Origin of the sequence: Reichenbachiella agarivorans (assembly GCF_025502585.1) — a bacterium.
GTDB lineage: Bacteria > Bacteroidota > Bacteroidia > Cytophagales > Cyclobacteriaceae > Reichenbachiella > Reichenbachiella agarivorans.
Window position 1 is genome coordinate 4,362,718 of the sequence record NZ_CP106679.1, and the last position, 57,671, is coordinate 4,420,388.

Sequence of the window (57,671 nt, forward strand, 5' to 3'; positions counted from 1 at the left end):
TCAATGCCAAATTCAGGTTTTTTGACAAATCACTCATCTCACCATCCGTTTCAAATGTTAAACGCCTAGTCAAGTCACCTTGTGCCATGGCATTCATGATTTCATTCAACGATTGAATTGGACGCATATAGGAATTTAATCGGAGATATATAGATTGATATAGCTCGAACCAGCGTCCTTTCAATATCATCTCTTGATCCAACTCTTTCTTAACTCCAGATTGTATCAATTCATCAAGATCATTTATGAAAGAGGTGATCTTAGTTTGTAATAACTCAAAAGAGGTTTTTGATGGATTCGAGTCTGGTAAAGAAAAATTGAGATCTCCTGTACTTATTTCATTAACACAGGTTTCAATCTCTCGCAACTGTGTGTGTTGTAGCTCAAGTTTTTTCCATACCTGAAACATTGATGGACTTAACACCTCCTCAGGGTCTTCAATCAGCTCACTCTCTTCACTCCCAAATTTTTGGAGCAAAGTTAGTTGCTTGTCATACTGCCTTTTTTGACTATAAATTATCAACAACAGACAGCCTAAAGAAATAGGAATACAGAGAGCCTCACTAAGAAACCCTCTGAATGAAGCCCATAATACTAAAACATTAAATGCACCAAGAATTATAACATACCCATGAGTGTATAAATTGAGGGAAAAAATATTTCGAAAAATTATGATCCCTAGAAACACTCCAAATGAGACCAATCCCAAAATCACATCCCAGTTGACTAATTCATCCATAGCTAATAATAAACTCTACTAGTACCTGTCATCAAAGCCAAAAATTGGCTTACGACTGATCCACTTTCCTCTCGTAAAATCTGGAAAAGCTACAGGCTCGCTTCCATCTGCAATTGACTGCTCTGACAGACATGTAACTGCCGCCCAAGAAACAGCATCATACACATCCATAGGCATAGGCTCATTTCTTTTCAGTGCCTCGACAAAAGCATGAATCACAAAGAAATCCATCCCTCCGTGTCCTGCATCTTTGGAGTCTGACTCAAATTTTTTCCAAAGCGGATGATCATACTTCTTCATATACTCCTCGTCGCTCTCCCACTCATGCGCAGGACTTTTACCCTCCACATAGATACCATTGTTTATATCCATCCATAAACCCTTGGTGCCCTGAATTCTGAACCCTAAAGAGTAAGGTCTCGGCAAGTTGGTGTCATGAGTGAGTACAATAGACTCTCCATTGGCACATTTAATCACTGTTGTTACTATATCTCCAAGTTTGAATTTCACATCTGCATTTGGATGATTTTCTCCTCCGTTAGGATGGTTGACTATATACTCGTGTAATCCTCTTGATTTTGTAGCTGTAGATGTCAAATACTCAAATCTATTTCCTCTGTTGTTGTTAATGCAGTGAGCGACAGGCCCCAAACCATGCGTAGGATACAAATCTCCATTTCTTTTTACCGAGTGGTCTGTTCTCCATTTGGCTTCACTATACCCTTTTTCTCCAAACTCAACTCCTCCATCATAAAGCTGTTTACCATCATTAAACTTAACATGGCGAAGATCGTGCTCATACCCTCCTTGAAGATGAATAATCTCTCCAAATAGATTCTGACGTACCATATTTAGCACAGCCATTACATCTCTTCTATAAGCCACATTTTCGAGAATCATAAAAGGCGTACCTGTCTTTTCATAAGTATCAACCAATGCCCAACATTCTCTGATATCAAAAGCTCCAGCTACCTCTAGGCCTACGGCCTTCTTAGCTTCCATAGCATCAATAGCCATAGGCGTGTGCCAAATCCATGGTGTAGATATGATGACAGCATCCACATCGTCCCTTTTGAGTAGGTCACGATAAGAATAAGAATTATCACTAAAAACCGCTGGTTTTTTCATTCCCGCGTCTTGTATCATTTTAGATGCACCAGCTACACGATCTTTATCTACATCACAGATGGCTGTCACTACGATATCAGACCTACGCAGAGTCAAGGCCAACTGACCTGTCCCTCGTGCTCCTACACCTATGAAACCCAACCTAATTTTATCAGTCCCTTTACCAATTCCAAAAGCAAAAGATGGACTTACTAGCGCTAGTGCTGCACTAGCCGCTGTTTTCATCACAAAATCTCTTCTATCCATAATATTAAATTATATACCAACCGGTTCTTATAAATCAGCCACAATATAACAAACATTCATTCAAAGAAAGGAAAAGAAACTAATTTTTTATTTAAATATAACCTTTCGAATGTTTTTTAATATGTTTGAGCTAATTATACTTTCGAAAACTTATTAATATGATATTATCGACATTAGACTGGTCATTTGTTATCGGTTTTTTCATCATTTCACTCGGTATTGGTATATGGTCTGCCAAGTGGGGAAACAACAACGCAGATGACTATTTCAATGCAGGGGGAAAAATGCCATGGTGGCTTCTTGGCGTATCAATGGTAGCTACGACCTTCTCCACTGACACACCCAATCTAGTAACTGACATAGTCAGGCGACACGGAGTATCTGGCAACTGGACCTGGTGGGCATTCTTGCTCACAGGCATGCTGACTGTTTTTGTCTATGCGCGACTTTGGAAAAAATCAGGAGTTGTCACGGATGTAGAATTTTATGAATTACGATATAGTGGTAAAATCGCCAGATTCCTGAGAGGTTTCCGAGCTATATACTTGGGGTTTATCTTTAATGTGATGATCATGGCTACCGTATCATTGGCCGCCATTAAAATTGGCGGTGTATTGCTCGGGCTTACCCCAGTTCAGACTGTATTGATAGCTGGTACAGTTACTGTGATTTACAGTTCACTCGGTGGATTAAAAGGTGTATTAATCACTGACTTCATTCAGTTCTTTCTATCTATTGGCGGAGCATTTATTGCCGCCTTCGTAGCACTACAACATCCTAAAGTCAACGGATTGACCAACCTTCTTGCTCATGAAAATGTAGTGGACAAATTAGACCTCTTCCCGTCCCCTTCTAATCCTGAAGTTTTCATTATGATTTTCCTAATACCACTTCTAGTTCAGTGGTGGTCGGTGTGGTACCCAGGAGCAGAACCTGGAGGTGGAGGATACATTGCTCAGCGCATGTTTGCTGCCAAAAACGAAGACCATTCTATCAAAGCTGTTTTATTTTTTAATGTTGCCCACTACGCCCTGAGACCTTGGCCATGGATTATCGTGGCACTTTGCTCATTGGTAGTATTCCCAGATTTGGACAGTTTCCTTGTGGCATTCCCGCATGCAAAAGACATTATAAACAATGACCTAGGCTATCCAGCCATGCTCACTTTTATTCCCTCTGGATTACTCGGCATAGTTGTCACCTCACTGATAGCTGCCTACATGTCTACAATCTCTACTCACCTCAATTGGGGAGCATCCTATATTGTCAATGACTACTACAAGCGTTTTATGCGCCCCAACGCGAGTCAAAAAGAAATGTTAAACACAGGCCGAATCATTACAGTCATATTGATGGTTTTCACCATGATTTTTGCTCTTTTATTAGACAATGCCTTGAGTGCCTTTCAGATATTACTCCAGATTGGAGCTGGTACTGGCTTAATCTTTATCTTGAGGTGGTTTTGGTGGAGAATTAATGCTGCCAGCGAACTATCCGCTATGATCAGTAGCTTTTTTGTTGCAATCTATTTCAATCTCATTCATGAAGCCATAGGTTTTAACCCATTACCAGATTGGCTGGAACTATTGCTTGGTGTTGGTATTACCACACTGGTTTGGATCACTGTCAGTTTGGTTTCTTCTCCTACCAGCACCACTGTCTTAGTCAACTTTATCAATCAAGTCAATCCAGGTGGACCAGGTTGGAAAAGAATAGTGGAGAAAGCCAAAAACGAAGGTTTCGAGCTCACTGCAAAACCTGAAAAATGGAAAATACCAGTAGGCATCCTATCAATGATAGCTGGCACAATTGGTATTTACTCATTCCTCATGGGAACTGGCCTTTTTATTTATGGACGTCACCTTAGCGCAACCATATTGATGGCCATCTCGGTAGGCTGTGTATTTGTTTTGAAAAAACTTTGGGTAAAATTGAAATAACAACATGAAAAAACGCGTTTTAGTCGTCTGTCCTAATCCTGCTATTGATATATATGCCTACATTGATCATTTCAATGTAGGCATTCCTAACAGGATAACAAAAGAAAAAAAATATCCTGGAGGAAAAGGCTTACATGTAGGCATGGCTCTTTCTGAATTAGGCATAGAAGTAACAATCGCAGGCTTCTGGGGCGGTGAAAGTGGACAATGGATCAAAAAGTCTTGTAATGAATATTATCCCAACATTCAATTCATTGGGACAGAACTAGAGCAATGGTCTAGGAGCTGCTACACTTTTAAGTCCGAGGGGAATTTTGATGATACAGAAATCTTAGGAACAGGTCCTGAAATTCAGAAACAAGATTTTCAAGCGTTTATTGAAAGTATAGAGTCTCATTTGCCCTCTACGGTAATGGTGGTATTATCGGGCTCATGGCCCAAAGGTAGTCCAGAAAATGGCTATGCTGAAATCATCCGTATTGCCCAACAAGCTAACATTAAGAGCATGTTGGACTGTACGGGCAAACAACTAGAAAATGCACTTATGAATCGACCCTATGCCGTACACCTCAATCGAAAGGAAATTACAGATTTTTATCAGTGTGATTTCGATAAAGCAAAGCAACAAATACTCCAATCTTGTGAATTGGCTGCTATCACCGATGGAGCCAAAGGATTATCTCTACTTACCTCACAAGGCACGTACCACAGTTTGGCAAAAATAGACAAAGTCCTAAGTACCATAGGTGCAGGTGACTGCTTGACCGCTGGGGTAGTCGCCGGGATCGTAGAAAAATTAGACCCACAAAGTATAGCAAATTTAGGTGCTGCATGTGGAGCTGCCAATTGCAAGAGAGAAGATTTAGGGATGCTATATATCTCAGAAGTAAAAGCACTTTTGTATATGATGGTTTAGTATTTCATCGAGACCTTTGACAAAAAGATATACCAAACTCTGACCCAAATAGACCATACTTTTTCTCAAAAAAACGCGGTCTGTTTATTATAGTAGACCTGTTGTTTCACGTATTTTTTCACTTGAAACCATACGTGATCAATAGCGCCTCCGACACGGTTTGTCTAGCAAAATTTTTCTGCCATCATACTAATGTCTGCTTATAAATTCACGGGTAGTTGATAAACCAGCAGCATATCTGTATGGTAGTGCAAGAGATTATGCAGGTCGGAAAGGTTTGCTGTCAATAGAGATGATCGAGTAGCCGATCCGTTCGGAGACACTGTTTTTATAGAATTGGTTTTCAGTCGCCCTGCGGAAGACTGAAAACAACAGGCAGAAGCACCTTTAATGAAAAACGAATTTGAAAAACGCTGCTTTCTACCATCCATAAGTAGAGCGTCCGCTCAATTACAAGTACAACTGATATCCAGTTTCCCTATCACCCCTTTCTCGCATAAAACAGCAGACCTACAGAACATAAAATGATGCCCAATATTTCGGTAATGCTGAGACTCTCATGCAGGATAGGCCAAGCGAGTAGAGCTGTCACAAATGGTACAAATGAAAAGTAGATAGACAATGTCATCGCACCGATATGCTTGATCGCATAAAAGGTGATCAACAGCGTGACGATACTTACCAATATCCCTTGGTAAGATGCCTGTAACAAAATAGTGCTAACAGGAGTCTCGGGAATCCCGCTATCGGACATCCACCAGATTGGCAGGAATAGCACCGCATTGATGAGTGGCAGAAATGCCAATGCATCACGAGATGTAAAACCATAGCGCTTAGCCAAAAACATATAGATTGAAAATACAAGTGATGCACCAATCAGCATCAGCCACCCAAACCAATTGTCCTGTATCGCTTGTGGTTGTCCCATCATAATCAGGTTGGCAAGCAGAATCAACCCAATAGCAAACAAGCGTCTGATGGTTGTGCGCTCACCCAATACTAGAAATGCCAAGATCACACCAAACACTGGCAAGAGGCCATTGACGATCACACCTGCATTGGCAGCCTTGATACTGAGCAAGCCATAAAACGAAAACATGGTATATGGAAATCCACACCCTAGTGACACGATCACTGCCTTCCAAAGCGTGACCTTGGCCCAGTCATAGCGCAGCGCAAAGGGCAAGGCAAATACTGCTGCCGTACCAAAACGTATCATTGTCAAGTCTGCAGGTGTCAAACTAGACTGTACTCCTGCCCTAGATAGAATAATCCATCCAGACCACACAAACACCATGAATACTGCCCCCAAAGAAGCCATCACCACTGGGTTGGCTTGAAGTTTTGCTAATCTTACACTATTTCCCATTGCTGATGCAATGATATTTGTAATCCATCACTATTTGATCAGAAAATCTATAAACCTGAATTCGATTCTTAAAGAAGGCTCATGCTCCACAATCGAGTAAAACTAAAATGACCTTTGATAAAAAGAGCAGAAAAACCCTGCAAGAGGTCTCTTTCCAGACCATAGACAAAACGATTGATAAACTAAGCACTTGAGGAGATATTCAAAATCGAACTCAGGTTATAATCTATTTATTGAATCCCCGTCACTCTCACGTTAAACTTACCATACGACCAATGGTTTTGTGCCAACCAGGCACCAGATTCTATCTGCTGATAATCATCCCAAGTAAACTCAATACCTCCTATAGGAATAGACGATACCCACAACTTGACAGATTTAGGCCTGTAATTTTCATCCAGCAACCAAACATAGGTATCCCCCTGATAACTACCTGACTCATAAGTCACCTTGAGCCCTACTCTACCATCTTTGAGTTGCACAAGACTACGCTCAGTACCATACTCCAGCACTTTGAAAGGACCACACAGCCAGAAGCTATCGCTATCAAAATGTTCTTGAGCTTCTGCTACCAATTGATCCACCTCATCCTGAGCGTAATTATCTCCGTCAATGACCTGACCTGTTCCTTTGTTGTGATCAAAAAGCACCTCATGCCCATCCCACTTGAGCAACACCTGATGATCCATGATATTCCAATCATAAGAGCGACTGCCTTGGATTGTCCACGAGATAGAATCTGTACCGACCCAATCTGCCATATTCAGCGATTCCATCATATAGATAGCTATTTGATCAGCCTCTGGACTAGGATACCCTGTGGGTATGGGTTCACTCAGGAATTTCAACAAGGCATAAGTAAGGACTCCCAGTGTCAACAGAATCCCAAAGGTGATCTTCATCGCTTTTATCATGTGGGAAAGGTAATGCTTTCCCCAAAAGAGAAGAAATCAACGCACGACAGATTCTGTTTGACTCCCCCATTTTTTGATTCAAAAACCAAACATCCACCACTCCCATAAAACAAACTGTAAAAGATCATGTCTTTGCCCACTGATGTTGTATTTCATCAAACAAGCATTTTGTCTACATTTGACTTCCCATTACTCTGACTGCCTAAATATAGATTTCTTTGAAGATAAATTACATGAACAGACAACTCGAAAGCCTCATCACCGCTTTCATTCTATTTCTCTTTAGTCTAGGGATTGGGTTGTCAGGCTTCATCTTGATCGAAGACCTCAACTTTGTCAACGCACTCTACATGACCATCATTACGATCGGGACGGTAGGATTTACAGAGGTCAAAGAGCTCAGTCAGGCAGGACGGGTATTTACCTCTATCTACATTTTGCTCAATCTTGGACTGTTTGCCTACGTGGTGTCGGTGGTATCCAGTTATTTTTTCGAAGGAAAGCTAAAATCAATTTTTAAAAACTACAGATCTGGTATGGAAATCAGTAAACTAAGCAACCACATCATTGTCTGTGGTTTTGGTCGCAATGGCCGTAGAGCCTGTGAGGAGCTACAAAAAAGTGGAGAAAAATTCGTCATCATTGACTCTCAACCAGAAATAGCAGATTTGATTCCTGACACCATGAGATGGTATATAGGTGATGCCACCAAAGACGACAATCTCAAGACCATCGGAATCGAAAAGGCCTCAACAATCATTATCACTACTCCCTCCGATGCAGCCAATGTCTTCATTACTCTGACGGCAAGATACCTCAACGAAAAAATCAAAATCATCGTCCGTGCCTCCAACCTCGAAACAGAGGACAAACTCTACCGAGCTGGTGCAGACAAAGTCATCATGCCTGATATTTTGGGAGGAATGTTCATGGCACAGCTGGTAACTAAACCCATCGTGATCGAATTTCTGGATTTGCTCAATGGGGTCTCAGGTACCAATTATCACCTGGAAGAAGTGGCCTACGACCAACTCAAGTCACAATACCAAGACAAAACCCTCCGCGAATTGAATATCCCTGCCACGACAGGAGTCATCGTACTGGGCGTAAAAGACAACGTCAAGGGTCTCATCCCTAGCCCATCTGCAGATACGTTCATTGGCCCAGACGACCACTTGATTGTATTGGGATCTCAAGACACCCTCAATTCCTTTATGAAGGAATTTACCTTGATCAAAAAGTAATTTAGATGCCAAATTGCTAGACACTCGATAGATAAAACCATAGAGACAATGCCAAAAAAACCCTCAGAAGAGGTTTTAGGTCGCCTTGGTGATTTTGGGTTAGAAATGATAAAAATCACATTCATCACTTCGCCAATGATGGTTATCTTTGTACCAGTTTCGGTTCTTGATACAAGAATGTTAAAATATTAAATTTGTGTTATGCCTACAGCTTCTACATCCCCTAGGGTTTTAAATAAAGCAAAACTTAAAACGGAAATCAGTTTCGCAGTTGTTCATTTGATGCCTTTGGCAGCAATCTATACTGGGGCAACAGCATTTGACTGGATTGTTTGTGCTTTCCTATACTTCTTTCGTATGTTCTGGGTGACAGGTGGATACCATCGCTATTTCGCACATAGATCGTACAAGACCTCTCGCTTTTTCCAGTTCATCATTGCCTTTATGGCGCAGACTTCTGCTCAAAAAGGAGCACTGTGGTGGGCAGGGCATCACAGGGTGCATCATAGAACCAGTGACACCTATGATGATCCGCATTCAATGAAGCATTACGGATTTTGGTATTCACATGTGGGCTGGATCGTAGGACCAGATTACAAAGAAACTGATTACAAAATCATCGCAGATTACTCCAAGTATCCAGAATTAGTTTGGCTCAACAAGTATTACCTGGTTCCTCCTTTTATTCTGGCACTCCTAGTCATGGCACTAGGCGGTATTGTCAACGGAGGCAGTATCATGACCATGTTTACCACAGCTGGATTTTCTTGTTTGTTTATCGGATTTTTCCTCAGCACAGTTTTGTTGTACCACGGGACTTTTAGCATCAACTCTATTATGCATAAATTCGGCAAGCAACGCTATGAATCTAATGATGAGTCCAAAAACAACCTGATTCTGGCTTTGATCACACTAGGTGAAGGCTGGCACAACAACCATCATTATTATGAAGTAGCGGCTCGTCAAGGTTTCTTTTGGTGGGAGATTGATATCACCTACTACATCCTACGGACGCTCGCTTTCTTTGGCATCATATGGGATTTGAGAGGTGTACCTGATCACATCAAATATTCTAAAAACAAAGAAGAGGCACGCCATCTTGCCCAACAAGCCAAAGCTTAAATCTTAGAGCCAAGACAAAAGAGCCAAGAGTCAAGATTCTACAATCTTGACTCTTGGCTCTAAACTACTGCTGTATTCATCAATACGCTACTAAGCACTGATCTCAACAGGCTCGCTTTTATATTGAGAATGTCTCTCGCTTCTTTTGTCTTGTAGAGATGCCATCCAGCCTTTTACTTCTTTGTGCACTGCTTTACCCAACTCCTTCACTTCCTTAGTAGCCTTCTTAGCTCCTTTATCTATGGCCTTACCTGTTTTCTTGACCACAGGCTTCACTTCCTTCTCTACTTTTTTGTAACCCTTTTTGGTCCCCTCTGCGACTTTCTTACTTACCTTCTTTATGTCACTCTTGACTGAACTATCGTCCTGAGCAAAAGCCGAATTGACACCCACTGACAACCCAAATACTAACAAACTAAAAAACAAACACTTACGCATAACTTAAAAACATAAATTTGAACAAACAATCGAACTAGAACTCATACAGCTCAATGGGCAGGCCATCTGGATCACTAAAAAACACAAACCGCTTACCCGTGTATTCGTCGGTTCTGATCTTTTCAACAACCACGCCACAGTTGCTCAAGCGCTCCACTTCTTCCTCGATATTTTCCACTTCGAAAGCCAAATGTCTCAGACCACAAGCTTCAGGCTGAGACACACGAGCAGGAGGATTAGGAAAGGAAAACAACTCAACGACATACTGACCTCCCAATGCCAAATCCAACTTGTAAGAATCCCGCTCACTTCGATATACCTCACGAACAACGTCTAAGCCTAACACATCTGTATAAAACCATTTAGACCGCTGATAATCAGCACAAATAATCGCAATATGATGAATACATTTCAGACCCATTTTTCAACAATCATTACTTTTCTCTTACACATTTACCTTTCAAAATGAAGCTTAAAACATCTACAAACGCAGCTCAGTAAAGATACTGGCTACAATGTGAAAAAATTCACATTATTTTTCTGGCAAAACACAACCATAATTGAGACTTTTCGATAAATTCATCCAATTTATTTTGAATGATTTTTCAATGATTCATCCTAAAACAGAACTCAAATATATAAACGATGTGGTCGGGTACGGGGTATTCGCCACTCAGATGATTCCAGAAGGAACCATCATCTATGTCAAAGACAGTTTGGAGCATGTTATTTCTCCCTCAGACTTTCTGGCACATCCTCAGGAAATGAGAGAGGTCATCGACAAATACTCCTATATCGATGAGTCTGGCAACAGAATCCTCAGTTGGGACTTTGGCAAGTATGTCAATCACTGTTGCAATTGCAACACGATCAGTACTGGTTATGGTTTTGAAATGGCCATACGCGACATTCAGGCTGGTGAGCAAATCACAGATGAATATGGGATATTCAACATCATCCAAGAAATGGACTTGGTCTGTGGTGAGTCTTGCTGTCGAAAAAAGATCGCAAGTGACGATTTTGACAAATACTACCCAGAGTGGGATGCAAAAATCAAAAAATCGATCCCTCGATTACGTGAGGTAGAGCAACCACTCATGGTCTTTGTCAATCCAGAAGTAAAGATGGAATTGGACGAATACTTCAACAACCCTCAGTCCTACAAATCTGTGTACTCACTGAAATACCATGGCCCAGCCAAAACATCAAAAGCACGCCGAAGCAAAAAAGAAAAAGCGATCATCCCTCTGGATCTGGTTGCACCTGTACAAATGAGAAGAGCCAAATAAGCAAGCAATGATTCAAGAAAAAAGCCTCAGTAACGATTCGTTCTGAGGCCTTTTTTGTGTAAAGGAGTTAAGCAATGGCCACTCCGACTGAGTGACGCTATCAACTTATTTGTTTATTTTCAATGATTGTCTAAATCAATATAGAATTCTCCACAACTGGTGCTCCTGACATGATTTCCATATTGGCGTACTCTTCAAACTTTTCAAAATTGGCTACAAACTGACTGGCAAGTCTCTCAGCTTGTCGGTCATAAGCAACTTTGTCAACCCAAGTATTTCTTGGATTCAATATCTCATTAGGGACATCTGCAACAGTATCTGGTATAGCCAATCCGAAAATTGGATGTTTGCTATAATTGACATTTTTGAGTTTACCGTCTAGCACCGCAGAAATCATTGCTCTGGTATATTTCAATTTGATACGCTGCCCGACACCATAGACACCACCAGACCAACCTGTATTGATCAACCATATATTGACATCATGCGCTTTGATTTTCTCACCGAGCAACTCCGCATACTTAGTAGGGTGTAGTGGCATGAATGGTGCTCCAAAACATGCAGAAAACACACTTACTGGCTCAGTAACACCTGCTTCTGTTCCAGCAACCTTGGCTGTGAAACCAGAGATAAAATGGTACATTGCCTGACCTACAGTCAATTTAGATATGGGAGGCAGTACCCCACTCGCATCACAAGTCAAAAAGAAGATGTTTTCTGGAATGCCTCCTATTGATGGAAAAACCGCATTTTTTACATTTTTGAGTGGATAAGACACCCTTGTATTTTCAGTAATGCTACAATCTGAATAATCCACCGTATTCGTGCCTGGGAAGAATTTAGTATTCTCTAAGATGGCACCAAATCTAATGGCATCCCAAATTTCAGGTTCTTTTTCCTGTGTCAGATCGATGGTCTTGGCATAACATCCTCCTTCGAAATTAAAAATCCCATCGTTAGTCCAACCATGTTCATCATCTCCAATCAACAACCTGTTTGGATCAGCAGACAAGGTGGTTTTACCTGTCCCAGATAATCCAAAAAACACAGCTGTATCTCCTTTTTCTTTACCTATATTAGCACTACAGTGCATAGATAAGACATGATCTTTGTCTGGCAAAAGAAAATTAAGAACTGAAAAAATCCCCTTTTTGGTTTCTCCAGTATATCCTGTACCTCCCACAAGAATCACCTTTTTGGTAAAATTAACGATCGCAAAGTTCTTTTGACGGGTACCATCTACTTCTGGATCTGCATAAAATTCTGGCACTGCAAACACCGTAAACTCTGGATGAAAATCTGTCAAATCATCATTCTGAGGCTGAATGAACATGTTGTAACAAAACAAATTGTGCCAAGCCTGAGTATCGATCACTCTGACCTTCAATTGATGCTTTGGATCCGCACCTGCATAGGCATCTCTTACATAGAGTATCTTGTCACCTAATGAAGCAATCATCTTTTTGTAAAGTGCATCAAATTTGGCTTCATCAAAAGAGACATTTATATCTCCCCACCATACTTTGTCTTTTGTAATAGCGTCCTTTACGATGTAGCGATCTTTAGGAGATCTACCCGTAAACTTACCTGTACGACACATAAGGGCCCCTGTATCTGTCAAAACTCCTTCGTCCTTTTTGATAGCTTCTGTAATCAATTCGGCGGGAGATAGATTCCATAAAACACCTTTAACATGATTCAAGCCTAGCTCGATCATATCATCCATCAGGGATTTAAGATTCGTGTTTTTCATTTTTACAAGATTTAGTTATTGTTAAGTAATTGGTATTCCTTTTTGTTCTCCCTCAAACATATTTGAAGATTGTAGTCCCTCTCTTTGGAGCGCTTTCCTTCCACATTGCTTAACAAAGTGACACAATATCTGATAGAATAAAACTGATCAGGATCAACCTTTCACATGTTTTGAATCATCCAAATGAATTATCCCTCTTTCTAAATTTGTCTCATCTCTATACACCCAAACCATAACCCAGTGAATCCTAAAGCTAAAAAATTTTTATTGAGTCTCTCCGTGGCTCTTTTCATTCTCTTTCTCCCTGCTACCTACATCCCTATAGAAGGCCTAAGTATCATTGAGCAGCGTGTCATGGCACTGTTTGTCTTTGCTGCCATGCTTTGGATATTAGAACCTATCCCCATCTTTGCCACTTCCATTCTCATCATTGTTCTGGAATTGCTGACTATCTCTACCTCTGGAATCAAACTTTTAGTCAACAACCAAGGAGATAATTTTGGAACAATCCTAGCCTACAAAGACATCATGGGGACATTCGCCTCTCCTATTATTCTGTTATTTTTAGGAGGCTTCTTTTTGGCGATGGCATCTACTAAATATCGATTGGATCAGGGGCTAGCCAGAGTCTTGCTGAAACCCTTTGGCAAGAACCCCAAAATGATCATGCTAGGTTTGATGATTATCACTGCGATCTTCTCGATGTTTATGAGCAACACAGCCACAACCGCCATGATGCTTGCCATCTTAGCACCCGTATTGGGCTACTTTGATCTGAAAGATCCCGGCAGAATTGCCTTTGCACTGAGCATCCCTTTTGCTGCTAACATTGGAGGGATTGGGACCCCAATCGGCACCCCGCCAAATGCTCTCGCCATGAAATACCTGACAGGTGAAAACAGTATCAGTTTTGGAGAATGGATGGCTTTTGGTATTCCCTTTGTCTTCATCCTTTTGATTATCTCATGGCTCCTTTTGTTGAAATTTTTCCCTCCAAAGGCCAATGTTTTGGAAATAGAAATCAAAGGGAAGTTTATGACCTCAACCAAAGCCCTAATCGTCTACTTTACTTTTGGACTGACTATTCTTCTTTGGTTAACAGATTTTCTACATGGGATGAACTCCTACACAGTTGCGATGATCCCAGTAGCTATATTCTTAGCACTTGGCATCATTACCAAAGAAGATTTAAAAAAAATGAGCTGGGATGTACTTTGGCTAGTGTCTGGTGGTATTGCCTTAGGTATGGCTCTGGAGAAAAGTGGATTGGCCGCTCACATGGTGAGTAGTATTCCATTTGACAGCTATTCTCCATTTCTTATTGTCGGGATAGCTGTACTCCTGTCTAACCTGATGGCCAACTTTATGTCACATACAGCTACCGCCAACTTACTGCTGCCTATCGTCACAGCAGTAGGAGTCTCGGTGATCAGTCTGAATACTCTAGGGGGTGCCAAGATGCTGATTTTGGCCACCACCATGGCTTCCTCTCTTGGAATGGCCTTGCCCATCAGTAGTCCTCCCAATGCTTTGGCTCATGCCACAGGTATGATTGAATCCAAGGACATGAGCAAAGTCGGTGTACTCATCGGCATCATCGGTTTGGTCATGGTCTGCACGCTCATGTGCATTTTGAGATTAATCAATTTTCTATAAACAGCCATGAAAGATAACAATATTAAATTGTCCGAACTGACAGACATCTCCTGGCTCAAAGAACATTATTTCTCCAATCCGGCACAGAAAATCACTCTAAAGAAAGGGGAAACTATACTGAAACAAGGTGAGAAAAATGACTGCATTTTCTACCTAGTCAGTGGTCGACTGACGGGTCACTACAAACCCAAAGGCGGCAGTCAACTCTTGATCTTTAGCACTGGAGAGGATTCTGTAGTCGGCATCTATAGTTTCTTTTCAGCTGATGGATGTAGTTATACGACAGTTAACGCAGAAGAAGATGCTACTGTCTATTACATGAGCAAAGCGGAGCTACCAGCGAAAAATCATCCTGATCACCAACTATTTTCAGAGCATATCTTGCCGATTATTGTTAATGAAATTTACCTCCGACAAATGCTCGTGGTAAAAAATGCCACAGAAAAAGAGATCACACTGAAGAAGCTGATGCAAAGTGAAAAACTAGCTACTCTGGGCCAACTGGCTGCTGGATTGGCTCATGAGCTCAACAACGCCATCGGCGTTTTACAAAACAAGACCCAATGGTTGACGAATCAACTGAAAGTAATTTTCAACCAAAAGGAATACGAACATCTATACCCCCTCTTTATCAAAGGACTAGAACAAGGCCAACATAGCTCAACAGCTGACGCGAGAAAACGCAAAGAACACATCAAAAAAGCACTCAAGATAGACGATCGTCTAGCCAAGAAACTGGCTCGAATCGATTTGACCGACGAAGAGATCCGACAGATCGCCAAACAAAACCAAGTAGATAAAATAGAAGAAATGGATGGCTTTTGGGAGATGGGTATGACCCTACACGACATGGAGATCGCTTCTACACACACCACCCATGTCATTCGCTCCATCAAAGACCTGGGCTCACAAAACCACAGCGACGTACAGGAATGTGATCTTCGATTGACCTTCAAGAAATCCTTGTCCCTGCTGTCAAATATGACAAGAAATATTCAAATCGATTTGGATGTAGAAAAAGGATTGACCTTGATAGGAAACGAAGGGGACTTCATTCAAATCTGGGTCAACCTGATCAAAAACGCAGCAGAAAGTCTCAGTCAAGCTGAAACCAAAGATCCAAGAATACAATTGCTATATGTACCGAACCCTCATAGCATTCATCTACAAGTCATAGACAATGGACCAGGTATACCAGCGCATCTATTGCCTACGATATTCCAACCCAACGTCACTACCAAAGTCTCAGGATTATCCTTTGGACTCGGTCTCGGCTTGTCCATCATCCAAAAAATCATCAGCAGTTACGGAGGGAATATTACTGTGAGTTCTGTCCCAGGCCATACTTCATTCGACATCACATTACCTAAAACATAAGATCATGGAAAAGATTTATATACTCTGTGTAGAAGATCAACGAGAGGTTCTCAACACAATCGCTAGCCAGCTGGCAGTACTGGATCAGCACGTCATCATCGAAGAGTGTGAATCGGCGCAAGAGGCCCAAGAACTCATCGAAGAGATTGATACCGCAGGTGACTTCATCGCGTTGGTCATCTCTGACCATGTCATGCCTGGCAAAACTGGTGTAGAACTTCTCACCGACCTGTACAACGACGGCAGATTTGGTGATACAAAAAAAATACTATTGACAGGTCAAGCCACACACATGGACACCATCAAAGCCATCAATCAAGCAGGGATCGATTTCTATATCGAAAAACCTTGGAAGGCCGAAGACCTTCTCCAAAAGGTATGTACCCTGCTCACTATTTTCATCATAAAAAAAGGAATTGAATACGAGCCTTTCCTAGAGATTCTTGACAAAGAAAAACTCTTCAATCTGTTAAAATAGACTTTAGACAGCTAGATATCAGAGACTAGACACTAAATTTTCTAAACCATAAACAACCATGAAAACGCCAAGCAAAAGCATGATCAAAAGACTAATTACCGTGCTGCTCAGCGTCCTATTTACTGCAACATGTCCATTTTCATTGATGACTTTTGCCCAGTCTGACTCCAAGCTGCCCGTTTTGAAATTGGGTAATCAGTCTCAGCTCAAGTTCTCCGCTTCTGCCCAGTTTTGGTTGAGAGCTACAGAACTCAATCCTGGCACGACCATTCAAGGTGAAGCGCAGGACTATGTGAGTGATGTATCCATCCGTCGATTGCGTTTGGCTATCTCCGGTAATGTCACAGGTCGTTGGTATGTCAAGTTCCAGCTGGGAGCCAACAACCTCAACTATATCAATAATAATAGCACGCTGAAGATCCTAGATTTGGAGACTTCATATCGTTTTGCAGATGCATTCGAACTGGGTGGGGGCAAAAACGGCTATGTCGGATTGTCTCGCTATGCAGCCCCCGCCACTTGTACAGGTTTGAGTTTAGACTATCCTACCTTCATCATGCCTACCGTCAACATCAGCGATGACTTGCTGCGCAAGTTTAGCCTCTATGCCAAGGGATATTTGGGTCAATTCGCCTACCGTGCAGTGGTAGCCCGTCCCATGGTAGTCAGCCAAACCGAACTCAGTGAACAGACCAACTTCTACAGCAACTTTCCTCAACTACAGTACTCTGCCTATCTGAGTTATCAATTCTTCGAGCGGGAAAGCCAAAAGAGTGCCTACCAAGTCGCGACCTACCTCGGGAGTAAAAAAGTAATGAACCTTAATGCAGGTTTTCTCTATCAGTCAGATGCACTCTCAGGCCTAGGTGCCCTACAGGATACAGTCTCTTATGACATGCTGCTCTTGGCGATGGACTTCTTCCTAGACATATCGCTCGATGCGCACAACTACAGATCTATCACTGCCTATCTGGGCTACTTCGACTATGACTTTGGTCAAGACTATATCCGCCACTACGGCACCAACAATCCCGCCAATGGTGTGACCCAAGGCAGTCTAAGTGGAGCTGGCAACTCCTTCCCGACCACAGGTACAGGGCAAATCCTCTATGCACAATTTGGCTACAAAACCCATATCAGTCACAACGAAAAGATACCTGCTCTACAACCCTTCTTCTCTGCACAGTACGCTCGCTATGACGCCCTGAGTGACCCCATGATCATGTGCGACTATGGCATCAACATCCTGCTTAATGGACAAAACTCCAAACTCACCCTAGGCGTTCAAAACCGTCCCATCTACAGCAATCAAAACAACGATTACAGCCAAGTCACCGACCGCATGAACATGTGGGTGTTCCAGTATCAGATTAAGTTATAACGCTTCAAGTCACTATCAATCCAACTCATCGTACCAGTTAAAAATACAGCTTTACAATTCGATCTTTGTCGGTTCTGACAAACACCACTATTCTAGGTTACAAAAATCGAACAGTGCGGTGATCTTACTCAGGATTTTCTACCCAAGAGGCTAGTAATCAACCTTTTTTAAATATTCACGATAGGCTATCCTACTCATATTTCAACATATCTGCGAGATTGGAAGTGGCAGCTATCTGGGCAAAATAGCCTGTCGATAGTACCGTGATCATTAGCACAATGATCACCATTCCTCAAACTAAATCCCAGGGTGATACTTAAAACTAGAAAAGCAAGCTTTTACCGATGACTCGGTACCTGAGTTAATTCCATGGCCACCCACCCCATGCTTCACAGTAGTTACCCTTGTCATTAGGCCCTAGGAAGTTCCTAGCTTCACCTATGTAAAGCGCGTTCATAGTGTTGACTGGTTGATAGACATAGTCGGTAGCTCCAGTTTCGGTGTCTGTCAATACTTGTAAGACACCAAAGTGACCGAGGTTTAGCGTATGGCCAAACTCATGCAAAATCACTGATTCCAAATCGATTACACCCAATCCTGCCCCCTCTGCCCAGGTAAAGCCATCGTTGAACCAGACCTCAGTATATGCCTTATCTTCCTTGCCTCGTGTGGACTTGATGGGATCACCATTGTCATCCACAAATACGAAGGAAAATGCCACTCCCAAAATATTCTCAGCCCCAAGAACAGCTTCAAAAATAGAAGCAGGCAAGAAACCGACCACAGAAATATCCGCAATAGGATTACCAGTACTTGGCAAGCCAAAGTCCAAAATCAAACTAGGATTACCCATGGCAAAATCATAAGGCATCTCATCTATTTTGACAGTATTGCAATAGCCATCATTTTGCCACTTGGAATACATGCTTCGATAGATGGGCTCTGCATCATAAAGTTCATTTGCTACAGCAAAGGGATAGAACGAAACCCAGTCGATATCATCCAGATCTCCGTCCCCATTCCAGTCACGATTGACATCACCTGGTACCCATCTAGAAGTCAGCGTACTCTGAAACTGTTGATCAACCGTCTCTACTGTGGTGACTGCATCTATAGTCTTAAATGTATGTACATCTTTGACTTGGATGTTGCTACCTGCAAAAAGCGTATTATTCAGTGTCGTCTTGATATCTACAGTGCCCGCTCTACGTGCAGCTGTTTGGTAATTGGTAAGGACTTCTGGAATGGTGATACTAATTTTAGGTTCGGGTTTCTGTGCTTGATTGCCATCATTGAAATCTTGACAAGACACAATCATCAGGGTTGCACATAGTGCAAAAAGTAGCTTTTTCATAAGTAGATTATTTAGATTGGTTAAAGAGCTTTCATTCGAAGACTCATTCATACTTATGAAAATACAAGTTTAACTTCAGAGATACAAATCAAAAAAACCGTGTTTTTAACAGATAACTATCTGATATACTAACATTTAAAGCTACATCCTAAAAAACATTCAATCTCTTTCCAAGAGTATTGAAATAATATCCTGTACGGAATAATTTGGATTCAAATCCATTTCTTCATTCTTCACGTTTGTTATCTTACTTATACAAATCGACAATTAAAATATTTAATACCTCCTGTTATGACTGCAGACATCTTAGAATCTCCCCATTTCGAAAAGAACCCTTCCCTTTATGCATTCTTGCCTATGCTTTACATGGTTTGGGCAGATGCTGTCCTCACACCTAGTGAAGTGATCAAAATAAGGGAGCTGATGGAAAATCAGGTTTGGCTAAGTGGTGAAGAACGTGAATTTTTGCTTTCTTATTTGGATCCCAAAAATCCACCCAGCCCCATACAGCTCAAGTCTTGGCTGGTCGAAATCCGAAAAATTGCAGATCAACTCAGTCCAGAGATGCGCACATCTCTGGTAGACATAGGTCTCAAACTCGCAGCACTCAATGCTAGAAATCAAGATACTGACTCACTTGACAAAGCACGAGAACCACTGACCAATATCGAAGAAGCACTAGGAGTGATCACCAGTGAGGCAGCCTATCATCTACGCTCTGCCAATCGTGATACTGTCACTGGTAGCCAGAGTACCGAGCAGATATTTGACATCCAACAGATGACCGACCTGCTAGACGGTCCTGACAAGGAAATCATCCATAAGGTAAAAACTGTGATCTCTGATAGAGAATTTGCCTATATAGACTCTGACAACCTCTCCGATTACCGTGAAAAAGTCTTGCAATGGTGCAAATACTTGGCGGATCAAGGCTTTGGCGCGATGGCATTCTCCCCAGAACATGGAGGAGGCGGTGATATGCGATCCTACTTTAGCATCATGGAGACTTTGTCCTATCATGATTTGAGTTTGGTCATCAAATTCGGTGTGCAGTTTGGACTCTTCGGGATGAGTATTCACTTTTTAGGAACAAAAAAGCACCATGAAAAATACTTACCGTTCGTAGGTAGCCTAGAGTTGCCAGGATGCTTTGCCATGACAGAGACACGTCATGGATCCAATGTAAAAGGTATTGAAACTACCGCTACCTACAACCATACCAACAAGACTTTTACGATCCATACACCACACCCTGATGCCTGCAAGGAATACATCGGCAATGCAGCAGTACATGGCGAGATGGCGACTGTCTTTGCCAAGCTTATCATAGAAGGCGTAGATTATGGTGTCAATGCATTCCTAGTTCCTCTCCGTGACAAAAACAAAAACACCCTTGATGGCATCAAAATAGCCGACTGTGGACGAAAAATGGGTCTCAACGGTGTAGACAATGGTAAAATTTGGTTCGACCATGTAGTGATCCCTTACGACAATATGCTCGATCGATTTGCTTCGGTCAGCACAGAAGGACAATTCGAAAGCCCCATCACCAGTGACAACCGCCGCTTCTTTACCATGCTTGGGACTTTGGTGGGTGGACGCATTGGCATCCCTCGTTCGGGACTCAGCGCCAGCAAGTCTGGGCTTGCCATCGCTATCAAATATGGAGACAAACGCAGGCAGTTTGGCCCTGAAAACGAAAGCGAGGTACCCATCCTCAACTACAGAACCCATCAGCGTCGTTTGATGCCACTTTTGGCCAATAGTTATGCATTGCATTTTTCGCTCCAGTACTTGACCGAACGATTTTTAAATAGGACAGAAGATGACATGCAGGAGATCGAAGCACTAGCTGCCGGACTCAAATCCTTCACGACATGGCACACGACCCAGACATTACAAGAGTGTAGAGAAGCCTGCGGTGGCAAGGGCTACCTTTCTGAAAACCGCATCGACCGTCTCAAAAATGACACAGACGTGTACACGACTTTTGAGGGAGACAATACCGTGTTGATGCAACTAGTTGCCAAAAGCAGGCTATCTGAGTTCAAAAAAGAATTTTCGGACATCAACCTTTTTGGAATCTTGGGGTACATCGCAGACCAAGCAAAAACATCTGTCACAGAACTCAACCCTATCACTGTCCGCAATACCAGCAAAGAACACTTGCTAGATTTTGATTTCCATTTGAGTGCTTTTCGCTACCGCGAAAAAGAAATCCTGGCCTCTGCGGCACGCAGAATCAAAAAGCATATCGACCAAGGAATGGATTCGTTTGACGCCTTTAACCAAACACAAAACCATTTACTCAATGTAGGCTTTGCTTATGTTGAAAGAATCATACTGGAACAGTTTGTGGCACAAATCGAGCGAACAGAAGATCCTGGATGCAAAGCCATACTCACCCAGCTTTGTCAGCTTTTTGCACTGAACCAAATAGAAAAAAACAAAGGATGGTACCTAGAGCACGATTACATGGTAGGAGTAAAAACCAAAGCCATTCGTCGTGAAATCAACCAACTGTGTATGCAGGTCAGAGAAAATGCGGTTCCACTTGTCGATGCATTCAAAATACCAGACAGTTGCTTAGCTGCACCGATTGCTATGGACTAAATTCAAGCCTAGGCTTTAGACTAAGAACTCTAATTCTTTTTGAGATCAAGGAATTTAGAACAGCTGCTGATATACTATGGGCAGACTGTTCAATTCTTTGATCTTAACATCCTTGTAATATACCTCTGAAGCCTCACTTTGAAGTTGTATTTTCCCCCTAACCAAAGCTATGACCTGACCCTTATCTATATAACGAGAATCTTTTAGCACCATTGTTATCTCACCATTGACGATATGAATACTCTTTCCCTTGTAACAAATCAAATCTAAGGTATTCCATTGCCCAACAGGTTTTTCATAATTGGCACTACGCATACAATACCCCCCTATCTCCTGATTCTGCCCCATAGACAAGAAAGGTTGATTCACATCAGCTACTGGATTCATCACATGCTCTGGCTGATATGCACGGATATCAATCGCAGAGGTGGCTTGGCTCCAGTAGTCACCCATATGACCTTCCATAATCTGGAATTCCTGAGACAGCATCCACGATCGCCAATACTCTGCGCCCATCGAACCCACTGAGTGATAGAGAATACCCGCATCTTTGAGCAATAGCTCTCGAGGAGGCCATTTCTTGTTTCCCCATTTGACCTGTAGTCTCAGATGGTAATTCTCATATTCCCTTTTTGATATCAAACAACCATAGTATTCACCGCTGACTCTGATGACAGGTTCTCCGTCTTCTTCTATGATCGTAAAGACTCCTAAAGTATCATGATTCAACCCTATTGGTAAAATTTCGTTCCCTAAAGAATCTACTGGAACAGATCCATTATAGCCCAACCGATGTTTGTAGCTTAGGTAATTATCCCACTTTGACATATTGCGGTCGATCAATAATGTCCACTCCTCTTGTTGACAAGAAAAACAACAGTATATGAGAAAAACGAATTGGATTTTAGCCTTCATGGCACTCAATTTAACACAAATCACCACGAAACAAACAGTTGACTTGATTCAAATCAAAAAGGAGCCACTAAAAAACTAGCGACTCCCAAGTCATAGAAAGAATGTTTAATATTATCGCGTGGCTAACTTAAAGGTAATGGGTATCACCATCCTAACACTTACTGGTTTACCTCTTTGTTTACCAGGATTCCATTTTGGTGCCTGAGCAATGATTCGAGCAGCTTCTTCATCACATCCTCCGCCAATTCCTTTGACCACTTTCACATCAGCTATCTCACCCTGACTATTGACTACAAATTGAACAAACACCCTGCCCTCAATATCTTTTTTACTTGCTTCGTATGGATATTTTATGTTCTGACCTACATATTGATAAAAAGCGGTCATACCTCCCACAGGTTCTGGAATATCTTCTACTATCAAGAAAATCTCTTCTGCTACCTCTTCTTCTGGAGGAGCTTCAATAAACTCAATATCTTCAACTGCCATGTTTTCCGTCACTTCCACATCCATATTCACCAAAACCTCCTCTAAGATCACCTCATCTGGAACTTCTACAACGACAGGTTGTTGCACTACCTTCTCTGGTGGCGGAGGTGTGGCTTGCAAGGTTTGTGGAATATCCTGAAGCTCATCAAAATCAACTTTATCCATTGTCAACTCCATCAAATTTCCTTCATCCCTAAATTTCCATTCGAAAGCTGTAATCACCATTGCCAAAGCTAGAGCTAGACCTATAAAAAAGAACATTCGACTTTGATTCTTCAGTTTAGCAGCACGTTTTTCTTTCCATTCGATCAAATCATCATAATCACGTTGATGGAGTACCAATTCTTGATTTGGCTGCTCCTCTGGTCTGAGATTCTTTTTAATTATATCAGCATTGGTGGCTATTAGTTCATTCTTCCATTGCTGTGTATGTTTTTTGGTTTTTATGACAGCTTCCATGACTTTTTAGATTTAGATGTTGTTATTCTTTCTGATGTGACTAAGTAAGCATCATTCTGAATAAAAAAGAATGATGCTTCTCTCTAGGAAATATGATCTATATCATCGTCAACTCTCTGTATATTTTAAGCATACCAAACAAAAAAGCCGATCCCAATGGATCGGCTTTTTATATAATGAAATATCGTGTTTCTTAGGACACAGAGATCAATTCGATATCGAATATCAATGCAGCAAATGGGGGTATATCACGTCCTGCCCCTCTCTCTCCATAGGCTAAGTTTTGTGGGATGTACAATCTCCACTTGTCTCCTGGTACCATCAGTTGCAATGCTTCTGTCCAACCTGCAATCACTCCTCCTACTGGAAAGGTAGCTGGTTGACCTCTCTGTACCGAGCTATCAAACACCTGCCCATTGATCAACTGACCAGTGTAATGAGTGGTTACTTGGCTAGACAAGCCAGGCTTACTTGCACTTGTATCTCCAGACTCTATAACCTCATATTGCAAGCCACTGGCCAAGGTTGTTACACCTGTCTTCGTTGCATTTTCTTTCAAGAATTTCTCTCCTTCTTCCTTCACTCCTTTATGCGCACCTTCTTTGAGTTCGCCTATTTTCTTTTGCAACACTTGATTGATCTCCTCATGGGACAAGGCACTCTGACCCCCAAAAGCGTCAGAAAAACCGCCCATAAAAGCATCTATATCCAATATTTTATCAAAACCTTCGTTCAAAAAATTTTGTCCTACACTCTGTCCAAGTCCGTAGCTGAACTTTTGGTCTTCCGAATTTAACTCCATTACTCTCTATTTTTATTTAGCCTGCAAAGGTAAAAAATATTGGGGAGACCACTGACACAAAACCAATCCTAGAAAGTCAAAACTGTCTTTTCCAGAATGGACTGGTCATGCGATTTCAAATAACCTGATATGATTCCATCAGAGCTAATCTCCAATACTCCATAGTTCATGTCATAAACAATATTTCCTATCCGATGCTTGTTAGGCTCTTTGCGATGCTCGCTCCAGCCATGTGTAAGCGAACTTGATGTCAAATCATACACCAATTGACCTTGATAATCCAGTCGAGAAATTTCTCCAATGTGTCTATCACCTGAGAGTACAATTGGCCTATTGATTTGATATTGATGAATTAATTGAAGCAACTTCTCTCTGTCTTTGGGGAAGTTCGCCCATTTCTCATAAATATGTTCTTCAGGCAAAAATTGAATTCCAGATGCAAACAAATGTACATCCGCGGTAGATTGAGCGAGCACACTTTCTAGCCAAACCCACTGTGCATCTCCTAAAATAGTACCTACAGAATCTGCCACTATACTATCATTTAGCATTTTCAAATCATCCCTAAAATATCGAGTATCAAGTAACAATATCTTAATTTGAAAGGCAGAATCACCTAAATCATAACTGGTGTAAACACCTGCCCGCCGCCTCCGTTCGTCATCCATTGGCACATCCAGAAAGTCTAATAGCTCTTGCTGACTTGCTTCCTTGGCAGGATAGTTTTTACCTGCATTGTTTTCTCCAAAATCATGATCATCCCAAGTCCCTATGATCTTAGTTTGCTTCATCAAAACTTGGTATTCAGGATTTAATTTTTGTCTCAGATATTTAGCTCGAAGTGTATCCATGTTTTCTGAGTCTCCATAGATATTATCTCCCAACCAAATCCATATATCTGCCGATTCACTAACAACTTCATCCCACAGTGGTTGAGGCTGATCTTGGTGACTACATGATCCAAAGGCGATTTTATAGCTCTTTAGTTTTTGAGATTCGTTATCTATATGCTTATCTACATGCTTGTACTTGCAAGCGGATAATAAAAGTAGAAAAACGAATAATGTATTTCTCTTCATATTCAGTTATTCAATATGAATTGAATCTAGCTCAACAGTAAAAAATAAATGTTACCCCTATGTGAAAATTCTGTTGTTTATAGGAATTGGAGAAGTTCTTTCATTTAAATGTAAACAATTGAGCTACTGGCAAAGCAAATCATCTTAATCCGAATACCTTTTCACAAACATAAAAGGCTGTCTAAAAATAGACAGCCTTTTATCTCAGAGGTAGATCAGGTTATGAAAGTTTATATTTTAGACAGCCATTGCCTGTGATAGTAATGGTCGCTGGCCCCCAAGTATAGCCATCACAACTAGCTGAGTATGTATATGACCCTGGTGTCAAACTCCACGTAACTGCACCATCCACTGCACATTCATTAATATCAGAGTAGAAATATTGCGTCAATGTTTTTGATCCCTGTCCTGAAATTTGTACTGTGATGTTGCCACAGCCGTGATCCTTGGTTGTATAAAAAGATACCTCTCCATATTGTGTAGTAGAACCGCTCCCTGTACCAGTACCAGTGCCTGAACCCGTTCCTGTACCAGTAGTGCCAGTGCCACTTCCAGATCCTGAACCAGAACCAGAATCCGAGCAACTCACACCATATCCTGGAACTACAATATCAAAACAGCCATTGTTTGACAAATCTGATTCCAAAACAAACTCAGTTCCATCAATTGATACTGTAGCCGTATTGGGTGAAATGTCTCCCAAATTATGCGCTTTGAGTCTCACATAGTTGAAGCCATTGTATTCCAAAGTTCTTGTGAACGTATATTTATTTGAAGGACCATCCAAGGTCAGATTAGACACTACTTCTTTGCCGTTGACATAGAAAGAGACTATATCACCATCAATCTGTCCATGATCCCAAAGCGAAATCGTTACTTCTCTCTGATCGATTTCCACACAGCCTTGCCATACATTGGTTCGCGAATCACTAGACGAAGGAATAATAGAATAACTATTAACCTCTACTTCCGGCTCATCATCTTCTTCGTCACCAAAAAGACCATCACATGAGTATATCAATGGGGCTACTAACAAAAAAATCAGTAATTGCTTGAGTATGTTTTTTATCATCTTGTTGTACTTTAAATCATTAATTAGAAAAAGAATCTATCGGTTATCATTAAACAAAAATAGATGCTAAAATTCATGACACAATACCCATTTATGAGTATTGTGTACAGATAAACTTCACATTATCACCTAAATACAATTCAATATTTTTATTATCCAATCCTCAATCCAGCAACCATAGATTTGTCTTCTTCCAATTCAAAAACTAAATTCACATACGTTGAATTTTAACTCTACCAGCATGAATCGAAGCAACCAGCAAAACCCAATCAATATTCTAAAAACCATTCACTGGGGGCTTACAATAGGCACAGTCCTATTTGGTGTGATTTTCTGCTACCTCATGATGACTATGACCGAACCTACCCTAGTAGATTTCGACAATATATTGACCTTCCTTCCCCTACTAGTTGCTGCGATGATGATACCAGCTTCGAGCATTGCCTTTCACAGTTCTTTAAAAAAACTACTGAAAAAAAATCCTGATCTAAAACAAAAAATCAGTGCTTTTCAAAACGCCCATATCATCCAGATGGCCATGCTCGAAGCTGTAGGGCTACTCTCAGTCGTGATTTGTTTTCTTACCAACAGCTATGTCAATTTCCTAATGTTTGGTATTATACTTCTCTTGATGATACTTTCTACCCCATCAACCTTCAAACTCTCCGAACAACTTCATCTTTCTAAAAGTGAGATTGATCAATTAGACATGAAATAAACCACGGCTCGTTAAGATTTGTTTTCGGCTTTTCCCGCTCCAATCGGTACAGTCAGGTAGAGGTACCACGCACTGTTGTATTGTCCCGAACCACCGTTGTTCTTTAGCGCATCCACTACGCCTTGGTAATAATTGATACCAAAATTCATACTTTTACTTTCTCTCAAAGAATACCCAACACCTCCTACAAAGCCAGCATCTAGCCTCTTGTAATCATCACGAATATCTCGGTTGTATATCCCCATATTTTTACCATTTTCAACCTCAAAAATATCAGTAGCTTCTCTCAACAAACTCACCTGAGGCCCTAGATCAAAATAAATTCTATTTTTTAGATTGTACCTAAGACAGACTGGGACTTGAATATAGGCGAGCTCCCTTCTCAGGTTGCCAGACCCAAATACTGCATCTATGCTAGGATCACCAGTAGCGTAAGTTGGCATATCACGCACGCCCATTTTGGATACGACCAAACAACTAGGAGCCAAAGACCAGGCATTTTTTAGTTTGATATCAAAATAAAAACCCAACATAAAAGCAGCCATATCCCTCTCATGCTCTACCTGCGTCAGGCTAGAAAAACTAGCCCCTCCGATCATCCCAAATTCAATCTGATCTGAGTTCAATTTATCACCTAGCAACAAAGAAATCAGGACTTGTCCCTGAGATTGATACTGAAGGCAAATCAAAAAAAGTAATGAGCAGGTTATTCGTTTCATGGTCTTAGTATATACAAGTGATACTAGTAAGTTAACAGATCATTGGGTGAAATCACAGTACGCGACATCTACTTTCATATTGCATTTTTCACAATACATCGAAAATAACCTAACTTCGCGGAATCAATTATCATTAGTCATACAACAACATGGTCATTTTCAAGAAGTTTGCCTTTGATTCCGCCCATTTCCTACCCAACGTACCCGAGGGTCACAAGTGCAAGAATGTACATGGACATACCTATCATCTGACGGTATTTTTGGAAGGTGATTTGGTCAAAGACCTAGAGTGGGTCATGGACTTCAAAGAAGTAAAAGATGTGATCAAACCTGTCATCGATAGACTCGACCACAACATGATCAATGACATCCCTGGTTTAGAAAACCCTACTGCTGAAAGAATCACTGTATGGATTTGGGATCAAATCAAACCGAGCTTGCCACTTTTGAGTAAATTAGAGTTGAACGAAACCCCGACGAGTGGGGTCATCTACGAAGGAAAATAACATGAGCACACATCACGATATCGAAATCATGGCACCTGCAGGCTCTTATGAGTCTCTCATGGCTGCCATCAAAGGAGGCGCCAACTCTATCTACTTTGGCGTAGAGCAGCTCAACATGCGCGCCAAGTCGTCCAACAACTTCACGCTCGAAGATCTCCGAAAAATCGCAGATATCTGCAACGAAAACGGTCTCAAATCCTACATCACCATGAATACCATCATGTATGATCATGACATGAATCTCATGCGATCTATTGTAGATGCGGCCAAAGAAAGCGGAATTTCGGCCATCATCGCTGCGGATCATTCTGTGATGAACTATGCCAAGAAAATCGGCTTCCCTATTCACATATCTACACAAGCCAACATCAGCAACATCGAGACTGTAGAGTTCTACTCTGTCTATGCAGATGTCATGGTCATGGCACGTGAACTGAGCTTGATGCAGGTAGCCGACATTACCCGTGAAATCAAGAAAAGAGACATCCGTGGCCCTAAAGGGGACTTGGTGAGAATCGAAGTATTTGCCCATGGGGCACTATGCATGGCTGTATCTGGCAAGTGCTACCTTAGCCTTCACTCTGACTTCTCCTCTGCCAACAGAGGGGCATGCGTACAAAACTGTCGTCGCGAATACACTGTCAAAGATGAGCAAGGCAACGAACTCAAAATCGACAATGAATACATCATGAGTGCCGCTGACTTATGTACGATCGACTTTATGGACAAGGTAGTAGAAGCTGGCGTATCTGTATTCAAAATAGAAGGCAGAGGTCGTGCTGCAGATTACGTATATACCACCACCAAATGTTACCGTGATGCGGGAGACGCCATCAACGCAGGCACATACGGACCTGATAAATTCACAGTTTGGAAAGAAGATCTTGAGAAAGTGTACAACCGTGGATTTTGGGATGGCTACTACCTCGGTAGAAAAATGGGCGAATGGAGCAAAGTCCATGGCTCAAAAGCAACCACTAAAAAGATCTTGCTCGGCAAAGGTGTAAAATACTTTGGCAACATCAATGTTGGCGAATTTTTGATGGAAACACATTCATTGGAAACGGGAGACGAAATCATGATTACGGGTCCAACTACAGGCATTGTCACGACCAAAGTAGGCGAAATGAGAGTAGCCAACAAGGCGGTCAATAGTGTCAAAAAGGGAGATAGTTTCTCTATTCAAATAGACGAAATGATCCGTCCATCAGACAAACTCTACAAAATTGTCCCAGCATAAGGTCTGTGTTTAAAATCATCCACTACCGAGACAAATGCATCGGGTGCTATGCCTGCGTAGAAGTAGCTCCCGATCGCTGGCGTATCTCCAAAAAAGATGGTCGATGCACACTCGTAGGTGCCAAAGAGAAGAAAGGCATCTATCAGATAGACCTGCATGAGGCAGAGTTGGAAGAAAACCAAAGAGCTGCTGCCAGCTGTCCAGTCAACATCATCAAAATTAATGGCAAATAAGTGCTTTGCTTTATAAGATATGCGCTCTACGCTTTTACCAGTGTTTTGAAATAAGGAGGGATTTCTGTCTTAAAACTCATTTCCTTTTTAGTCACAGGGTGTATAATCGTCAATGATGCTGCATGAAGAGCCAGTCTTTTACTCAGTCGATCTGCTTGACCATATACTTTATCTCCCAAAACTGGATTTCCTTTGTCCGAGAGGTGAACACGGATTTGATTTTTTCGTCCTGTGTACAGGTCTATTTCTAACAAGCTACACCTGCTCGTTTCTTTGATCACCCTATAACCTGTCTTCGAAAACTTACCTTGTTCTGGATCTTGGGAAGAGTACATTCTTTTTGCCTTGTTCTCTACGAGGTAAGAAGTGATAATCCCCTCTTTGTCCTGAAGTTTGCCTGCTACTACTGCATAATAAACCTTGCTAAACTCCTTCCAATGCTCTTGAAGGTATTGCTTGGCATCTTCATTTTTGGCAAAAACCAAGACCCCAGAGGTATCACGATCAAGACGATGAACAATAAATACACGATTTTTGGCACGCGGATTACCCTTTTTCACATACTCATTCAATAGAAAATGTGCCGTCCGGTGTTTCTCTCTATCCGTCCCCATTGTCAGCAGACCTTCTACTTTGTCTACTACCAATATATCCTTGTCTTCATATAGAATAGACAAACCAGCAGGCTGGTGCTTTTTAGACGGCTTTTTAAATGTGGTCACCTTACTCTTGTCCTGCATGTTGATTAGAAAGCGAAAAAATTGCTACTCGCAAAACTATATGCAATCAAGTTACCCGACGAAACAAATATCGACGATCTTTCAAACACTCACTTTTAATTCATTCAGCTCTCTGAATTATAATGCTTTTGTAAACCATTGATAAGATTCCATTGCGCCAACATGTAGGTAGACATGATCCAGACACCTGCATTTTCCATGGGCATGTAAAACCTATCAAGTGCCAACAGAGAGTCTGATAGCAAAAATAAAACAGCCCCAAAAATCACTTGGTTCACACTATCCTGTGGCGCGCGTCCATTGCGATAGACGGCACTGAGGGCCATCACGATGATAATCACAGCATAAACCGCCACGGGGATTTTCAATTCCCCCACATGGGGCCATAAAGCTGACATCAAAATCCCAAAGAGTAACAAAAATGGCAGAGCATACAGCATCTTTGACAATGCAGAAGGTGATTTAGTTTTTGGCAACACTGCTTTGGAGAAAGCCACTATATAAAATATATGCGCTATTGCAAAAGCTGCCAAACCCAATACAAAGTACAACTCTCCTTCGAACAGCAACATCGAATCCCCGATGAATGATAAAATCAAACCCAGTCCCGCCAGCAAAAAGGAAGGAGTCAACCTACCTGTCGTCCCTTGACGAAAGTACACTAACAACACAGGCATCAACAGTGGTTTGGTCACATGATGAATTGCCTCCCACTCGAATGCACGAGACAAAAGCTCCGCGACACATACTCCTATGAAAATATACTTGGTGATTTTTTCAGACTGATTATTCATACTCAAAGATGGTCATAGGTCGGCAAATTTCGCACAGTTTTAGAATACAAATACACCAAGGCTCCACACATAGATACCGCACAAAGATAAAACACCCATGAGATATTATTAAGATCATTGCCATACACCCAACCACCTAGCAGCGCGCCTAGCCCCACTCCAATCTCTAAGAAAATATACATGGTGGCCATGCCTCTCCCTCGATGTTTCGGATCACTGAGATCTATCGTCCAAGCAAAAATCGTAGGATTACTCAATCCTACTCCAATCCCGTACAGTACTGCTGTTGAGAGCAATATAACAGGTGTTTGAGCATTGGCTAAGAGAATGAGCGCAATCAACAAGATTCCACTACCTATCTTCAATACTGGAACCCTGCCATATTTATCAGATGCCTTGCCAGCCACAATCCTTACCACCAATGAGGCAACTGTAAAATAAGTATAAAACAAGCCTCTATTGGACAACTTCATTTGATCACTGATATCTGGTACCACAGTGATGATCGCTCCAAAAGCAAAAACCACCAACATCATTACAATGGAGGGTGACAAGACTTTAGGTTCATAGATTTCATCCTTCTTCACTACAAAGTGATTCCATTGTAGTTTTTCTTTAGGCTGCAATGTCTCTTTCATCCCTGCCAAAATCAACACAGACAGTACCGCACAAAACCCCGAAGCATAAAACATCACGTCTAATGAAAATTCTTTGACAATCAACGGTCCCAAGGCTGGTCCTGCAGCCATCCCCATACTCCCAAAGAAGCCCAATACACCCATCGCTTCTCCTCGTTTGTTGTAAGGAATAATATCCGCTACATAGGCAGACGTCCCTGTGGGTTTGAATCCTGTAGAAAAACCATGAAACATCCTCAAGCACATAAAGGCAAAAACCGTCGTAGCAAAAGGATACAACACAGCAGCCACTCCGCTGACCAAGGCACCAACAATCATCACAGGCACACGGCCAACCTTGTCTGCCAGTTTTCCACTAAATGGTCGTGACAATCCTGCAGTCACGGTAAACAAAGCTATAATAAGTCCCTTGTAGTCCCCTCCTCCCATGCTGGTGAGATGAGAAGGCAACTCAGGGATAATCATGTTGAAACTGCTAAAAAATAGAAAACCACTCAGGCACAAGAGCCCAAACTGAAGAGTGTAAATGGAGTTGTTGTTCATGAATGACAAAACTACCTGTCCTTGTCCAATAACAATGAACCAATATTATTTTAAAATACAGAGGAATTAGAAACTAGTATATGCGGACTGACTGCGTCTATCCAACTTCAAATCTTTGAGCATGGCAGAATTGACAGCAATTCTCACATAATATGACTGCTGTACCCCAAACGGCACCCAGTTGAAGCTGAGATTCCAACAGTGCAAATCCCTACTGACATTGACACGAGTGACTGTCATTTCTTTTTCTTCCAAATCATACCCTGAGTTAAAACCGATTTTTGTTTTATTGGTGATATTCAGTGTCCCATTAAAATTTAATGTCTGGATAACCACAGGCTCTTCGAACCCGTCCTTGCTATAATTTAAAGAATAATTTACATTCAAACTCCAAGGCACATCAAAGGGCACATACTGATTGGGATCATAGGAAATAAAATCATTGACATTTCCTGCCTCAAATTTTTGGTCATTATTATAAAGATTATTGTTTTGAGCAAAGGGGTCACTAGCATTTGGATCAGTAGCAGGAACTTCATCATTGTTACCTCTAGCACTTTTGGGTTGTAGTTTAAACCCAACTGACAAACTAGCCCTAGTCAATCTACCTACTCCTTCACCATTGTTCCATGCAAATTGATCTATCTGTCGTTGATAATATACATCGCTTGTGCTTGTCTCAACTATACTATCTAATACATAGACATAAGGATCTATCGTACCACTCAGACTGACATAAACGGCTCCCTTGAAAAAAGAAGTCCGTGCATTCCAATTAATGTCGCTAAGGTTGAATGAGTCAGCCAAAAAATTATAACCAGAGGATAAAGATAGGTTGTCAAAAATCTTGATTTTACGGTATTCTTCTATCGAATCAGCCCTTGATTTTACTTTCATCTCAATGTTGTTGTTTAAAGACAAAGACAAACTGGCACTTTCACCTAAAGCTGGTCCTCCATAGGCAAACCCTTGGTATTTAGAAAGTATTCTAGTCCCTCCATCTTCATTTACCCGCACTTCTTGGTAGTTTCCCCTGGCGGGATCACCAAAATCAGGACTATAACTAAAACCCAAATTAGGAGTCATGACATGACGAATGGCTTTGATTTTCTCACCTCTAAAAGAGTACATACCATAAAGTCTCGTAGATACAGACGCCCCAGAACTCCACCATCCCGCTCTTGAAAATTGGTTCAAAGTATCTATTTCCACGCCTCCCAAGTCTTCGTTATAGCTGTATTTCAATTCTTTAGGATACCAGACTTCTGTATAGTTGAAACTCGGACTGACAGCAAAATACTTGAGCATGTTAAAAGTAGTAGACACGGGTATTCTATGTCTCGCCCCAATATTGGCCTGATCCAACAGTGTACTAAAATTATCCCCATTGAATGGCAAAACTTCTGTAGGCGCATTTTCAGCCCCTACTACATAGGTAGGAATACTGGTCAATGCATTGGTCATTTCACTCTTAGCGGAGAGTTGATAAGTAAACCCAAGTTTACCTAGTACGCCATCTTTCAAGCCACTTACATTCTTGAATGGCTGGATTCTGGATGCGTTGAAACTAATCTCAGGCAAAGTCAAATTGACCACCTCTGTACTGATGTTTTGACTATGTCTGGCATTGACAGTCAGGTTAAAGGGTGTACCTTGAAAAGTCTTGGAGTAAGAAATGTTGGAACTAAACTGAGAGTTGATGCTGTTGGTATAGTCATAGCCTACATTGTTGGCGTTGGCACTGTAGGTAGAGGTACCCCCAGAAACCGAAGCTGAAAATCTAGATGTACCATATGATTGAGGACTATGACTCCAGTTGACCCACATATCTTTGGAAAACGAATCATCCTCAAAAGCTGGATTCACCGTTTTGTTATACCTTATTCCTAGATTACCCGAATAGCGATACCTCTTCTTGTAGGTTGTTTGTCCATTTAGTCCATAGCTGCCGTTGGTGTACAAGTCTCCAGTCACTTTCAAATCCATGTACTCATTGATATCAAAATAATACCCACCACCTCTAATAAAAAACCCTCGGTTATTGTCTTCCCCATAGCTAGGAAAAATAATACCCGATGCCTTTTCTCTCGGAGAAGGAAACATCCCAAATGCAAACCCTAAAGGTGTCCATATTTCTCCAAAATAGAGATTGAATGGACCTGCCAATACACGATCATTAGGTATTACCTTCAACTTACTTGCTTTGATATAAAAATGTGGGTGTTCCAAATTGCAAGTGGTGTATTTCGCATTTCTGATATACATCTCATCCAGCTCATTTTTCTTCACGCGTTCTCCATGCATAAAAGCCCCGTCTTGTTCTGTAATGATGCCATTGATGAGTGCCTTTTTTGTTTTGAAATTGTACATCATGTCATCTGTGACATAAGTATCCCCTCCCTCTTTGAACACTGGTTTCCCGACCTTTTTGCCTGTGGAGTCTATTACGTAGTTGGCCTTGAGGGTATTTTTGACCCAATCCATCTCAATACGCTCGCCTGACAGAGCGATATTGCCATACTCTATGCTACCCTCACCATAGAGGTACATTTTTTGATCCGTCAAATCAAAAAATATAGAATCTCTGGCTTGATAATTGACGGTAGTTTCTACGTCATTTCTAGTCCTTTTCTGAGGTAAACCCGTGGAATCATTGGTAGACAAGGCTCCACCACTACTGAGCAGGGATTGGATAGAGTCAGGTAAAAATGCTTTATATTCAGGATATGAATTCAATGAGTCCAAATACCCATTCTCGATCAGGTACGAAACTTTCTGTAGCGCACGTGCAGTATCCAATTTGTAATTTTGAGAATTCCCTTTAAAACCCGCAATGATTAGCAAAAAGCAAAAAAACAGGGTTTTTATATTGGGCACAAGTACTTTCAGTTTCAATGAAAAATATACATTTTTGTACAAAAATATTGCCAATAAAGTTCTAAACAACTCCTTCTGAATGAAAAATGTCTTTGTGATCGGGATTTTTTCCCTTTGCCTTTTGTTTACCTCTTTCAATAGCACTGGAGTCAAGGATTATAAAATCCGAAAAATAGTCATTGATGCTGGGCATGGTGGCAAAGACCAGGGTACCTCAGGAACATTCTCTCTTGAAAAAGATATCGCCCTCAGTATTGCATTGGAAACTGGCAAAATCATCAATGAATACTTGCCTGATGTAGAGGTAATTTACACTAGAAAAGATGATAGTTTCCCTACGTTGTACGAGCGTGCCGACTTGGCCAATAACAACCATGCAGATCTATTCATTTCTATCCATTGTAACTCAGCTCCATACAGCGATCAAGTCCACGGAACAGAGACATACATCATGGGACTCCATAAGTCAACGGAAAATTTTGAAGTCGCCAAAAGAGAAAACTCAGTAATCAGTTTAGAAAAAAACGCAGAAGAAAACTACGCAGGGTTTGATCCAAAATCACCAGAATCCTACATACTTTTCTCACTCTATCAGAATGCCTATCAATCCAATAGTCTCAATTTGGCACAAAATGTAGAAGATCAGTTCAAAAACCGAGTCGGTCGTCGCAGTAGAGGTGTGAAATCTGCTGGATTTTTAGTACTTTGGAAAACCAGTATGCCAAGTATATTAATCGAGACAGGTTTTTTGAGTAACGCAAAAGAAGAAAAAGACCTCAACGATAAACTACAACAGACGTATATTGCATCAGGAATCTTTAGAGCATTTAGAGATTACAAAAGCGAATTAGAATCAAAAAACTAGTCTAACCAGTGACCAAAGAAGTAAAAGTCGGACTCTTCGCCGCTATATCAGGAGCCATTTTGTATTTTGGATTCAACTTTCTCAAAGGGATTGAGTTTTTTTCAAGCACGAACAAGTATTACGCAATCTATCAAAACATTGACGGACTCAATGTTTCCAACCCCGTCATAGTCAACGGCTATGCTGTCGGGAGGGTAAGTAAAATCGAAATATTGCAAAAATACAACAACAAAATCATCGTAGAACTGGACGTCAAGGGCAACCTTGCAGTAGGAGAAGGGTCCACTGCGACACTGATGAACAGTGATTTTCTAGGGAGTAAATCAATTTTGTTGAAAATAAAAAATGAAGGAAAACCACTAGAAAGTGGCGACACACTCACGAGTGAAGTAGACTTGGGACTCGCTGCAATTCTGAATAGTGCCGAACCCATCACGGATGACATTGGTGTCATGATCGGTAACCTCAATGAGGTATTGACAGGAATGAAGGGAACTGGAGAAGGTGTGAAGCTAACGCTCAAAAACCTGAATACCACCATACTCAATCTCAACACCCTGGTAGAGCAAAATAATACGAAACTAAAACATACATTTGATCATGTCAACGTCTTGATCACCAACGTAGACAAAAAGGTATCACAACTAGACCCTATCCTGAAAAGTGCGGATCAAACGCTCAAAAAGATCAATAAGTTGGAGCTTGAAAACACCCTTGGCTCATTGGACAGTGCCCTATCAGATTTGCGCATTACCATTCAAAATATCAACGAGGGTAACGGCAGTTTAGGAAAAATCATCAATGATGATTCTCTGTACAACAATCTCAATCAAGCAATCTTAGATTTGGATCAACTCTTGATTCACTTCGATGAGAACCCTAAACACTTTTTGAGCCCACTTGGCAAGTCTTCCAAAAAAATAGCAAAAGACAGGTCAGAATCTGAGTAAGAGCTATAAAACTAGTTGAAACTATCGAATGATATTAATTATTCGAAGCAAGCCTTTTGTAAAATCATTTTATACTCTAATTTGAGTACTCATTAACCTATTTCAATGCTTGCAGCACTATTTGGAATCTTATTTTTTTTAGGAGATATCAATGCTTCTCATCCTATCCTGATTTCAAAATCGGACAGCCTAACCGCCATGTTAGACACGACAGAAAATGTAGACTCCCGTGTCAAACTACTCAGGAAGATCGCACAGGAAGAAACGGCCACTAACCCCATTCAAGCCTTAAAACATTTCGAAGAGATCCTAGAAATAGGGATCAACACCGAGGATCAAAATTTAATCTCCACAACCTACAATGACATAGGTGCCTACTGGTACGGTGAGAATGACCTCCAAGAGTCAATGAGATACTACTTTCTCGCACTAGAAGGGCTGGATGAGAAAGCAGAAAACTATCACCTCCTCTGCAAAGTCTACAACAACATAGGCTGGAATTTTCAGAAACAAAAGGATTACAGAAGAGCCCTAGACTACTACAACATCTGTGAGAAATATTGTGAACAATCAGACAATATCAGTGCAGTTGCCCATGTACTCAACAATATGGGGGTTGTTCACAAGGATCTCAAAGAATATGACAAAGCTCTGGAATTGCTGAATCAATCCCTCCGCCTCAATAGAGCAAATGGTGACATCAAAAGGGAACTATTTAACATCAACAACATAGGGGTAATCTACCTTGAAAGAGGCGATCATGTGACTGCAAATGAATATTTTGCCAAGGCTTTGATCATGAATCAAAAGCGAAACGACTATTTCGAAAGTGCAAATAACCTGATGAATTTAGGAAAATCATTGTTTGAGCTGAATATGCTGGACGCTGCAGAAGATACGCTCAAGCACGCACTAGAACTCTCTGAGATCACCAGATCCATGATTCAGAAACATGAAATCCTGAACTACCTACATCAAGTCAAACGAAAACAGAATGGCTACAAGGAAGCGCTTGATTATTATACCGCGTACAATGTATTAGAAGACAGTTTGTTCAAACAAGGACAATACACGGATCTCATAGAGCTAGAATCAAAATACAAAGTAGCCCAACAAGAGAGGTTTCTACACGAGTCCCAAAATCAATTACTCCGCCAGCAATACCTCAATACACTCTATTTGGCTGCATTGATTTTTGCATTGCTCCTCATCGGATTCTTGATTTGGATATACGGATCCAAAAAAATCAATGAAAGAAAGCTCATTGCCCTCAATAAGGAGATTGATACACAAAATGAAAAAATACAAACCATCAATCAAAACCTAGAAAAAACCATCCTACAACGCACCAAAGTCATCCAAGATCAGAATAACCAACTCCGCGAGTTTGCCTTCATGAACTCGCACAATATCAGAAGGCCGTTATCCAATGTACTAGGCCTCTTGAGCTTACTAGAAGACGAACGAAATCCTGAAAAAATCAGTGAACTGATTATGCTTGCCAATCAATCTGCTGCCGAAATGGATCAAATCATTCAAGAGGTTAACCGCCAATTGAAAGAAGAAGAAGATCTTTAAATCAAGAGGGCAGATTACTCCGTAGATAGTCTCATAGGATAGATTTGGATTGTATATTTGCGGCAAAATTCACGAGAGATATGACACTTAAGAACGATTTACTGATTCGGGCAGCCAAAGGAGAAAAAGTTGAAAGAATTCCAGTCTGGTTGATGAGACAAGCGGGCCGAATCTTACCCGAATATCGCCAAGTCCGAGAAAGTGTCAGTGGATTCATCGAACTAGCCAAAACTCCAGAGTTAGCCGCAGAAGTGACAATTCAACCAGTAGATATTTTAGGAGTAGATGCAGCCATTATTTTCTCGGATATTCTCGTGATCCCAGAAGCCATGGGTCTACCCTATCAAATGATAGAAAAAAGAGGTCCTTGGTTTGAAAACACAATAGAAAAACAGTCCGATTTATCAAAAATAAGAATTGCCAAACCTGAAGATGATTTAGCATACGTTCTGGATGCTATCAAGATCACCAAAGAAAGACTGGAAGGACGTGTTCCGCTCATTGGATTTGCAGGAGCACCTTGGACGATATTTTCATACATGGTCGAGGGTGCAGGTAGCAAAACATTTTCTAAAGCAAAAAAAATGCTCTACGCAGAGCCCATGCTGTCTCACCAACTCCTAGAGATGATCACTGAGAGCACCATCCTGTATCTCAAAGCACAAGTCAAGGCAGGAGTGGATTTGGTTCAGATTTTTGATTCTTGGGCGGGGATTCTTTCTCCTCGCCAATATGAGGAGTTTGGTCTCAAATATATCCAACAGATTTGTGATGCGATAGACGAAGTGCCCATTACTGTATTTGCTAAGGGAGCCTTTTTTGCTCGTCAAGGTATGGGGCAGCTCAACTGCGAAACGATTGGTCTAGACTGGAATATGGATGTGGTCGAATCGAGACAGTTGATCGGTGGCAGCAAGACTCTACAAGGCAATCTTGATCCATGTGTACTATATAGTTCACATGCGGAGATCGAGCGTAGAACCATTGAAATGTTACAATCTTTTGGAGGTCATCAACACATTGCCAATCTTGGACACGGAGTGTATCCCGACATAAATCCTGAAAAGGTCAAAACCTTTATCAATACTGTCAAAAACTGGAGAGCGAATTAGCTTTCAGAAAGCTGTGTTTGGCTCTTTTCGATATGCAATCTGATCTTGTTGTAGAGATCTTCTGGATCAAATGGTTTGGTAATAAAATCATCCATGCCATATTCATATACCTTATCTCCCACATCCAACATGACGGATGCCGTCAATGCTAGAATAGGTGTTTTGAGACCTCCTTTTCTTAACTCTTTGGAGGCTGTATATCCGTCCATCACAGGCATCTGCAAGTCCATCAGTATCAAATCATAAGTAACGGTTGCGGTCTTTTCTAGCGACTCCCTTCCATTCTCTGCTACATCCACCTCGATATCCCATCTCGATAAAAACTTCTTGGCTACCATGACATTGACAGGGTTATCCTCCACGAGTAGGACTTTCTTCCCCTTCAAATCGTTGCGCGCTTCGCTAATTACATCTGCCACTTTTTCTTGGTTTTCACTGATTGAGAATGTTTGTGTAAAATAAAAACGAGATCCTTGACCTTCGACACTAAAGACATTGATTTTTGTATTCTGCAAATCTAATATGCGTTTGGTTATCGACAAACCTAAACCTGTACCTCCATACTGTCGGGTCGTGGAGGTTGAGGCTTGTGCAAAACGCTCGAATATTTCTGCTTGCTTGTCCTTAGGTATTCCTATACCAGAATCTTCCACAATAAATTTGATAGATATGCGCTTCTTCGTCAGCATAATCTTTGTCAAACTCAAGGTCACACCTCCTTCATTTGTGAATTTGATCGCATTCCCTATTAAATTAGTCAAGATTTGACTGGTACGAAGGCTGTCACATTGGATAAACGTAGGGATATCCTCATCATAAATCACATTAAGATATATGCCCTTTTCTTTGGCTTTGGTCTCTTGACCTTTCACTATATTTTTACACAACTCTATGATATTCGTATCCAAGTATTCAAACTCTATTTTACCCGCATCCAATTTGCTATAATCCAGCACATCATTGATCAAGACATGGAGATGCTGAGCAGAAAATTTGAGTGTTTTGAGATCATCCACATGCCGCTTTTTAGGCTCATCTCCTATCAAATAATTGGTCAGACCGATCACTGCATTGAGGGGTGTTCGAATCTCGTGGGAAATCATGGATAAAAAATCGGATTGTGATTTAGCTGCTGCCTCGGCTTTCTCTTTGGCCATCTCAATCTTACGATTGTACTTGTAAAACAAAATAATGGACTGTATAAAAAAGAACTGCTGATACCCTAAAAAATAGAATAAAAGCGATCCATGTGTGTAACCGAAGTACTCAAAAACCCTGGTCCCCACCACAAAAAACAAAACAGAAGAACTGAGCAAAGACAATTTAGACCCTTCTCTCTTTCTGATCACAGCGATCGAATAGGTGATCAGCATATAGGCAAAGCAGAACAAAACAAATACTGAAAATGGCAATGCCAGCTCTGTAAATACCTTGACTGGAAAGAAAAGAGTCATCAAAATACTCCCTCCACAAAACACAGAGGTGATGAATAAGAATATCTTGGAAGTGTCCCTTCTATACAAATGGAACGAGTAAAACGAAAATGCCCAAACGGAGACAAACAAGGTAACATACTCCAGTTTAAGCGTCAATATCCACGGCAAAGTAGGAACTAAAGAATGGAAGGTATAATTACCAGACCCGATAGCTTGATAACTATAAAACAAACAAAACAGGGCGTAAAAGAAAATCTGCTTTTCGTGTCTACCATACGAAAACAACACCATAAAAAAGAGCCCCACAAAGAACAAACTAGAAGCCATAATCAAATCATTGGCTTCCTCACGACGCTTTTGGGTCTGCATGATGACCTTTTCTCCCAATTCTATAGGTGCAAATGCACCTCCTCTGGAATGCTTGAAATTGGAAATCTGCAAGACTATGTCTAGTGTATCGTTGGTGACTTTTAGATCTCTGGTAATCATCTCCCAGTGGGGTACCGAAGTAGACGCACTTTTACCTACCTGACCATTGGATGAAATGTACTCTCCGTTGATGAATAGTATATAAGAACTGTAAAAGTGAGGCACAGATATTGCCAATTCTGGCGTCACAGAGTTGAGGATTACTCGCAATCTATGGGTAGCAAAGCCATCAGATCTCACCACCTGAGTACCTACCGTGTCCCCCTTCCATAATTTGGGGAATTGCCTAAATACCGGATCAATATTGGATGAGTCAAATTCACTGGGATAGATGAGTTTCTTCCAGTAAAACTCCCACTCTCCCTGCAGGTGCAAGGGGGTTTTGTTTTGAAACTCCCAATCCCGGAGATCGAGGACGCCCATTCGTGCTTCAGGCAGCTCTTTGGCACTTGCCGTCGAAAGCAAGAAAATACTTCCTAGCAGAAGGTAGAGTCCAAAAAAGTAAGGGCTACATCTCAAAATTTAAAGGTTCATCGGTTCTAAGAGCTTAAAACTAATGAAATCAACTGATAATTAACCAAATAGAGGGTCGAAAGAGTTCGACCCTCTAAAAAGTTATATCAATTCAATTTTGCGACTGCTTCTTTGATTCTTATGATCGCAGTTTTCAAATTCTCTTCAGAAGCGGCATACGACAACCTGATACAGTTAGGGTCTCCGAATGCATCACCCGTCACCAATGAAACTTGAGCACTCTCCAAAAGGAAAACACAGAAGTCTTCAGAGTTGTTGATTGTCATTTTACCATCAGACTTGCCAAAATAGTAGCTTACATCTGGGAAGAAGTAAAACGCACCTTGTGGCATATTTACTTTAAATCCAGGTACCTCGCTCAACAAGCCATGAACCAAATCACGTCTCTTTAAATACTCAGCAGACATGGCTTTGGTGGGTGCCAAGTCAGTAGTCAATGCCGTGTATGTTGCTCTTTGTGCAATAGAGCAGTTGGCAGATGTCAATTGACCTTGGATTTTGTTGCAAGCTTTGGCCAACCACAGTGGTGCACCGATATAGCCTACTCTCCATCCAGTCATTGCAAAGCCCTTGGCTACTCCATTGACTGTAACGGTTTTTTCTTGCATCCCTTCTATCGCACCGATGCTTGCATGTGCACCTGAGAAGTTGATGTGCTCATAGATCTCATCAGAGATCACAATGATGTTGTGAGGTCTCAACACTGCAGCGATTGCCTCCAACTCTTCTTTGGTGAATACCGAACCCGTAGGATTACATGGAGAAGAGAAAATCAATGCCTTAGTTTTAGGAGTAATGGCAGCTTTGACTTGCTCAGCAGTAGCTTTGAAATCATTCTCAATACCTCCTTTGACCAATACAGGCGTACCCTCGGCCAATTCGACCAATGCTGTATAACTCACCCAAAATGGAGACAGTACAATCACCTCATCTCCTGGATCGAGGATAGAAAGAAATATATTGGCAATAGACTGCTTTGCTCCATTGGATACTACTATCTGATCTGGAGAATAATTCAGTCCATTTTCGTTTTTAAACTTGTCAGAAATGGCTTGTCTCAGGTCTAAATAACCATTAACTGGTGGGTAGGCGAAATATTTTTCTGAATCGATCGCTGCCTTTGCACCATCTTGGATGTGCTTTGGCGTTTTGAAATCAGGTTCACCTAAGCTAAGACTGATTACGTCGATTCCATTTTCTTTTAATTCTCTAGCCTTGGCGGCCATAGCCAGAGTGGCAGACTCTGCCATGTTTTTGATTCTGTTTGAAACTTGTTCCATCTCTTGTTTTCAATCTAAAATTTGATGGTGCAAAACTAGACAAGCTTTAGACAAGGTCGAAAGGAATGAGTTTTAAAATTTTAACACTCTGGTTAAAGTTTGTTCAGAATAGGTGCAAGTTGACAATTATTATGGATGATCAACCCATTCGCAATACTCAACTCTGGATTTTCTGGGCTCGTGCCTCTGTCTATCCTAGATTCTAAAATCCACCTTGGTTGTACACAGTCCTGGTGATGATACTACGTCCCAGTGTCACTTCATCAGCATACTCCAGCTCTCCTCCTACGGGAATTCCTCTGGCAATGCTAGATATTTTCACATTGGCTGCTTCGAGTTTTCTAGAGATATAAAATGACGTGGTGTCACCTTCCATGGTAGCACTCAGTGCCAAAATCACCTCCTTGATTTCTCCCGCAGATGCCTCTACTCTTTTGATCAAAGAGTCAATATGTAAATCTTCTGGCCCCACCCCTTCTATAGGTGAAATAACCCCTCCCAACACATGAAACATCCCTTTGTACTGCCCTGTGCTCCGAATCGCCAGCATATCTGGCGTATCTACCACCACACAAATCACCGACACATCGGTATTGATTGTACGACAGGTACAATCGATACTATGGGAGATGATATGGCAAGTCTGGCAATACTTGGTTTCCTTTCTGAGTCTCAGCAAAGCTGCCGACAAATCTTCTGTGGTAGATTCTCGCTCCTTTAGCAGATGAAGAACCAATCTCAACGCGGTCTTCTTCCCTATTCCAGGCAGCTTTGAGATTTCTCGGACTGCTTCTTCTATTAGTTCGTTTGGAAACTCCATGCCGCAAGTTAGACGATCATGGCATTGATACCTGCATCCAGAATGGCTTCTTTCATGGGTTTTAGGTCGAGATAAGTTCCTTTCTTGACCTCACACTTTCCGTTGAAATGGATGATATACGTACACTGTTCTGCTTGAATCCTTTCGTGCTTGCAGACTTTGATCAAAGTGTCAATGACGTGATCAAATGAATTGACTTCATCATTGAATACAACCAAGCCTTTGCCCTCTTCTACGTTTTCTTCAACTAGTACAAATTCTTCTTCTTCAAACTGCCAAGACATATTTTACAAAAATTTATTTCTCCACAAAATTAGAATAAAGACAATAAAGTCTAAATTTATTTCTCATTAAAACCCGCAAAGTAGTTGCCGAGACAATGGCATGAAATTGGCTAAACATTCAAAAAATGATACATAATGAATAAATATCTATTGACGCTTCTTGGATTGCTAGTACTATTTTCGACCACCACTCAGGCCCAGAGTAAGAAGAAAAAAAAGAAATTACAAGAGGTCAATTTGGTCATCACCACAGCCCAAAGTTACTTGGGAACCCCCTACCAATATGGTGGGACCAGCTCCAGAGGCATTGACTGTAGTAGTTTGATTCAAAACTCCTACTCGCAAGCAGGTTACACTGTACCGCGCACTTCAAAAGACCAATCCAAATACGGCAAAAAAGTAAGCCTCAACCGTGTCAAGCCTGGTGATGTAGTATTCTTTAAATTCAAGAAAAAAGGCGACAAATGGCTTCATAGTGGGTTGATCACCTCCACCGACTCGGACAAAGTATATTTTATCCACGCATCCTCCTCCAAAGGTGTCGTACAGTCAGACCTCTACGCTGACTACTACAAATCCAGAATAAGAACAATCCGTAGGGTGATTAAATAGAAACAAGATTCAAGAACCAAGACTCAAGATACGAGATTGGAATTCTCATCAATCAACGCTATCATCTCTGACACCTGATCTCTTGTGAACCAGATGAAATCTTCGTCTTTTTTGAACCAGGTCATTTGGCGTTTGGCATAGCGGCGAGAGTTTCTTTTGAGGAGCCGGATGGCCTCTTCTTTGTCATAATCCCCATCGAGGTAACCAAAAATCTCACGGTAACCTACAGTCTGTAGTGCATTGAGTTGGCGGTGTTCATAGAGTGCGTGGGCTTCTTCAAATAACCCATTGGCGATCATCACATCCATGCGCTGATCGATCCGCTCATAGAGTGCATCACGATCTTCTTCTATTCCAACCTTCAATATCCGGTATGGTTTGACTGTCGATTTTCCTTTCGCCACACGAAATGATGAAAAAGGCTGTTTCGTATATCGAATCACTTCCAAGGCACGAATAACTCGCTGGTGATTGTGCCGATCCACCTGATTATAATATTCCAAGTCATGTACTTTCAACTCCTCCAACAGTACGTCCAAACCGTTTGCTTCGAAATCCTCTTTTAACTGCTCTCTGACTGATGTAGGGATCTCTGGCATCTCATCTAATCCTTCGCACAGTGCTTTGATATAAAGCCCTGACCCTCCTACCACAAACACCACTGGATGTCGCTCGAACAATTGCATCACCAACCGATCGGCTTCCTCTGCAAAACTGGCTGCATCATATACTTGATGGATCGTATGGGAATTGATGAAATGATGTGGTACAGCAGCCAGTTCATTCTCTGACGGTTTGGCCGTCCCAATCTCCATCTCACGATAAAACTGTCTCGAATCCGCTGATAAAATCACACTTTGGTAATGACGTGCCAACTCAATAGAAACAGCTGTTTTCCCTATTGCCGTTGGCCCAGCGATGACCACTAAAAGAGGTGTTTTCATCCATCAAAGATAGACCCCTCGCTATTTATTTGTCACAATTATTCAGGATTATACAAAGACAAATTCAACATGAATCTAAAAGCAAAACCAACAAAGACAGAAAGAAACATGGCCTCTCCATCCTACTGACCGTCAACTGTCAACAGCTGACTTGATAGAAAATCAAACGAGGCTATGACTTTGATTTATAAACTTAATAATTCAAGTCAAAATTTACTATTTCAAAACATATCAGATATATTAGCCATGCAGCGAAAAAGTTATGTACCTGAATTTTCGACAAGTTCGAATCAAACCAATCGCCTTCTAAGAGAAATTTCAACCCAGAGCCTAATGCTTCCAATGGAAACAAATGACACCATGAGTAGGAAAACCGAAGTTGTGGAAAATAGTAAGAATGAGAAAAACCCCGCAATGAGCAAATTAGTTTTTAGACCTACCAGAATCACTCCTCTCATTTTTTTTGATCCAGATAGAGGACTATTGGAACTCCGAGGAAAATCTAGTCCCGAAAATGCAATCGGTTTTTACAGCAAACTCATCAACGGAATTGAAGCTTTTGCCGAACATGGTGACAGAGGACTGGTTGCCAATTTTAAACTTGAATACTTTAACACCAGTTCTTCCAAATGCATTTTTGACATTCTGAAAAAACTGATGTTGATCGAGAAAAATGGAAAAAAACTATCCATCAACTGGTACTACGAAGAGTATGATGAGGATATGCAAGAAGCAGGCGAAGACTATGCGGACTTGCTCGGCACAACCTTCAACTACATAGAAACGGTTTACTAGACACTAGTAGTTAGATTTTAGACGCTAGACCTAGACTTTAGAATCAAATAGATCTGTCGGTATCGAACTGCTCTAGGTAGTCTGCTACACGCCTCACAAACATGCCGCCCAAAGCACCGTCTACCACCCTGTGATCATAGGAGTGTGACAAGAACATCTTGTGTCGAATACCTATAAAATCTCCCTGTGGTGTCTCTATCACTGCTGGCTTTTTGACTATCGTACCAAGCGCCAAAATGCCTACCTGTGGCTGAACCAATATCGGTGTCCCCATGACATTGCCAAAAGAACCGACATTGGAAATCGTATAAGTACCCTCACTCAAATCATCAGGTGTCAATTTGTTATCTCTTCCTCTTTTGGCAAGATCATTGACCGCAAATGACAATTCCTTCAACCCTTGTCTATCAGCATTTTTGATTACTGGCACGATCAGATTACCTGATGGCAATGCAACAGCCATCCCAATATTGATATTACCCTTTTTGATGATTTTGCTCCCTTCTACTTGCACATTGATCATCGGATAGTCCCTAATCGCATTGGCTACTGCCTCTATAAATATCGGCGTAAACGTCAATGCCTGACCATGTTCTTGCATGAAGGATTTCTTGTACTTGTTTCTCCAATTGACCAGCTCTGTCACGTCGGCCTCTACAAAGGAAGTAACATGTGGTGCTGTTTGCACCGACGATAACATGCGCTGGGCAATCATTTTGCGCATTCGATCCATTTCGATGATCTCATCCTCTCCTGTGAAAATCGCCGGAGCAGGCTGTATTGATTTCGATTTTGATTTCGAACTAGCCTTTGACCCTATGCCAGGTTCATCTACATAGTTCTTAGGTCTTTTCGATCTCACCAATGCCAAAATATCCTTCTTGGTTACGCGACCATCATGGCCTGTACCTGTCAATCCATCCAATTCTTTCATGCTAATTCCCTCCTCTCGCACAATTGTCATCACCAATGGAGAATAAAATCTACCAGACTCAGACTTTTGCACAGCAGGTTTTGCTTTGCTCGCAACAGTCGCAGAATGCGAAGACATGGCCTCTGTCAATATAGCCTCTGCTTCCTCTACTGCTACTTTTACTTCATGTTTTGCTGTTTCTTTCTTTTCACTGATTTGGGCATCGTCTACCTCTATGATGGCGATGGGTTTACCTACCTCTACTACATCTCCTTCATTGGCCAAAATTTCTTGTAGTACACCTGAATAAGTAGAAGGTACTTCGGTATCTACCTTGTCAGTAGCGACTTCTAGTACAGATTCGTCTTGCTCGATAGTTTCTCCTACTTTTTTGAGCCATGAGAGGATGGTTCCTTCCATGATACTTTCGCCCATTTTGGGCATCACCATTTCTACTTGAGCCATATCAGTGTGAATTCTTATTTTTGGGAATATGCCGCAATATAGGCGATTAATGACTAAAAATCATGCCTCGTTCAAGGTTTGACGGATGAAGTCTAAGGCCTTGACGGTACTGTATTCAATATTGAGTAGTCTGGTTCCTGGTGACTGAATTTTTTGAGTTTTCAGCTTCCCACCAAATGAAATTGCCATCCAAACCGTACCTACAGGTTTTTCTTCTGTGCCGCCATCCGGTCCAGCGATACCTGTGGTAGAAATTCCTATGTCGACTTTCATTTTTTTTCTGATTCCCTCAGCCATTTCTTTGGCTGTTTCCTCGCTCACTGCCCCATGTTTTTCGAGTGTTTTGGCAGAGACACCAAGTTCCCTTTCTTTGATCGAATTGTGATAAGCAATGACAGACCCGTAGTAATACTCCGAACTACCTGGTACCGATGTAAGCTTGTGCGAAAGATAGCCTCCCGTACAGCTTTCGGCCGTTGCAATCGTCAAATTCTTTTGTTTGAGTAGTTCACCAATCGCATCTTCTATCTCCAAATCACCAAAACCATAGACATACTGCTGTATCTGTGGCAACAAATTGGATATCTGCGCATTCATCTCCAGTTCTAGGAGTTCACGGTCGTCTGATATACCAGTCAACCTCAATTTTACCTGACTCCTCCCTGGCAGGTATGCCAATGCCAAATGAGCTGGCAATGCATCCTCCCACCGTGCGATTTCCTCTGCCAACCACGACTCACCAATCCCTATCGTTCTGATGACTTTGTGGATTATAATTGGGAGTTGAAATCGCTTCTTGATCTTTGGCAAAATACTTTTGGTCATCATGGCCTTCATCTCGAAAGGCACCCCTGGCATAGAGACCACTACTTTTCGGTCTATGTCAAACCACATCCCAGGTGCTGTCCCACAATCATTGGTGATTTTGGTAGAACCTTTGGGCAGAAATGCTTGTTGCCTATTGATCTCTGTCAAAGGCTTTCCAAACTTCTTAAATATCGACTCCACATCTTCCAGTGCACTGATATTGAGTTCCAAAGGCATCTCAAAATAATCCGACAAGGCTTTTTTGGTCAAGTCGTCTTTGGTTGGACCTAGCCCACCCGTCACAAAAACAAGCTGCACTTTTCCCAAGGATTCATCCACTGCTTCTCTGATGATCTCAGATTGGTCTGAGATCGAATACTTTCGCCTTACTTTGACTCCAATATCATCGAGTTGCTGGCTGATCCATTGAGAATTGGTGTCCAATATTTGACCATAAAGAATCTCATCACCTATCGTGATGATGTCTGCAAAAACTTCTTTCATTGATGTACTGCGTTGAATAAAGATGGACAGGCGTTCAAATTCATGTGTACCTTATATACTGCAAGGTGTAAATTAGGTTCAAAATTGGGATGAATAAAAAACAATCTAATGTTCACTGCAATTTATTTTAATGAGTAAATTAATCGGGAAGGACTTTACATTCATGGATCATATGCCGTACCTTAGGAAATAGTATGAAAGGAATGAAAATTTGTTACATCCTAATCGTCACTCTCTTGGCATCTGCCTGCCACCCAAAGAAAAGCAATGGCGAAAAAACTCCTGAAGAAATCAGTCAGGAAAAGTTCGACGGCAACTACAAGGTCGGCGACTCATATGCCATCGTTTATCCCATGCACCATGCCTTCGAAGTAGAAATCCAATTTTTCGCTACACCTGTGATATTCTACTTTGATTCACTGGCTAGCAGTGGCGATTTTGTATATACGTCAGACGATCAATCCATGTCATTTACCATGGAGAAAGACCATCGCACTGGCACTTTCTTTGAAATCAATGAACCTCCTCTCAAGGTCGTCAAAGAATAAAAACCAACTATTTCCTTCAAATTATCATTATGCCTCTGCATCAACTGAGTAGTTATGACTAATATTGAAGTTTCAAAAAAACAATCACCATATGCGTAAGCAATTTTTACTTACTTGTTTTATTTCCATCTTCCTATTCCAAGGTTCTTTTGCCAACACACCGCTTGACAAAAAAACCAAAGAAGACAACGAGCCAAAGATTGAAAGGTTGTTGATCATCGTCTTGGTGAGAAACGTCGAAAACAGAAAGACACTAGAAGAAGAGCTTTCTTTTGATTTTTCGGATAAGGGCGTCCATACTGTCTTGAGTTACAACACGCGCTTGGCTGGACTCGAACATGTCAGAGAGGAAGATGTGTTGGCTACATGTAAGAAAAACAATGCAGATGGCGTACTACTGGTCAAGCTAATCGATGTAGAAGAGCAAAATGCCTACTCATACAACCAACGGTCACAATATACTGGCGCAGGCACTCCTTCGTACAACAGCAGTGGTGTGGTGATCAACAACACGGGCGTATATGCATGGGGAGATTATGCCTATGGCAACTACTTTGACGCGGTGAGTTCTAACATCATCGAGATCAAATCCGATCTATATCACACGGGAGAAAAGAAGATCATTTTCACCAACACCTCCAAAATGAGAGTCGGAGAAATCGAAGAAGCCATTGGGAAGTTCTCCAAAAAACTAAGCAAGCAAATTGTGAAATCTAAAAAAATAGAGACTTACAAGTAACATTATACCTTGGATGCCAAGCGGACGGCCTGATTGATGGCACGCTTGGCGTCCAGTTCTAGTGCCAAGTCTGCCCCTCCTATTTTGGTAACTTTCTGTCCCAATGCCTCCAGCTCAGTTGCCAAGCCATCTTCAGACAACTGTCCTGCACACAAGACCACCTGATCCACCTCCAATACATGCTGTTTGCCGTCTCTGGTGTAGTGTAACCCTTTGTCATCTATTTTGTCATAGGTTACAGCAGTGATCATCTGCACTTTCTTTCCTTTGAGAGCCAATCGATGGATCCAACCTGTGGTTTTACCCAGCTTCGCGCCCATTTTGCCTTTGGTGCGCTGAAACATCGTGACTTGTCGGGGGGCGGTAAGTGGCTCTGCCTTGATTCCATCTATTCCTCCACGTACATCATTGTTAGGATCAATACCCCATTCTTTGAGAAAGGCAGCTGTATCAAGGCTGGTACTCACGCCTGCATGTGTCAAATACTCAGCAACATCAAAACCAATCCCTCCTGCCCCAATAATTGCGACTTTTGCTCCGACGGGCATTTCATCTCTGAGTACATCCAGATAAGACAGCACTTTGGGATGATCTACTCCTTCGATCCGTGGTTTGCGTGGTTTGATGCCTGTAGCAATGATGATTTCATCATATTGTCCCTCTTGTAGGAGTTTTGCATCTACTTGGGTATTTAGTTCTAAACTAACTCCTGTGATTTCAATTCTCTTTTGAAAGTACCTCAAAGTTTCATAAAACTCTTCCTTGCCTGGTATTTTCTTGGCAATATTGAACTGTCCTCCGATCTGTGGAGCTGCATCGTAGAGTACGACCTCATGACCTCTCTCAGCTGCTGAGGTGGCAAATGCCAAACCTGCAGGCCCAGCACCGACGACTGCCAATTTTTTCTTGTTTGCTACGGGACTTAAAACAATCTCGGTCTCATGACAAGCACGAGGATTGACCAAACAACTGGCAATCTTGCGCTTGAATACATGATCCAAACATGCCTGATTGCAAGCAATACAAGTATTGATCTCTGCCTCTCGTGACTCCATGCTCTTGTTGATCAACTCAGGATCAGCCAAAAAAGGTCTCGCCATAGACACCATGTCGGCATCACCAGCCGCCAATATCTCCTCAGCTATGTGCGGCATATTGATGCGATTGGTTGTGATCAGAGGAATTCTCACCTCTTCCTTGAGTTTCTTAGTCACCCAAGAAAAAGCCCCTCTGGGCACCATCGTTGCGATCGTCGGGATTCTCGCCTCATGCCAACCAATCCCTGTATTGATGATCGTCGCACCAGCCCTTTCGACTTCCTTGGCCAATTGTACGACTTCTTCCCAACTGCTCCCTCCTGGCACCAAATCCAACATGGATAAGCGGTAGATAATAATAAACTCTGGCCCTACCGCCTCTCTGACTGCCTTGACTATCTCTATAGGAAATTTGATTCTGTTCTCATAGCTACCTCCCCACTCGTCTGTACGGCGATTTGTTTTGGAGACGATGAATTGGTTGATCAGGTAGCCTTCCGAGCCCATGATTTCTACACCATCGTATCCCGCCTCTTTTGCCCAATAGGCACTGTTGGCAAAATCCTTGATCGTAGATTTGATACCTCTACGACTCAGAGCAAAAGGTTTGAAGGGGGAAATTGGAGATTTAATAGCTGAGGGAGCCACATTGAGAGGATGATAACCATATCGTCCTGAGTGCAAGATTTGCATGGCAATCTTGCCACCTTCGGCATGCACACGGTCAGTAATCAGGCGATGTTTCTTGGCATGGCTGCTTTTAGTCATCCTGGCAGAAAAAGGCCCCACCCAACCCTGACGATTGGGTGCCACACCTCCAGTGACGATGAGTGCTACACCTCCCCTGGCGCGATCTCCATAAAAAGTCGCCAATCGCTCAAAACCATCCTTGGCCTCTTCTAGTCCCGTGTGCATAGACCCCATCAAGGATCGATTTTTCAAGGTAGTAAAGCCTAAATCCAAAGGCGCAAACAGGTGGGGATATGGGTGCTCACTCATGGTCTTTCAAATGTTGTTACCCTAAGTTTAGTTGATTTTGGGATCAGACGCAAAACATTAAATCACCATGGAAAGAAAAGCCGTCGTTGCGATCACCATTAATGATAGGTCATGTTAGTGGCTTTCTATTAAGCCTTCATCAATTTTCTTCCAGAGTTCTGAGTTTCTATCTAAAAAGATTGCATTATGAAAGAGGTGTACGTCCTTAATCGGCAGCTTTTCTAAAAGCAAAATAAGAGGTTCTTCATTTCATTCACTTCTAGTACAACTATGTGCTTAAAAGTGTCTGTAGTTTATAAATTGTGTCCAAGAATAAGCCTTTCTCCCCAATTAAGTAACAACACACTACCCATAAACCTCTCTATGAACGAAAAATACCCAGACCTAGGGAGATGATGTCGAGGCATTCACCTCTAACCTATCAGGTTTTAAAAACCTGATAGGTTTCGTCAATAGAAACAATCTCCCCTTGCTCCCTCGCTAACCTACCTTTTGGTTTCGATCAGAATAGCTTCTCTCAGCACTGAGTTAACGTTACTTTGACCTCTTTGTGACTTGACTTTGTCATCCCGATAAGCAACCATCACCTTGGGGATACTTAACTTTAACTAAAAAGATATAAGTCTTTTTTAAATAAGATATATATCTTTTTAAGAAACCTTATATATCTTTTTCTAAAAAGATATATAAGGTTTTGGTCAATCATACGGTAAGTCGAGGCTATTGTACCGCAAGTAGTTGGCTACTTGTGCTTTTGCTTTTCTTCGATGTGACTAAGAAAAGAGATGGGGTAACCTTACCAGATCAAGACGAAAGCTTACTATCTACTATATAGGGGCAATACTGACATTTATTTAGGACTTAGGTTTGGGAAAAGTCTAAAGATTATCATTAAGGTCTATCATTGGACTCTTAGCTATCTACTTGTCTTATATCTTCAAACTAATCTTAGCTCGATAAAGTAAAGCCGTGATTTGGATAATCAACACCGAAAACAGCAGCGATTTGAGTAATCCCAATGCACCAGTCGTCAGTACATCAGGCAAATCAAAGCCCACCAAAGTCAAAATCGGATAGACAAAATACGGAATCAAGTAGCAAGTCAATGTGCTGTATCCCGCAGCAGCGATGGGTTGAGCCCATTTTGTAATTCCTTTCAGGTCTGTCAACACATAGAGCAGGACAAAAACTACAGTACTGATACCCGCACATATAGCAGTCCACGAAGGAGTCGCCCTGATTTTGGATATCCCCCACTCAGGTCTGGTCAACAAGCCAAAAATAATCAATACACAGGCCAGACTAATCAAAACTGGCAGCACCAATTTCACCTGCTCTCTGGCGACCAACTTGCTGTAGATAACGGTAACCAACACACCCATCATCACACTGGCATGATTGGAGGCACTCACGACGATATTGAAATCCAACACTCCCCAATGCATGAATTCATTGACGTTGAGTAGTACCAAGACTACGGCAGTCAAGGCTATCCACTCCCATTGATCTCCGATCAACAAATAGGTAGTCGCACAGACCAAATATGCCCAACCAATCAACCCCAAAATCCCCCACCAATGGATCAACATCCAATCACCAGAGGCACTTTGGTAGATATAGGCCAAGAAGATCAATATAGCCCAACCCACGATCTTGAGGGTGTAAGCAGGGATCACTTTGAATACTTTGGGTTCTTTGTAATTGTTCCATATCAGGACGAAAGCCAAGGCCATCAATATCTGCCAATACGACTTACTGATTGGCATCTGATCTCCGTCGATACTCTCCATATTGACCATGTACAAGCCCATGACGACCATCGCAAAAGTTCTGCTCAAGACGTGAAGCATGATTTGAGCTTTGGATTCTCCCTTCTTCATTCTGGCCTTGAGTGCATGTGGGATAGACAAACCTACGATGAACAAAAAAGCAGGAAAGACCACATCGGCAAGCCCCATCCCATCCTCCGCAGCTGCGGTATGCTCCAACCAATCGGGAATACCTGTCAACGACCAAAGATCGTTGACAAAAATCATAAGCATCATGGTCAATGCTCTGATGATGTCTATGGATGCTAGCCTGTCATTTGTCATGCGTACGAATATAATCAATCATCGCACGAAAACTCTCTGCCTGAGCCAAACTAGATACATTGTCACTCTTGCCATGGTAGGCATCTATGAATTGTCCCGTATTGCTCCAAATCGTCTGCATGCTCCCTAGATACTTTGGGCGCATCGTTTTGTTGCTATTCACTCGGAATGAATCAATCATTTTCATCTCTGCAATACTCACATCTGCTTTGTTCCAAAAGCAAATAATGACCTGCAATCCTTTGCTAGCAAATATCGCTGGTGTGGGCTCTGCTACATCGTAGTGCCAATCACAGATCACGACATCTCGCGGAATCATATCTATCGCAGGCTCCGTACCATTGATACTGGCCTCCCACATTCCCAAGCCACTCACCTTTCCTTCCAACAATCTATCGCCCCATATCCATAATTCTTGACCATTGGCGGCCAGGTGATTGCGAATCAGCGTGACTTCATTGGCATAGAGCTCTGCTTTGTTTTGGCCAGTACAGCGTGGGCATTTTTCATCTCCTATATAAAACACCTCATCCATCCCTGCATGAAAGGCCTTTGCCTCAAAGACTTCCATGATCTCATCGACCATAGCAAAAACTACATCGTGAACCTCTGGGTGCAGTGGGCAGTAGCTCTTGCAATACAAACTATCCGCATTGGGCCAAACGTACTCTTCTGGCATCTGGACGTGGGGTGTTTCGTCAAATTGAGGAAACTCCTTGAGCAGGTTTTCCACCTTACCAGCCCAAGACTGATGTCCAAGCAGGTTAATTTGTGGAATCAATTCAATGCCCTGTGACTTGGCTGTCTTGACGAGGCGCTTCACCTGCTTTTTGGACAGTGCCACCTCATTGCGCAGCTGAGGATATGACTGGTATTGATAATTGTAATCGACTCTTAGAATGAGTGTATTGATGCCATTGGGACCGAGTTCGTCTTCCATAAATTGAATAAACTGATCCAAGCCGCTGGGTTGTGGAGCGGCTATACTTAATCCATAAATGGATTTGACTATAGTAGAATCTTGAGCATAGGCTAGATGGCTCAAAGCAAATATCATGAGGAAGAATAAACATTTTTTCATGAGACTAAATGTAGACGATCTGACCGATTTCATCATCAAATAATCGCTAAACGTCAAGTTTTAATCGCTGTATGATCTATTTGGATTCTAAATATTTTTGACTCAATGCTATTGACCATCCATCTTCTCCCTGATTCTGATCATGAAACTAAATTCGTCAACTGGCGTAATCACTTGTTGAAAAAACCAAATCCTGATGAAACTCAATACATCCATGCCTAAATCCCTGCTTCCATTCTATGAGAGAGAACTAACACAGTATAAGCAGTCATTCCAAAACGGTGCTCTTCATCGCGCTTGGACTCATCTAGAACGAGCCCACGTCATAGGTCAAAAATATCCTTACGCACACAGCTATGTACACTGGGAGATGTTAAAATTCGGATTCAAAATCAAGAGTGTCAAAGAGATACTAGGACAAATCCCAAGACTATTGGTTGGAGGCATAAAATCCTTTGTGGGCAAAGTTCCAGTGGGCAATACGGGCGGATCAAATGTGCCGCCCATGAAATCACTCCCAATCTCACCAGAGATACAGGAGATATTCGTTCAAGCTGGTTTGGCTTAGGTAATTCCACCGAATTGCATTCAAGATTATGCAATTCGGCAAATCATTGAGACATGTTCTCCCATATTTCTGCGCTTATTATTAACTTAGAGTTTTCTATCTGAGTTGAACAATCTTATTATTATGTCTATCACCACAGAAGCAGAAATGAATGGAATGCGACGGGTCAGTCAGGTCGTAGCTCTCACCCTCAAAAAAATGAGAAATCATGCCGCCCCAGGCATGTCAACCAAAGAACTTGATGAATATGGTAGTCAGATTCTGAAAGAACATGGCGCCAAATCTGCTCCTTACGAAACTTATGGCTTCCCTGGGTGGACCTGCATCAGTGTCAACAAAGAAGCCGCACACGGCATCCCCTCCAATCAAAAAATACTGAAAGAAGGTGACCTCATCAATATAGACGTGTCAGCAGAGCTGGATGGGTATTGGGCAGACAATGGAGGGTCATTCGTCTTGGGCAGAGACATTCATGGTTATCAACCCTTGGTGGATGC

Annotated in this window: 52 protein-coding genes (2 of these 52 only partly in view); 24 read left to right on the plus strand and 28 right to left on the minus strand. The window is 41.7% G+C overall.

The window, feature by feature from the left end; genetic code table 11:
* Together N6H18_RS18100 and N6H18_RS18105 are read right to left on the minus strand one after the other, a co-directional pair.
* A protein-coding gene (locus N6H18_RS18100; protein WP_262309690.1) for a methyl-accepting chemotaxis protein crosses the window boundary here: on the minus strand, positions 1-739 show its 5' end (the start). The gene continues 1,844 nt to the left of window position 1, outside the view; only the first 739 of its 2,583 coding nucleotides appear in the window; it begins with the start codon at positions 737-739; its stop codon lies beyond the left edge, outside the window.
* An 18-nt stretch (positions 740-757) separates the two neighbouring features.
* Complete coding sequence (locus N6H18_RS18105) at positions 758-2,113, minus strand: Gfo/Idh/MocA family protein (RefSeq protein ID WP_262309691.1); 1,356 nt, start codon at positions 2,111-2,113, stop codon at positions 758-760.
* 158 nt (positions 2,114-2,271) lie between these two features.
* On the opposite strand from N6H18_RS18105, the gene N6H18_RS18110 reads away from it, so the two are divergent.
* Complete coding sequence (locus N6H18_RS18110; protein ID WP_262309692.1) at positions 2,272-4,053, plus strand: sodium:solute symporter family protein; 1,782 nt, start codon at positions 2,272-2,274, stop codon at positions 4,051-4,053.
* 4 nt (positions 4,054-4,057) lie between these two features.
* A complete protein-coding gene (locus N6H18_RS18115) occupies positions 4,058-4,969 on the plus strand; it encodes a 1-phosphofructokinase family hexose kinase (protein ID WP_262309693.1) in 912 nt (303 codons plus the stop codon).
* Positions 4,970-5,450: 481 nt separating this feature from the next.
* Here the strand turns inward: N6H18_RS18115 and N6H18_RS18120 are convergent, their stop codons facing one another.
* Positions 5,451-6,338, minus strand: a complete 888-nt coding sequence (locus N6H18_RS18120) for a DMT family transporter (protein WP_262309694.1) — start codon at positions 6,336-6,338, stop codon at positions 5,451-5,453.
* 230 nt (positions 6,339-6,568) lie between these two features.
* Positions 6,569-7,252, minus strand: coding sequence for a hypothetical protein (locus N6H18_RS18125; RefSeq protein WP_262309695.1), 684 nt, complete (start codon positions 7,250-7,252; stop codon positions 6,569-6,571).
* A 233-nt stretch (positions 7,253-7,485) separates the two neighbouring features.
* Here N6H18_RS18125 and N6H18_RS18130 point away from each other — a divergent pair, with 233 nt between their 5' ends.
* On the plus strand, positions 7,486-8,496 hold the full coding sequence (locus N6H18_RS18130; protein WP_262309696.1) for a potassium channel family protein: 1,011 nt from the start codon (positions 7,486-7,488) through the stop codon (positions 8,494-8,496).
* Positions 8,497-8,697: 201 nt separating this feature from the next.
* A complete protein-coding gene (locus N6H18_RS18135) occupies positions 8,698-9,618 on the plus strand; it encodes an acyl-CoA desaturase (RefSeq protein WP_262309697.1) in 921 nt (306 codons plus the stop codon).
* Positions 9,619-9,708: 90 nt separating this feature from the next.
* On the opposite strand, the gene N6H18_RS18140 is transcribed toward N6H18_RS18135, so the two are convergent.
* Complete coding sequence (locus N6H18_RS18140) at positions 9,709-10,056, minus strand: hypothetical protein (protein WP_262309698.1); 348 nt, start codon at positions 10,054-10,056, stop codon at positions 9,709-9,711.
* Between the two features lie 34 nt (positions 10,057-10,090).
* Entirely contained in the window at positions 10,091-10,477 is a 387-nt protein-coding gene (gene gloA2 / locus N6H18_RS18145) for an SMU1112c/YaeR family gloxylase I-like metalloprotein (RefSeq protein ID WP_262309699.1), read from the minus strand.
* A gap of 187 nt (positions 10,478-10,664) precedes the next feature.
* Here gloA2 and N6H18_RS18150 point away from each other — a divergent pair, with 187 nt between their 5' ends.
* A complete protein-coding gene (locus N6H18_RS18150) occupies positions 10,665-11,345 on the plus strand; it encodes an SET domain-containing protein (RefSeq protein WP_262309700.1) in 681 nt (226 codons plus the stop codon).
* Positions 11,346-11,475: 130 nt separating this feature from the next.
* On the opposite strand, the gene pckA is transcribed toward N6H18_RS18150, so the two are convergent.
* Positions 11,476-13,098 (minus strand): phosphoenolpyruvate carboxykinase (ATP), encoded by a 1,623-nt coding sequence (pckA, locus tag N6H18_RS18155; RefSeq protein ID WP_262309701.1) that lies wholly within the window; start codon positions 13,096-13,098, stop codon positions 11,476-11,478.
* Positions 13,099-13,338: 240 nt separating this feature from the next.
* Between pckA and N6H18_RS18160 the strand changes: the two genes are divergently transcribed.
* From N6H18_RS18160 to N6H18_RS18175, 4 genes are read left to right on the plus strand one after another with little or no spacing between them, the layout of a single operon-like run.
* Positions 13,339-14,754, plus strand: coding sequence for an SLC13 family permease (locus N6H18_RS18160; protein WP_262309702.1), 1,416 nt, complete (start codon positions 13,339-13,341; stop codon positions 14,752-14,754).
* Positions 14,755-14,760: 6 nt separating this feature from the next.
* Positions 14,761-16,131 carry an ATP-binding protein gene (locus N6H18_RS18165; RefSeq protein ID WP_262309703.1) on the plus strand — a complete coding sequence of 457 codons (1,371 nt, stop codon included), beginning with the start codon at positions 14,761-14,763 and terminating at the stop codon, positions 16,129-16,131.
* A 4-nt stretch (positions 16,132-16,135) separates the two neighbouring features.
* Positions 16,136-16,609 carry a response regulator gene (locus N6H18_RS18170; protein ID WP_262309704.1) on the plus strand — a complete coding sequence of 158 codons (474 nt, stop codon included), beginning with the start codon at positions 16,136-16,138 and terminating at the stop codon, positions 16,607-16,609.
* A gap of 58 nt (positions 16,610-16,667) precedes the next feature.
* Complete coding sequence (locus N6H18_RS18175) at positions 16,668-17,990, plus strand: hypothetical protein (RefSeq protein ID WP_262309705.1); 1,323 nt, start codon at positions 16,668-16,670, stop codon at positions 17,988-17,990.
* A 361-nt stretch (positions 17,991-18,351) separates the two neighbouring features.
* Here the strand turns inward: N6H18_RS18175 and N6H18_RS18180 are convergent, their stop codons facing one another.
* Positions 18,352-19,344 carry a zinc metalloprotease gene (locus tag N6H18_RS18180; protein ID WP_262309706.1) on the minus strand — a complete coding sequence of 331 codons (993 nt, stop codon included), beginning with the start codon at positions 19,342-19,344 and terminating at the stop codon, positions 18,352-18,354.
* A gap of 291 nt (positions 19,345-19,635) precedes the next feature.
* Here N6H18_RS18180 and N6H18_RS18185 point away from each other — a divergent pair, with 291 nt between their 5' ends.
* Positions 19,636-21,957, plus strand: a complete 2,322-nt coding sequence (locus tag N6H18_RS18185) for an acyl-CoA dehydrogenase family protein (protein ID WP_262309707.1) — start codon at positions 19,636-19,638, stop codon at positions 21,955-21,957.
* A 54-nt stretch (positions 21,958-22,011) separates the two neighbouring features.
* Here the strand turns inward: N6H18_RS18185 and N6H18_RS18190 are convergent, their stop codons facing one another.
* From N6H18_RS18190 to N6H18_RS18210, 5 genes are all read right to left on the minus strand, one after another.
* Positions 22,012-22,872: a 3-keto-disaccharide hydrolase gene (locus N6H18_RS18190; RefSeq protein ID WP_262309708.1), complete on the minus strand. Its 861-nt coding sequence runs from the start codon at positions 22,870-22,872 to the stop codon at positions 22,012-22,014.
* Positions 22,873-22,983: 111 nt separating this feature from the next.
* Positions 22,984-23,820, minus strand: coding sequence for an energy transducer TonB (locus N6H18_RS18195; protein WP_316044823.1), 837 nt, complete (start codon positions 23,818-23,820; stop codon positions 22,984-22,986).
* A 193-nt stretch (positions 23,821-24,013) separates the two neighbouring features.
* The gene (locus N6H18_RS18200; protein ID WP_262309709.1) at positions 24,014-24,622 is read right to left on the minus strand and encodes an FKBP-type peptidyl-prolyl cis-trans isomerase; all 609 of its coding nucleotides are present in this window, start codon (positions 24,620-24,622) and stop codon (positions 24,014-24,016) included.
* Between the two features lie 68 nt (positions 24,623-24,690).
* On the minus strand, positions 24,691-25,701 hold the full coding sequence (locus N6H18_RS18205) for an alkaline phosphatase D family protein (protein WP_262309710.1): 1,011 nt from the start codon (positions 25,699-25,701) through the stop codon (positions 24,691-24,693).
* 220 nt (positions 25,702-25,921) lie between these two features.
* Complete coding sequence (locus tag N6H18_RS18210; protein WP_262309711.1) at positions 25,922-26,773, minus strand: hypothetical protein; 852 nt, start codon at positions 26,771-26,773, stop codon at positions 25,922-25,924.
* A gap of 241 nt (positions 26,774-27,014) precedes the next feature.
* Between N6H18_RS18210 and N6H18_RS18215 the strand changes: the two genes are divergently transcribed.
* Positions 27,015-27,491 carry a hypothetical protein gene (locus N6H18_RS18215; RefSeq protein WP_262309712.1) on the plus strand — a complete coding sequence of 159 codons (477 nt, stop codon included), beginning with the start codon at positions 27,015-27,017 and terminating at the stop codon, positions 27,489-27,491.
* An 11-nt stretch (positions 27,492-27,502) separates the two neighbouring features.
* On the opposite strand, the gene N6H18_RS18220 is transcribed toward N6H18_RS18215, so the two are convergent.
* The gene (locus tag N6H18_RS18220; protein WP_262309713.1) at positions 27,503-28,210 is read right to left on the minus strand and encodes a porin family protein; all 708 of its coding nucleotides are present in this window, start codon (positions 28,208-28,210) and stop codon (positions 27,503-27,505) included.
* Positions 28,211-28,359: 149 nt separating this feature from the next.
* Between N6H18_RS18220 and queD the strand changes: the two genes are divergently transcribed.
* From queD to N6H18_RS18235, 3 genes are read left to right on the plus strand one after another with little or no spacing between them, the layout of a single operon-like run.
* Positions 28,360-28,716 (plus strand): 6-carboxytetrahydropterin synthase QueD, encoded by a 357-nt coding sequence (gene queD / locus N6H18_RS18225; protein WP_262309714.1) that lies wholly within the window; start codon positions 28,360-28,362, stop codon positions 28,714-28,716.
* A gap of 1 nt (position 28,717) precedes the next feature.
* Entirely contained in the window at positions 28,718-29,956 is a 1,239-nt protein-coding gene (locus N6H18_RS18230; protein WP_262309715.1) for a peptidase U32 family protein, read from the plus strand.
* Between the two features lie 5 nt (positions 29,957-29,961).
* A complete protein-coding gene (locus N6H18_RS18235; RefSeq protein WP_262309716.1) occupies positions 29,962-30,189 on the plus strand; it encodes a ferredoxin in 228 nt (75 codons plus the stop codon).
* 26 nt (positions 30,190-30,215) lie between these two features.
* Here N6H18_RS18235 and N6H18_RS18240 read toward each other — a convergent pair whose 3' ends face one another.
* The 4 genes from N6H18_RS18240 to N6H18_RS18255 form a co-directional block, all read right to left on the minus strand.
* On the minus strand, positions 30,216-30,929 hold the full coding sequence (locus tag N6H18_RS18240) for an RluA family pseudouridine synthase (protein ID WP_262309717.1): 714 nt from the start codon (positions 30,927-30,929) through the stop codon (positions 30,216-30,218).
* Between the two features lie 104 nt (positions 30,930-31,033).
* Positions 31,034-31,723 carry a lysoplasmalogenase gene (locus N6H18_RS18245; RefSeq protein ID WP_262309718.1) on the minus strand — a complete coding sequence of 230 codons (690 nt, stop codon included), beginning with the start codon at positions 31,721-31,723 and terminating at the stop codon, positions 31,034-31,036.
* A 2-nt stretch (positions 31,724-31,725) separates the two neighbouring features.
* Positions 31,726-32,904, minus strand: coding sequence for an MFS transporter (locus N6H18_RS18250; RefSeq protein WP_262309719.1), 1,179 nt, complete (start codon positions 32,902-32,904; stop codon positions 31,726-31,728).
* Positions 32,905-32,970: 66 nt separating this feature from the next.
* Positions 32,971-35,703: a putative LPS assembly protein LptD gene (locus N6H18_RS18255; protein WP_262309720.1), complete on the minus strand. Its 2,733-nt coding sequence runs from the start codon at positions 35,701-35,703 to the stop codon at positions 32,971-32,973.
* Between the two features lie 157 nt (positions 35,704-35,860).
* Between N6H18_RS18255 and N6H18_RS18260 the strand changes: the two genes are divergently transcribed.
* From N6H18_RS18260 to hemE, 4 genes are all read left to right on the plus strand, one after another.
* The gene (locus N6H18_RS18260) at positions 35,861-36,646 is read left to right on the plus strand and encodes an N-acetylmuramoyl-L-alanine amidase family protein (RefSeq protein ID WP_262309721.1); all 786 of its coding nucleotides are present in this window, start codon (positions 35,861-35,863) and stop codon (positions 36,644-36,646) included.
* 8 nt (positions 36,647-36,654) lie between these two features.
* A complete protein-coding gene (locus N6H18_RS18265; protein ID WP_262309722.1) occupies positions 36,655-37,596 on the plus strand; it encodes an MlaD family protein in 942 nt (313 codons plus the stop codon).
* Between the two features lie 105 nt (positions 37,597-37,701).
* Positions 37,702-39,174: a tetratricopeptide repeat protein gene (locus tag N6H18_RS18270; RefSeq protein ID WP_262309723.1), complete on the plus strand. Its 1,473-nt coding sequence runs from the start codon at positions 37,702-37,704 to the stop codon at positions 39,172-39,174.
* Positions 39,175-39,254: 80 nt separating this feature from the next.
* Positions 39,255-40,286 carry a uroporphyrinogen decarboxylase gene (hemE, locus tag N6H18_RS18275; RefSeq protein WP_262309724.1) on the plus strand — a complete coding sequence of 344 codons (1,032 nt, stop codon included), beginning with the start codon at positions 39,255-39,257 and terminating at the stop codon, positions 40,284-40,286.
* Here the strand turns inward: hemE and N6H18_RS18280 are convergent.
* From N6H18_RS18280 to N6H18_RS18295, 4 genes are all read right to left on the minus strand, one after another.
* A complete protein-coding gene (locus tag N6H18_RS18280) occupies positions 40,283-42,616 on the minus strand; it encodes a response regulator (protein WP_262309725.1) in 2,334 nt (777 codons plus the stop codon). The two genes, hemE and N6H18_RS18280, sit on opposite strands and share 4 nt — an antisense overlap.
* Positions 42,617-42,771: 155 nt before the next feature.
* Positions 42,772-43,965 carry a pyridoxal phosphate-dependent aminotransferase gene (locus N6H18_RS18285; RefSeq protein WP_262309726.1) on the minus strand — a complete coding sequence of 398 codons (1,194 nt, stop codon included), beginning with the start codon at positions 43,963-43,965 and terminating at the stop codon, positions 42,772-42,774.
* A gap of 202 nt (positions 43,966-44,167) precedes the next feature.
* Entirely contained in the window at positions 44,168-44,785 is a 618-nt protein-coding gene (gene recR / locus N6H18_RS18290) for a recombination mediator RecR (RefSeq protein ID WP_262309727.1), read from the minus strand.
* Positions 44,786-44,793: 8 nt separating this feature from the next.
* The gene (locus N6H18_RS18295; RefSeq protein WP_262309728.1) at positions 44,794-45,069 is read right to left on the minus strand and encodes an ATP-dependent Clp protease adaptor ClpS; all 276 of its coding nucleotides are present in this window, start codon (positions 45,067-45,069) and stop codon (positions 44,794-44,796) included.
* A 135-nt stretch (positions 45,070-45,204) separates the two neighbouring features.
* On the opposite strand from N6H18_RS18295, the gene N6H18_RS18300 reads away from it, so the two are divergent.
* The gene (locus N6H18_RS18300; RefSeq protein ID WP_262309729.1) at positions 45,205-45,681 is read left to right on the plus strand and encodes a C40 family peptidase; all 477 of its coding nucleotides are present in this window, start codon (positions 45,205-45,207) and stop codon (positions 45,679-45,681) included.
* 23 nt (positions 45,682-45,704) lie between these two features.
* On the opposite strand, the gene miaA is transcribed toward N6H18_RS18300, so the two are convergent.
* Complete coding sequence (gene miaA / locus N6H18_RS18305; protein ID WP_262309730.1) at positions 45,705-46,625, minus strand: tRNA (adenosine(37)-N6)-dimethylallyltransferase MiaA; 921 nt, start codon at positions 46,623-46,625, stop codon at positions 45,705-45,707.
* A gap of 414 nt (positions 46,626-47,039) precedes the next feature.
* Here miaA and N6H18_RS18310 point away from each other — a divergent pair, with 414 nt between their 5' ends.
* Positions 47,040-47,420 carry a DUF1987 domain-containing protein gene (locus N6H18_RS18310; protein WP_262309731.1) on the plus strand — a complete coding sequence of 127 codons (381 nt, stop codon included), beginning with the start codon at positions 47,040-47,042 and terminating at the stop codon, positions 47,418-47,420.
* A 43-nt stretch (positions 47,421-47,463) separates the two neighbouring features.
* On the opposite strand, the gene N6H18_RS18315 is transcribed toward N6H18_RS18310, so the two are convergent.
* Both N6H18_RS18315 and N6H18_RS18320 read right to left on the minus strand, forming a co-directional pair.
* The gene (locus N6H18_RS18315) at positions 47,464-48,798 is read right to left on the minus strand and encodes a dihydrolipoamide acetyltransferase family protein (protein ID WP_262309732.1); all 1,335 of its coding nucleotides are present in this window, start codon (positions 48,796-48,798) and stop codon (positions 47,464-47,466) included.
* Positions 48,799-48,858: 60 nt separating this feature from the next.
* On the minus strand, positions 48,859-50,109 hold the full coding sequence (locus N6H18_RS18320; RefSeq protein ID WP_262309733.1) for a competence/damage-inducible protein A: 1,251 nt from the start codon (positions 50,107-50,109) through the stop codon (positions 48,859-48,861).
* A gap of 203 nt (positions 50,110-50,312) precedes the next feature.
* Between N6H18_RS18320 and N6H18_RS18325 the strand changes: the two genes are divergently transcribed.
* Entirely contained in the window at positions 50,313-50,657 is a 345-nt protein-coding gene (locus N6H18_RS18325; protein ID WP_262309734.1) for a hypothetical protein, read from the plus strand.
* Between the two features lie 91 nt (positions 50,658-50,748).
* Positions 50,749-51,396: a hypothetical protein gene (locus N6H18_RS18330; protein WP_262309735.1), complete on the plus strand. Its 648-nt coding sequence runs from the start codon at positions 50,749-50,751 to the stop codon at positions 51,394-51,396.
* A 2-nt stretch (positions 51,397-51,398) separates the two neighbouring features.
* Here the strand turns inward: N6H18_RS18330 and N6H18_RS18335 are convergent, their stop codons facing one another.
* From N6H18_RS18335 to N6H18_RS18345, 3 genes are all read right to left on the minus strand, one after another.
* Positions 51,399-53,432 carry an oxidoreductase gene (locus tag N6H18_RS18335; RefSeq protein ID WP_262309736.1) on the minus strand — a complete coding sequence of 678 codons (2,034 nt, stop codon included), beginning with the start codon at positions 53,430-53,432 and terminating at the stop codon, positions 51,399-51,401.
* Between the two features lie 929 nt (positions 53,433-54,361).
* Complete coding sequence (locus tag N6H18_RS18340; protein WP_262309737.1) at positions 54,362-55,525, minus strand: DUF5009 domain-containing protein; 1,164 nt, start codon at positions 55,523-55,525, stop codon at positions 54,362-54,364.
* Positions 55,515-56,606 (minus strand): family 20 glycosylhydrolase, encoded by a 1,092-nt coding sequence (locus N6H18_RS18345; protein ID WP_262309738.1) that lies wholly within the window; start codon positions 56,604-56,606, stop codon positions 55,515-55,517. Before N6H18_RS18345 ends, N6H18_RS18340 begins: the two co-directional genes overlap by 11 nt.
* Positions 56,607-56,802: 196 nt before the next feature.
* Here N6H18_RS18345 and N6H18_RS18350 point away from each other — a divergent pair, with 196 nt between their 5' ends.
* Positions 56,803-57,174, plus strand: a complete 372-nt coding sequence (locus N6H18_RS18350; RefSeq protein ID WP_262309739.1) for a DUF3703 domain-containing protein — start codon at positions 56,803-56,805, stop codon at positions 57,172-57,174.
* A gap of 123 nt (positions 57,175-57,297) precedes the next feature.
* Positions 57,298-57,671, plus strand: the start of a protein-coding gene (gene map, locus N6H18_RS18355; protein ID WP_262309740.1) for a type I methionyl aminopeptidase. Its footprint extends 391 nt past the window's final position; the window shows 374 of its 765 coding nt (coding positions 1-374); its start codon is at positions 57,298-57,300; the stop codon falls past the right edge of the window.

Bases quoted from the DNA above. Each gene is read 5' to 3' on its own strand.
- N6H18_RS18285 (WP_262309726.1), bottom strand. From the start codon at position 43,965: ATGGAACAAGTTTCAAACAGAATCAAAAACATGGCAGAGTCTGCCACT.
- N6H18_RS18170 (WP_262309704.1), top strand. From the start codon at position 16,136: ATGGAAAAGATTTATATACTCTGTGTAGAAGATCAACGAGAGGTTCTC.
- N6H18_RS18330 (WP_262309735.1), top strand. From the start codon at position 50,749: ATGCGTAAGCAATTTTTACTTACTTGTTTTATTTCCATCTTCCTATTC.
- N6H18_RS18345 (WP_262309738.1), bottom strand. From the start codon at position 56,606: ATGAAAAAATGTTTATTCTTCCTCATGATATTTGCTTTGAGCCATCTA.
- N6H18_RS18340 (WP_262309737.1), bottom strand. From the start codon at position 55,525: ATGACAAATGACAGGCTAGCATCCATAGACATCATCAGAGCATTGACC.
- N6H18_RS18185 (WP_262309707.1), top strand. From the start codon at position 19,636: ATGACTGCAGACATCTTAGAATCTCCCCATTTCGAAAAGAACCCTTCC.
- N6H18_RS18230 (WP_262309715.1), top strand. From the start codon at position 28,718: ATGAGCACACATCACGATATCGAAATCATGGCACCTGCAGGCTCTTAT.
- N6H18_RS18220 (WP_262309713.1), bottom strand. From the start codon at position 28,210: ATGAAACGAATAACCTGCTCATTACTTTTTTTGATTTGCCTTCAGTAT.
- N6H18_RS18130 (WP_262309696.1), top strand. From the start codon at position 7,486: ATGAACAGACAACTCGAAAGCCTCATCACCGCTTTCATTCTATTTCTC.
- N6H18_RS18335 (WP_262309736.1), bottom strand. From the start codon at position 53,432: ATGAGTGAGCACCCATATCCCCACCTGTTTGCGCCTTTGGATTTAGGC.
- N6H18_RS18105 (WP_262309691.1), bottom strand. From the start codon at position 2,113: ATGGATAGAAGAGATTTTGTGATGAAAACAGCGGCTAGTGCAGCACTA.
- N6H18_RS18245 (WP_262309718.1), bottom strand. From the start codon at position 31,723: ATGAATAATCAGTCTGAAAAAATCACCAAGTATATTTTCATAGGAGTA.
- recR (WP_262309727.1), bottom strand. From the start codon at position 44,785: ATGGAGTTTCCAAACGAACTAATAGAAGAAGCAGTCCGAGAAATCTCA.
- N6H18_RS18140 (WP_262309698.1), bottom strand. From the start codon at position 10,056: ATGCGTAAGTGTTTGTTTTTTAGTTTGTTAGTATTTGGGTTGTCAGTG.
- N6H18_RS18240 (WP_262309717.1), bottom strand. From the start codon at position 30,929: ATGCAGGACAAGAGTAAGGTGACCACATTTAAAAAGCCGTCTAAAAAG.
- N6H18_RS18115 (WP_262309693.1), top strand. From the start codon at position 4,058: ATGAAAAAACGCGTTTTAGTCGTCTGTCCTAATCCTGCTATTGATATA.
- N6H18_RS18175 (WP_262309705.1), top strand. From the start codon at position 16,668: ATGAAAACGCCAAGCAAAAGCATGATCAAAAGACTAATTACCGTGCTG.
- N6H18_RS18270 (WP_262309723.1), top strand. From the start codon at position 37,702: ATGCTTGCAGCACTATTTGGAATCTTATTTTTTTTAGGAGATATCAAT.
- N6H18_RS18190 (WP_262309708.1), bottom strand. From the start codon at position 22,872: ATGAAGGCTAAAATCCAATTCGTTTTTCTCATATACTGTTGTTTTTCT.
- N6H18_RS18120 (WP_262309694.1), bottom strand. From the start codon at position 6,338: ATGGGAAATAGTGTAAGATTAGCAAAACTTCAAGCCAACCCAGTGGTG.
- N6H18_RS18205 (WP_262309710.1), bottom strand. From the start codon at position 25,701: ATGAAGAGAAATACATTATTCGTTTTTCTACTTTTATTATCCGCTTGC.
- N6H18_RS18200 (WP_262309709.1), bottom strand. From the start codon at position 24,622: ATGGAGTTAAATTCGGAAGACCAAAAGTTCAGCTACGGACTTGGACAG.
- queD (WP_262309714.1), top strand. From the start codon at position 28,360: ATGGTCATTTTCAAGAAGTTTGCCTTTGATTCCGCCCATTTCCTACCC.
- N6H18_RS18180 (WP_262309706.1), bottom strand. From the start codon at position 19,344: ATGAAAAAGCTACTTTTTGCACTATGTGCAACCCTGATGATTGTGTCT.
- N6H18_RS18310 (WP_262309731.1), top strand. From the start codon at position 47,040: ATGAGCAAATTAGTTTTTAGACCTACCAGAATCACTCCTCTCATTTTT.
- N6H18_RS18250 (WP_262309719.1), bottom strand. From the start codon at position 32,904: ATGAACAACAACTCCATTTACACTCTTCAGTTTGGGCTCTTGTGCCTG.
- N6H18_RS18315 (WP_262309732.1), bottom strand. From the start codon at position 48,798: ATGGCTCAAGTAGAAATGGTGATGCCCAAAATGGGCGAAAGTATCATG.
- N6H18_RS18125 (WP_262309695.1), bottom strand. From the start codon at position 7,252: ATGATAAAAGCGATGAAGATCACCTTTGGGATTCTGTTGACACTGGGA.
- N6H18_RS18320 (WP_262309733.1), bottom strand. From the start codon at position 50,109: ATGAAAGAAGTTTTTGCAGACATCATCACGATAGGTGATGAGATTCTT.
- N6H18_RS18350 (WP_262309739.1), top strand. From the start codon at position 56,803: ATGAAACTCAATACATCCATGCCTAAATCCCTGCTTCCATTCTATGAG.
- gloA2 (WP_262309699.1), bottom strand. From the start codon at position 10,477: ATGGGTCTGAAATGTATTCATCATATTGCGATTATTTGTGCTGATTAT.
- N6H18_RS18215 (WP_262309712.1), top strand. From the start codon at position 27,015: ATGAATCGAAGCAACCAGCAAAACCCAATCAATATTCTAAAAACCATT.
- hemE (WP_262309724.1), top strand. From the start codon at position 39,255: ATGACACTTAAGAACGATTTACTGATTCGGGCAGCCAAAGGAGAAAAA.
- N6H18_RS18110 (WP_262309692.1), top strand. From the start codon at position 2,272: ATGATATTATCGACATTAGACTGGTCATTTGTTATCGGTTTTTTCATC.
- N6H18_RS18210 (WP_262309711.1), bottom strand. From the start codon at position 26,773: ATGATAAAAAACATACTCAAGCAATTACTGATTTTTTTGTTAGTAGCC.
- pckA (WP_262309701.1), bottom strand. From the start codon at position 13,098: ATGAAAAACACGAATCTTAAATCCCTGATGGATGATATGATCGAGCTA.
- N6H18_RS18325 (WP_262309734.1), top strand. From the start codon at position 50,313: ATGAAAATTTGTTACATCCTAATCGTCACTCTCTTGGCATCTGCCTGC.
- miaA (WP_262309730.1), bottom strand. From the start codon at position 46,625: ATGAAAACACCTCTTTTAGTGGTCATCGCTGGGCCAACGGCAATAGGG.
- N6H18_RS18260 (WP_262309721.1), top strand. From the start codon at position 35,861: ATGAAAAATGTCTTTGTGATCGGGATTTTTTCCCTTTGCCTTTTGTTT.
- N6H18_RS18295 (WP_262309728.1), bottom strand. From the start codon at position 45,069: ATGTCTTGGCAGTTTGAAGAAGAAGAATTTGTACTAGTTGAAGAAAAC.
- N6H18_RS18300 (WP_262309729.1), top strand. From the start codon at position 45,205: ATGAATAAATATCTATTGACGCTTCTTGGATTGCTAGTACTATTTTCG.
- N6H18_RS18150 (WP_262309700.1), top strand. From the start codon at position 10,665: ATGATTCATCCTAAAACAGAACTCAAATATATAAACGATGTGGTCGGG.
- N6H18_RS18195 (WP_316044823.1), bottom strand. From the start codon at position 23,820: ATGGAAGCTGTCATAAAAACCAAAAAACATACACAGCAATGGAAGAAT.
- N6H18_RS18165 (WP_262309703.1), top strand. From the start codon at position 14,761: ATGAAAGATAACAATATTAAATTGTCCGAACTGACAGACATCTCCTGG.
- N6H18_RS18135 (WP_262309697.1), top strand. From the start codon at position 8,698: ATGCCTACAGCTTCTACATCCCCTAGGGTTTTAAATAAAGCAAAACTT.